Annotated in this window: 39 protein-coding genes, 2 tRNA genes, 1 pseudogene and 1 riboswitch (1 of these 43 running past the window's edge); of the genes and pseudogenes, 30 read left to right on the forward strand and 12 right to left on the reverse strand. The window is 68.0% G+C overall.

The features are described from left to right. Positions 1–599: autotransporter domain-containing protein (locus AC6A67_RS06910; protein WP_498035817.1), on the forward strand; the 599-nt coding region annotated here is incomplete at its 5' end. Positions 600–878: 279 nt separating this feature from the next. Next, complete coding sequence (locus AC6A67_RS06915; RefSeq protein ID WP_498035858.1) at positions 879–1631, forward strand: DUF5131 family protein; 753 nt, start codon at positions 879–881, stop codon at positions 1629–1631. On the opposite strand, the gene AC6A67_RS06920 is transcribed toward AC6A67_RS06915, so the two are convergent. Both AC6A67_RS06920 and AC6A67_RS06925 read right to left on the reverse strand, forming a co-directional pair. After that, positions 1586–2506 (reverse strand): three-Cys-motif partner protein TcmP, encoded by a 921-nt coding sequence (locus AC6A67_RS06920; protein WP_498035818.1) that lies wholly within the window; start codon positions 2504–2506, stop codon positions 1586–1588. The genes AC6A67_RS06915 and AC6A67_RS06920 overlap by 46 nt on opposite strands. Before the next feature lie 154 nt (positions 2507–2660). Beyond that, on the reverse strand, positions 2661–3170 hold the full coding sequence (locus AC6A67_RS06925) for a DUF6790 family protein (RefSeq protein ID WP_498035819.1): 510 nt from the start codon (positions 3168–3170) through the stop codon (positions 2661–2663). A 491-nt stretch (positions 3171–3661) separates the two neighbouring features. Here AC6A67_RS06925 and AC6A67_RS06930 point away from each other — a divergent pair, with 491 nt between their 5' ends. The 4 genes from AC6A67_RS06930 (at position 3662) to AC6A67_RS06945 (ending at position 10514) form a co-directional block, all read left to right on the forward strand. Next, entirely contained in the window at positions 3662–4894 is a 1233-nt protein-coding gene (locus AC6A67_RS06930) for an MFS transporter (protein WP_498035859.1), read from the forward strand. Between the two features lie 189 nt (positions 4895–5083). Continuing rightward, the gene (locus AC6A67_RS06935; protein WP_498035820.1) at positions 5084–5497 is read left to right on the forward strand and encodes a hypothetical protein; all 414 of its coding nucleotides are present in this window, start codon (positions 5084–5086) and stop codon (positions 5495–5497) included. Positions 5498–5554: 57 nt separating this feature from the next. Next, positions 5555–7327, forward strand: coding sequence for an efflux RND transporter periplasmic adaptor subunit (locus AC6A67_RS06940; RefSeq protein WP_498035821.1), 1773 nt, complete (start codon positions 5555–5557; stop codon positions 7325–7327). 7 nt (positions 7328–7334) lie between these two features. Further along, positions 7335–10514, forward strand: coding sequence for an efflux RND transporter permease subunit (locus AC6A67_RS06945; protein WP_498035822.1), 3180 nt, complete (start codon positions 7335–7337; stop codon positions 10512–10514). Between the two features lie 297 nt (positions 10515–10811). On the opposite strand, the gene AC6A67_RS06950 is transcribed toward AC6A67_RS06945, so the two are convergent. From AC6A67_RS06950 to AC6A67_RS06965, 4 genes are all read right to left on the reverse strand, one after another. Beyond that, the gene (locus tag AC6A67_RS06950; protein WP_498035823.1) at positions 10812–11453 is read right to left on the reverse strand and encodes a helix-turn-helix domain-containing protein; all 642 of its coding nucleotides are present in this window, start codon (positions 11451–11453) and stop codon (positions 10812–10814) included. 469 nt (positions 11454–11922) lie between these two features. Then, positions 11923–13284, reverse strand: coding sequence for an efflux RND transporter permease subunit (locus tag AC6A67_RS06955; protein ID WP_498035860.1), 1362 nt, complete (start codon positions 13282–13284; stop codon positions 11923–11925). 549 nt (positions 13285–13833) lie between these two features. Next, positions 13834–13910: transfer RNA gene (locus AC6A67_RS06960), tRNA-Arg, on the reverse strand. A gap of 249 nt (positions 13911–14159) precedes the next feature. Further along, positions 14160–14468 carry an ETC complex I subunit gene (locus AC6A67_RS06965; RefSeq protein ID WP_498035824.1) on the reverse strand — a complete coding sequence of 103 codons (309 nt, stop codon included), beginning with the start codon at positions 14466–14468 and terminating at the stop codon, positions 14160–14162. Between the two features lie 583 nt (positions 14469–15051). Between AC6A67_RS06965 and AC6A67_RS06970 the strand changes: the two genes are divergently transcribed. The 6 genes from AC6A67_RS06970 (at position 15052) to AC6A67_RS06995 (ending at position 23138) form a co-directional block, all read left to right on the forward strand. Beyond that, positions 15052–15618 carry an invasion associated locus B family protein gene (locus AC6A67_RS06970; protein WP_498035825.1) on the forward strand — a complete coding sequence of 189 codons (567 nt, stop codon included), beginning with the start codon at positions 15052–15054 and terminating at the stop codon, positions 15616–15618. A 445-nt stretch (positions 15619–16063) separates the two neighbouring features. After that, on the forward strand, positions 16064–16213 hold the full coding sequence (locus AC6A67_RS06975) for a hypothetical protein (protein WP_498035826.1): 150 nt from the start codon (positions 16064–16066) through the stop codon (positions 16211–16213). A 180-nt stretch (positions 16214–16393) separates the two neighbouring features. Beyond that, on the forward strand, positions 16394–16678 hold the full coding sequence (locus AC6A67_RS06980; protein WP_498035827.1) for a hypothetical protein: 285 nt from the start codon (positions 16394–16396) through the stop codon (positions 16676–16678). Positions 16679–17105: 427 nt separating this feature from the next. Then, positions 17106–17182 (forward strand) — tRNA-Pro (locus AC6A67_RS06985). A gap of 641 nt (positions 17183–17823) precedes the next feature. Beyond that, positions 17824–18231 carry a nucleoside diphosphate kinase regulator gene (rnk, locus tag AC6A67_RS06990; protein WP_498035828.1) on the forward strand — a complete coding sequence of 136 codons (408 nt, stop codon included), beginning with the start codon at positions 17824–17826 and terminating at the stop codon, positions 18229–18231. Positions 18232–19409: 1178 nt separating this feature from the next. Next, entirely contained in the window at positions 19410–23138 is a 3729-nt protein-coding gene (locus AC6A67_RS06995) for a vitamin B12-dependent ribonucleotide reductase (RefSeq protein ID WP_498035829.1), read from the forward strand. A gap of 907 nt (positions 23139–24045) precedes the next feature. Here the strand turns inward: AC6A67_RS06995 and cobO are convergent. Continuing rightward, positions 24046–24660, reverse strand: a complete 615-nt coding sequence (gene cobO, locus AC6A67_RS07000) for a cob(I)yrinic acid a,c-diamide adenosyltransferase (RefSeq protein WP_498035830.1) — start codon at positions 24658–24660, stop codon at positions 24046–24048. A gap of 36 nt (positions 24661–24696) precedes the next feature. Continuing rightward, positions 24697–24897: riboswitch (cobalamin riboswitch) on the forward strand. A gap of 36 nt (positions 24898–24933) precedes the next feature. Between cobO and AC6A67_RS07005 the strand changes: the two genes are divergently transcribed. From AC6A67_RS07005 to AC6A67_RS07035, 7 genes and pseudogenes are all read left to right on the forward strand, one after another. Further along, on the forward strand, positions 24934–25428 hold the full coding sequence (locus AC6A67_RS07005) for a DUF1636 family protein (RefSeq protein WP_498035831.1): 495 nt from the start codon (positions 24934–24936) through the stop codon (positions 25426–25428). Beyond that, positions 25425–26459, forward strand: coding sequence for a cobalamin biosynthesis protein CobW (gene cobW / locus AC6A67_RS07010; protein WP_498035832.1), 1035 nt, complete (start codon positions 25425–25427; stop codon positions 26457–26459). Before AC6A67_RS07005 ends, cobW begins: the two co-directional genes overlap by 4 nt. Before the next feature lie 9 nt (positions 26460–26468). Next, positions 26469–29819, forward strand: a complete 3351-nt coding sequence (gene cobN, locus AC6A67_RS07015; protein ID WP_498035833.1) for a cobaltochelatase subunit CobN — start codon at positions 26469–26471, stop codon at positions 29817–29819. Positions 29820–29893: 74 nt separating this feature from the next. Next, positions 29894–30076 (forward strand): annotated as a pseudogene (locus AC6A67_RS07020) (ferredoxin-like domain-containing protein); the annotation flags it as partial. A gap of 1107 nt (positions 30077–31183) precedes the next feature. Beyond that, positions 31184–31810 carry a precorrin-8X methylmutase gene (locus AC6A67_RS07025; protein WP_498035861.1) on the forward strand — a complete coding sequence of 209 codons (627 nt, stop codon included), beginning with the start codon at positions 31184–31186 and terminating at the stop codon, positions 31808–31810. Continuing rightward, positions 31807–32616: a precorrin-2 C(20)-methyltransferase gene (locus AC6A67_RS07030; protein WP_498035834.1), complete on the forward strand. Its 810-nt coding sequence runs from the start codon at positions 31807–31809 to the stop codon at positions 32614–32616. The genes AC6A67_RS07025 and AC6A67_RS07030 overlap by 4 nt, the downstream gene beginning before the upstream one ends. Beyond that, entirely contained in the window at positions 32609–33376 is a 768-nt protein-coding gene (locus tag AC6A67_RS07035) for a precorrin-3B C(17)-methyltransferase (RefSeq protein WP_498035835.1), read from the forward strand. The genes AC6A67_RS07030 and AC6A67_RS07035 overlap by 8 nt, the downstream gene beginning before the upstream one ends. On the opposite strand, the gene AC6A67_RS07040 is transcribed toward AC6A67_RS07035, so the two are convergent. Continuing rightward, the gene (locus tag AC6A67_RS07040) at positions 33343–34176 is read right to left on the reverse strand and encodes a cobalt-precorrin-6A reductase (RefSeq protein ID WP_498035836.1); all 834 of its coding nucleotides are present in this window, start codon (positions 34174–34176) and stop codon (positions 33343–33345) included. The two genes, AC6A67_RS07035 and AC6A67_RS07040, sit on opposite strands and share 34 nt — an antisense overlap. A 25-nt stretch (positions 34177–34201) precedes the next feature. Here AC6A67_RS07040 and cbiE point away from each other — a divergent pair, with 25 nt between their 5' ends. The 6 genes from cbiE to cobF all read left to right on the forward strand — a co-directional run bounded on the left by cbiE (position 34202) and on the right by cobF (position 39819). Continuing rightward, positions 34202–35506: a precorrin-6y C5,15-methyltransferase (decarboxylating) subunit CbiE gene (gene cbiE, locus AC6A67_RS07045; RefSeq protein ID WP_498035837.1), complete on the forward strand. Its 1305-nt coding sequence runs from the start codon at positions 34202–34204 to the stop codon at positions 35504–35506. Positions 35507–35520: 14 nt separating this feature from the next. Next, on the forward strand, positions 35521–35976 hold the full coding sequence (locus AC6A67_RS07050) for a cobalamin biosynthesis protein (protein ID WP_498035838.1): 456 nt from the start codon (positions 35521–35523) through the stop codon (positions 35974–35976). Further along, positions 35973–36770, forward strand: coding sequence for a precorrin-4 C(11)-methyltransferase (gene cobM, locus AC6A67_RS07055; RefSeq protein WP_498035839.1), 798 nt, complete (start codon positions 35973–35975; stop codon positions 36768–36770). Before AC6A67_RS07050 ends, cobM begins: the two co-directional genes overlap by 4 nt. Then, positions 36767–37639 carry a uroporphyrinogen-III C-methyltransferase gene (gene cobA, locus AC6A67_RS07060; RefSeq protein ID WP_498035840.1) on the forward strand — a complete coding sequence of 291 codons (873 nt, stop codon included), beginning with the start codon at positions 36767–36769 and terminating at the stop codon, positions 37637–37639. The genes cobM and cobA overlap by 4 nt, the downstream gene beginning before the upstream one ends. Then, positions 37632–38978, forward strand: coding sequence for a cobyrinic acid a,c-diamide synthase CobB (locus AC6A67_RS07065; RefSeq protein WP_498035841.1), 1347 nt, complete (start codon positions 37632–37634; stop codon positions 38976–38978). Before cobA ends, AC6A67_RS07065 begins: the two co-directional genes overlap by 8 nt. 67 nt (positions 38979–39045) lie before the next feature. Beyond that, entirely contained in the window at positions 39046–39819 is a 774-nt protein-coding gene (gene cobF / locus AC6A67_RS07070; RefSeq protein WP_498035842.1) for a precorrin-6A synthase (deacetylating), read from the forward strand. Between the two features lie 23 nt (positions 39820–39842). On the opposite strand, the gene cobD is transcribed toward cobF, so the two are convergent. Continuing rightward, complete coding sequence (cobD, locus tag AC6A67_RS07075) at positions 39843–40946, reverse strand: threonine-phosphate decarboxylase CobD (RefSeq protein WP_498035843.1); 1104 nt, start codon at positions 40944–40946, stop codon at positions 39843–39845. On the opposite strand from cobD, the gene cbiB reads away from it, so the two are divergent. Next, positions 40945–41985 carry an adenosylcobinamide-phosphate synthase CbiB gene (gene cbiB / locus AC6A67_RS07080; RefSeq protein WP_498035844.1) on the forward strand — a complete coding sequence of 347 codons (1041 nt, stop codon included), beginning with the start codon at positions 40945–40947 and terminating at the stop codon, positions 41983–41985. The genes cobD and cbiB overlap by 2 nt on opposite strands. Before the next feature lie 40 nt (positions 41986–42025). Continuing rightward, positions 42026–43522, forward strand: a complete 1497-nt coding sequence (locus AC6A67_RS07085) for a cobyric acid synthase (protein WP_498035845.1) — start codon at positions 42026–42028, stop codon at positions 43520–43522. 119 nt (positions 43523–43641) lie between these two features. On the opposite strand, the gene AC6A67_RS07090 is transcribed toward AC6A67_RS07085, so the two are convergent. Further along, complete coding sequence (locus AC6A67_RS07090; RefSeq protein ID WP_498035846.1) at positions 43642–44406, reverse strand: class I SAM-dependent methyltransferase; 765 nt, start codon at positions 44404–44406, stop codon at positions 43642–43644. 1006 nt (positions 44407–45412) lie between these two features. On the opposite strand from AC6A67_RS07090, the gene AC6A67_RS07095 reads away from it, so the two are divergent. From AC6A67_RS07095 to AC6A67_RS07105, 3 genes are all read left to right on the forward strand, one after another. Beyond that, entirely contained in the window at positions 45413–45838 is a 426-nt protein-coding gene (locus AC6A67_RS07095; RefSeq protein WP_498035847.1) for a hypothetical protein, read from the forward strand. A gap of 613 nt (positions 45839–46451) precedes the next feature. Next, a complete protein-coding gene (locus tag AC6A67_RS07100; protein ID WP_498035848.1) occupies positions 46452–48731 on the forward strand; it encodes a hypothetical protein in 2280 nt (759 codons plus the stop codon). Next, the gene (locus AC6A67_RS07105; RefSeq protein ID WP_498035849.1) at positions 48707–55930 is read left to right on the forward strand and encodes an autotransporter outer membrane beta-barrel domain-containing protein; all 7224 of its coding nucleotides are present in this window, start codon (positions 48707–48709) and stop codon (positions 55928–55930) included. Before AC6A67_RS07100 ends, AC6A67_RS07105 begins: the two co-directional genes overlap by 25 nt. Positions 55931–56036: 106 nt before the next feature. On the opposite strand, the gene AC6A67_RS07110 is transcribed toward AC6A67_RS07105, so the two are convergent. Then, positions 56037–56414 carry an SMR family transporter gene (locus AC6A67_RS07110; RefSeq protein WP_498035850.1) on the reverse strand — a complete coding sequence of 126 codons (378 nt, stop codon included), beginning with the start codon at positions 56412–56414 and terminating at the stop codon, positions 56037–56039. A 57-nt stretch (positions 56415–56471) separates the two neighbouring features. Further along, positions 56472–57671, reverse strand: the 3' portion of a protein-coding gene (locus tag AC6A67_RS07115; protein WP_498035851.1) for a UbiA family prenyltransferase. 240 nt of this gene lie beyond the right edge of the window; 1200 of the gene's 1440 nt are visible here — the last part of the coding sequence; its start codon lies beyond the right edge, outside the window; its stop codon occupies positions 56472–56474.

Below are 57671 nucleotides of genomic sequence, written 5' to 3' on the forward strand. Positions count from 1 at the left end.
CGCAGACGCTGGGCGCCTATTGGACGCATTATGGCGCCAGCGGCTGGTATGTGGATGCGCTCGTCCAGGGCACATGGCTCGACGCCACCGCCAGCTCAAGCCGGATGATGCAGCTGTCGCCAGATGGCGCTGGCCTTGGCGCATCGCTTGAAGCTGGCTATCCATTGGCGCTCGGCGGCGGCTGGAGCATCGAGCCGCAGGCGCAGCTCACCTGGCAGAGCATCTGGCTCGACGCCGCCAGCGATGGCGCGGCCCAGGTGCGCTTCAGCGACATCCACTCGCTGGCCGGTCGGATCGGCGCGCGGCTGTCGCGCAGCTGGGCGCTGGACGGCGCCTTTGGGCCACAGCGGATCACTATCTGGGCGCGCGCCAATCTCTGGCATGAGTTCATGGGCACGCCGCGTGCCTGGTTCGCCGCCAGCGACGGCGCGTTGCCATTCCGCTCCGACACCCAGGGCGCCTGGGCGCAGCTCGACGCTGGCGTCACCGCGCAACTGAACGGCGCCGTCGCCGTCTACGCCAACGCCGGCTACAACTTCGGCCGCGGCGGCGACTACGACGCCTGGAGCGGCAAGATCGGCGTCCGCGTCAATTGGTGAGACGGGCTACCTGTGCCCGTATCCAGATGACCTCCCGGTCCTGGGGCAATTCGCCAGGGGCCGGGAGGCGCCAGGTATCGTCTGCCGTTATTTTAGCCCGCCGGCCTCGCAACCTTTCTCGCGTCACCGGGGGGCTACTCCGGCGACTGCGACGCATCCGCCACGGCCTGCCGTGAAATCAGCTCCACGCATCCAGTGAGCCTGGACGGGGCCGCACGACTCGGACACAGTCCCCCCATTGGCGGCAAGCATGCGCAAGCCGGCCGGGCGGAGAGGCTCATGGCGAGCACATCCATCGAGTGGACAGACACGACATGGAATCCGGTAGCGGGCTGCACGATCGTGTCGGCTGGTTGCACCAACTGCTACGCCATGCGCATGGCCGCGCGCCTTGAGGCGATGGGCGTGAAAAAATATGCGGGGTTGACGCGCAAGAGCGGCGGCCGCGCCAAATGGACCGGCGCGTTAAGCCTGGACGAGGCCAGTCTCGCCCTTCCCCACACATGGAAGAAGCCGCGGCGCGTGTTCGTCAATTCGATGTCAGACCTGTTTCACCCGGACGTGCCGACTGATTTCATCGCCGAAGTGTGGCGAACCATGCAGGCCACGCCACGGCACACCTACCAGATCCTGACCAAGCGGCCAGAACGAATGGCGGCCATTCTGGCCACTGCGCAATTCCAGATTCTGCCCAATGTGTGGCTAGGCGCCAGCGTGGAGGATAGCGCAGCCTTGCACAGGCTTGACGCCCTGCGCGCAACGCCAGCGGCCATCCGTTTTGTGTCCTACGAGCCGCTGATTGGCTCCGTCGCGGGCGGCGACCTCACCGGCATCCACTGGGCTATCGTGGGAGGTGAAAGCGGCCCTGGCGCGCGCCCGCTCAATCCGCAATGGATCGATGAAATATTCCAGCAGTGCCTCGCGGTCGATGCAGCGTTCTTCTTCAAGCAGTGGGGCGGCCCACAAAAGAAGGCGGCGGGGCGGGTCTATCGCGGCCGTCTCTGGGATGACCTGCCCGAATTAAGAATGTGAGCGGCGATTCTCCTGGCCACCGGCGCCGCCTTGGGATGTGGGTTAGCGATTGCGAAAAACAGCGACGCCATGGGCGGCCCATTGCGGTGATGCAATCGCAGGGGAGCCAGAACGCCACCCTTGAACACTGAGCCAAGGCGCTCGCTTACATAGGTTTCGATAGCGTTCACCGAAGCGCGCCGGGTCTCCATGACCGGATCGCCAAACAGATCGCCCATATCAGGCTCCCCGCCGGCCCACCAACGATCCCGCCAGGCGCGCTCCCCGAGCACACGGTCGAGCTTCGCCTGCTTGCCGGCGTCGAGGTGGCGTGGATCGTGCGGCGCATTGCGATACAGCCCTGACAGCGGAAAAAAATACCAGCAATCCAGCGCTTGCGTGCGGGCTATGGCCTCCACGGTCGTCCAGTCGACCTCCATGCCGTAGGGATCGAGGAAGATCACCCCACGCACGCCGCGCCGGTTTGCGCCGCCCCCTCGCCATGGTGTGCGCGCGCAAATCTCCCGCACGCGCTCATTGGCGTCGCCATCAAGAATATGGATCGTGCGGTCAGGATGGCGCGCGCGGACGCACGCGAGTTCCGCACGCCTGCCGGCATCCTGTTCAATAAAGAACATATCCCCGAGCGGCGGCTCCGTCGCCAAAGCGATGGCGGCAGAGCCAGGGGTGGTGACAATTTCGCTCTGTGCTCCGGCGTCCTGCAACAGCGGCAGATGAGGCCGGACCTCTGTCCGGGATCCTGAGCCCGCAAATGCATCAATGTAGAGCGTTCTGAAGCCAGTGTTTTTCAGCGCGATAGAATATGCGGCCAGATAATCGCGCAAACAACCAAGCTTCACTTCAGTATCTGGCCCACCAAACACATGCCCGGACATGCCCCCCCAGCGACAATCCAACCGACATCAATATAAACAGATTTTCATACATGTAATATAAAAATAGACAGTATCGAACTAAAAATCTGAAACTTAAAATAAAACGCAGGCCATCCGACAATAGCACTGGAGGACCGAACAATCCGTAGACCGCTCAGCCAGCCCGCCTGCCCCCATAACGCAGCCACAGCAGCACGAAACCGGCGACCGGAACCAGAATATCTGTCCAGAAAATCACCCCGGCGTTGCCGGGGGCGTAATTGCCGGTGGTGATCATGGCATGGATGTGCACGCCTGCGGCGCCCCACAGGAAACAGGCGGGGCCGAGCACGGCGGCGAAGCGCATGTCGGCGCTGCGCCAGCAGGCGAGCAGGCCAACAAGGGCGAAGCCCAGGCTGGCGAAGCCAACCTCCTGCTGGAACGGGCTGTCAGCCCAGCCGATGAACCGCGCCGCCATGGCGCTGAACGCGGTGTGCATGACAAAATTGTAAAAATAAGTGACGCCAATGCCAAATAACAGGAAGTAGAACAGCAGCGTCTCCGCCACTGTTACGCCTCGTAGCGGCTTCGGCGCCATGGCCAGCGAGACTAGCGCACAGATCAACCCGAGCAGCAGAAAGCTCAGCGTGAAGTTTGACAGCACAAATACGATAAGGTCGCGCATCCGATTCCCCCGTCACGACCATGCCAGCTTGCCGTAGATTTGCAGCCTGTTGAAGCTGGTTTTACAAAAATACTGAAGGTCAGCGACGTCTGCTGCGGCAGGCTACGACAGCGCCACGCCGCCCTGACATTGCGCGTCTAACCTGCGGTCCCCGGACAACGCGCCGCTGGGGCGACGCATGCCGCAAAGCGCGGGCCCCTGAGAGCAGGAGCTGAGCGGACGCGCCCTGCCCTGGGCGCGCTACTCCCCTGCAAATTAAGGCGTTGTGTCGTCACCGCGGCAATGCATGCTGGCGGAACGACAACGGACGCAAACCCTGCGACGTGGCTTTGATGTGTGCATCCGCCAGGCCCACGCCATCGGCGGGGCGCGACGGTCAGGCGATGGCGAATTTGGCGTCAGGACGCAGATGGAATCCGTTCCGGCGTCCGTTCGAGCGATCGCCGGACCGGTCGGCGATGGCTGCGGATACCCTGGGGAGGGGCTATATGCTGGCGCTGTTACAGATCATCCGGCCCACCTTGCCTATCCTGATCGGCGCCTCGCTGATGCTGACCCTGAGCATGGGCCTGCGTCAGAGCCTTGGCATTTTCATGCAGCCGCTGACGCGCGACATCGGCATCACCGTGTCGGACTTCACTTTGGCGGTGGCGGTGCAAAACCTGGCCTGGGGCTTCCTGCAGCCGGTGGCCGGCGCCCTTACCGTGCGCTACGGCTTCCGCGCGATCATGGTGTTCGGCTCGTTGCTGTATGTCGCAGGCCTCGCCTTGCTGGCCGCCGCCCAGGGCATGATCAGCGTCACGCTTGGCGCGGGCCTGCTGATCGGCGCGTCGCTGGCCTGCACCGCCACCGGTCTCGGCATGGCGGTGGCCACCCGCGCCGTGCCTGAGAGCGTGCGCTCCACGGTGCTCGGCATCGTTTCGGCCGCCGGTTCACTTGGCGCGCTGGTCGCGGCGCCATTGGGGCAATGGCTGAGCGATGGCTTCGGCTGGCGTGCTGGCCTCATTGGCTTTGTCGTGCTGTCGCTGCTGATGATCCCGGCCAGCTGGTACGCTGGTCGCGTCGACAAAATCCCCTTGCCGAAACCTGCCGCCAATGAGTTGGGCGCCGTCAGCCCGTTCACCGTGGTGCGCATCGCCTACAGCAATCTGTCGTTTGTGGTGATGAGCGTCGCTTTCATGGTCTGCGGCATGCAGCTGGTGTTTTTGACCACGCATCTGCCGTCCTATCTGATGTTGTGCGGCATGGACCCGATGCTGAGCGCCCAGACGCTTGGGATGATCGGCGGCTTCAACGTGCTCGGCAGCCTGTTTTTCGGCTGGGCTGGCCAGCGCTGGAACAAGCTGGCGCTGCTCGGGCTGATCTATGTGCTGCGCTCAATGGCCCTCGCCTGGTATTTCGTCACGCCGCCGACGCCTGGCTCAACATTGCTGTTCGGGGCGATCATGGGCTTCCTCTGGCTCGGCGTCAGCCCGCTGGCGGCAGGCGCGGTGGCGGAGATGTTCGGTCTGCGCTGGCAGGCGATGATCCAGGGACTGTCGTTCATGGTGCACCAGCTCGGCAGCTTCCTCGGGGCCTTTGGCGGCGGCCTGCTCTATGACGCGCTCGGCTCCTATGACATGGCCTGGCGGATCGGCGTCGCCCTCGGCCTCACCGGCGGCGTCGTGCAAATCGCCTTCGCCATCGCCAGACCCTCGAAGCCGCCAGAGCTGCGGCCAGCCTGATGGCGGCAGATGCGCGGCCTGACGCGCGGCCAGGCGCTTCTGGCGATCCTGCAGGCCCTGGCGCTTGCGTCGGGGTTACCCAAGGTTCGCCTGGCCTGCCCAGCCGTTGTCGCCGTTCGCTGGTGGTGATATTCTGAGCGTCTGCTCGTCGGTTTGAGGCCTGCCATTTTGCGCGCGTTGCGGCATTCAGTGCTGAAGCTATGGACGGTGACGTTTGTCGTCGCCGCCGTGCTGCTGGCCGCCACCGCCCTGTGGGGCAGGACCGATGCGCATGCGGCTGGCGCTCACAGCCAGGGCCCCGCCGCCGTTCACGTCACCGCTCCCCATGATCACCTGCCTTGCCACCAGTGCGAGGCGGAGCGTGCGCAGCACGTCGATAGCGCCCCCGGCGCAACCAAAGCGGCGGCTGGCGATGACGACAGGGCGGACGCCAGGACCGGCGACGCCTGCATCCACACCCTGCACGTGCATGTGTCGCTGTTCGTTGAGCGTCATCATCAACTGCCGCCACGTACCGATCACAGCAGGGTCGTGCGCGCCGTGGTGCAGGAAACCGGGGCCTCCGCCGGCCCGCTCGCCTTCGACAAGCCTCCGAGAGCCTGACCTCAGTCACGGCGCCGCCGCGCGGCGCCAGATTGCTGTGCTCCCGGAGCTATTTTCATGTCTCGCCACCTCTCTGGCCTGCGCCTGCGCTGCGCCTTCATGCACGCGTTCAGCGGCGCATGCCTGCTCGGCGCGCAAGCGCTGGCGCCCGTCGCCCTGCTATCGCCTGTCGCCTCGCCCGCCCTCGCCGACCCCGGCCACAGCCACGACGCAGGTCCCGCCGTCCGTGGCGCCGCCCCGCGCCTCAGCCTCCGTGGACATCTGTTCGACGTGGTCGCCATCGCCTCTGATGAGGGGCTGCGCATCTATGTCGACCGGCTCAGCGACAACGTCCCCATCACCGACGCCCAGGTCTCGATCAAGGCTGGCGATGCCCGCCCCGCGCCAGCCACGGCGCGCGACGATGTCTATCTCAGCCAGCTGAAACCCGCCGATCTAGCCGGGCGCGAAATCAGCATCAGCGTCGCCGCCGCTGGCGAGGAGGAGGTGGTCACCGGCGCCTTCGCCGATCCTGCGGCGCAGGGGCATGCTGGCGCAGCAGACCACAGCCACGATCATGCGATCCTGGGAGCCAGCTGGCCGCTGGCCACGACCGCTGGACTGCTGGCCCTTGGCAGCCTTGCGCTTGCCTATGGACTGGGGCGACGCTCCGGCAGGCGTCGGGCATTGGCGGTCGCCCTTGCGCTGCTCGCCGCTGTGCCGCTGATCTGCGCGCGGCCCGCTGTCGCTGGCCCAGGCGGAGAAGGCCATTCGCACGACGCGGCCCCGGCGACGACCAGCGACGCGCCCCGGCGCCTCACCGGCGGCGTGGTGTTCGTGCCAAAGCCCACCCAGCGTCTGCTGTCAGTCCGCACCATTCAGGTCCATGCGGCCGATGTCGCCCGCCGTGTGCGTCTCGATGGCCGGGTGATCGCCGCGCCCACGGCGCTACTGTCCATGCACAGCGTCAGAGGCGGTCGGGTCAGCGCCGCTGGCGACAGCTTCCCGCATGTCGGTATGAAGGTCACGCGCGGGCAATTGTTGGCGGTGGTGACGCCGACCATCAATGCAGCTGACGCGACCACCATCGCCGCCACCATTGCTGAAATCGAACAGCAGATCGCCACCACCGCGCAGCGCCTGCGCCGCCTCACCACCCTCGCCGCCCGCGCCGCGGCGCCCGAGGCCCAGGTGCGCGATCTGGAGACAGACCTGCAATCGCTGCAGCAGCGGCTCGCCCGGGTGCGCGGCCAGGCGGCGGCGACCGAGCAGCTGATCGCCGAGGCCGATGGGGTCATCGCCACCGTGAATGTCAGCGCTGGCGGCGTTGTCGACCCCAATCAGACCGTGTTGCAGATCCTCAAGGATGGCCAGGTCTGGGTCGAGGCGCGTGATGTCGCCGGACGCGACCTTGCGGCCTTCACCGGCGGGGCGCTGGCGCCGTCAGCTGGCCAAACCGCCACTTTTGCCTCCGCCGGTATTGGTTCTTCCACTCCAGCCTCCGCCATCAGCCTGACGCCGGTCGCCGCTTCGCCGATGCTGGCGTCGGGCGCGCGACAGATCAGCTTCGCCATGCGCGGCGACGGCGCCCTGCCGGCGCCAGGTGCGCTGGTGCAGGTGGTCGCCAGCCTGGCCGAGACGCTGCGCGGCGTCGCCATTCCCGCCGCCGCCGTCACGCGCAACGCCAGCGGTTTGCCAGTGGTCTATGAGCACACGGCGCCCGAGCATTTCACCATGCGCGTGATTGTCGGCGACTACGCCGACAGCCAGAGCTTTGTGGCCCTGAGCGGCGTCGCTGACGGCGCCCGCATCGTCACCACGCCCGCCCACCTGCTCAACCAGATCCGGTGAGGCCGCCATGTTTGCTCTGATTGTCCGACACAGCCTGCAAAGCCGGGCGCTGGTGCTGCTCGCGGCGCTTGGCATGCTGGCCTATGGCGCGTGGCTGTTTGCTCGCACGCCTGTCGACGTGCTGCCGGATCTGACCCGGCCCACCGTCACCATCATGTCCGAGACCGCCGGGCTTGCCCCGGAAGAGGTCGAACGTCTCGTCACCCGCCCCATCGAGAACGTGCTGCGCGGCGTCACCGGCGTCACCATGGTGCGCTCCACCTCCGGCACAGGCTACGCCATCGTCAACGCCGAGTTTGACTGGAGTGAAGACGCCTCCCTCGCGAGGCTCCGCGTCAGCGAACGCATGACGACGCTGCAGGCGAGCCTGCCGGCTGGCGTCGTGCCGATGATCGCGCCCGCCACCTCGATCATGGGCGAGATCATGCTGGTGGCGCTGACCAGCGACAGCGCCGTCTGGGACCGCATGAAGCTGCGCGAGATCGCCGATTTCGAGCTGAAGCCGCAATTGCTGGCCGTGCCCGGCGTCGCCTCGGTCAGCATCATCGGCGGCGCGGTGCGGCAGTTCGGCGTCGCGCCAAACGTCGCAGCCCTCACCGCTTATGGGCTGGGCCTCGATGACATCACCACCGCATTGCGGCGCTTCGCCGCCAATAATAGCGGCGGCTTCATCGACGACAGCGGCCAGGAGCACATCCTGCGGCTGGTTGGCCACAGCATGGAGCTTGACGATCTGCGCCAGCTGCCGATCGGCGTCGCCAGCGGCGAGACCATCCTGTTGCAGCAGGTGGCCGAGGTGGCGTTCTCGGCGCGGACGCGGCGTGGCGACGCCGGCTACAATGGCCAACCCGCTGTGATCGTCTCCATATCCAAACAGCCCGCCGCCGACACGCTCACCCTCACCCGCCAGATCGAAACCCTGCTGGCCGAGGCCCAGAAAGCCGCCCCCACGGGCGTCAGGCTCGACCAGGTGCAGTTTCGCCAGGCGGATTTCATCAATGTCTCCGTCGACAATCTGCTGTTTGTGGTGCTGAAGGCGGCGCTGGTCGTGGCGGTGGTGCTGATCGTGTTTCTGCGCAGCCTGCGGGCGAGCGTGATCTCGCTGGCGGCGCTGCCGATGTCGCTGGCCCTGTCGCTGGTGATCTTTCATTTTCTCGGCCTGTCGATCAACACCATGACGCTTGGCGGCGTTGCCATCGCCGTGGGCGAACTGGTGGATGACGCCGTGGTCGACGTTGAGAATGTCATCCAGAAGCTCAAGCAGAATGTGCGCCTCAGCCAGCCGCGGCCGGTGATGGCGGTGATCGTCGAGGCCAGCCAGGAGGTGCGATCGGGGATCGTCTATGCAACCGCGATCGTCGTGGTGGTGTTCATTCCGCTGCTGTTCATGCCGGGGCTGGAAGGCCGGCTGTTCCTGCCGCTGGCGCTGGCCTATATCGTCGCCATCGCCGCCTCGCTGGTGGTGTCAGTCACGCTGACGCCGGCCCTGTGCTACTGGCTGCTGCCGCAGCGGGCGGCCCAGCTGGCCGACAAGGGCGACGGCTGGTTGCTGGGGCGGATCAAGGCGCTGGCCCGGGCAGGCACGGTTACGGCGCTCCGCCATTCTGGCGCTGTGGCGGTGGTCGCCGTGCTGGTGGCCGCGGCTGGCGTCGCCGGTCTGCTGTCGCTGCCGCGGACGTTTCTGCCAGGCTTTAATGAGGGCACCATCCTCGTCGGCGTGCGACTGGCGCCAGGCTCGTCGCTGAAGGCCGCCAGCCACGTCGGCGCCCTCGCCGAGCGGTTGATCCTCAAGGTCCCAGACGTCGCCTCGGTGGGGCGTAAGACCGGGCGCGCCGAGGGCGATCTGCACGCCGAGGGCGTGCATGCCTCGGAGATCGACGTGCGCCTCAGGCCCGACCATCGCCCCATGCCCGAGGTGCTGGCGGCGCTGCGGGCGCAACTGGCCGGCCTGCCGTCCGACATCGTGCTGGGCCAGCCGATCACCCATCGTATCGAACACATGTTGTCCGGCGTGCGCGCGGCGGTCTCGGTGAAGCTCTATGGTCCGGACCTCAACGTTCTGGAAAGCCAGGCGGAAGATCTCCGCGTCAGGCTCGCCAGCGTCAGTGGCCTTACCGACGTACAGGTGGAGCGGCAGGCGGCGTCGCCGCAAATATCCGTGTCCGTGCGCGCCGATGTGGCCCGCGCCCACGGCGTGCGCGCGCAACAGGTGCTGGAACAGGCGCAAATCCTGATGGCCGGACAGGATGTGGCGCGCATCTACGACGGCGAGCGCGCCTTTAACGTCACCGTTAAGGCCCGCGATGAGGACCGCAGCCTGACCAGCTTGCGCGAGATGCTGATCCAGACGCCACGAGGCGCCGTGCCGCTCAGCGTACTGGCCGAGGTGCATGTTGGGGTTGGCCCTGGCGTTATCTACCGCGACAACGGCATGCGCCGGTCCATCGTCTATGGCAATCTCTCCGGGGAGCGCAGCCTCGCCGAGGTCAGCGCCGCCATTGCGGCGGAACTTGAGACGCTGCGCCTGCCGCCTGGCTATCGCGTGGCCATGGATGGAACCTATCAGGCGTCCGTACGCGGCCTGCAGGTGATGCTGGCCATGAGCCTCGCCTCGCTGCTGGCGATCATGCTGATCCTGTATCGCAAGTATCGCTCGGCGGTGCTGGTTGGCGTCGTGATGTTCAACATCCCGTTGTCATTCGTCGGCGGCGTCGTCGCCCTGAAGCTGGCTGGCCTCGATTTCTCCGTCGCCGCGGCGGTGGGCTTCATCGCTTTGGCCGGCATCTGCACCCGCAACAGCATCCTCAAGATCAGCCATTACCTCAACATGATCGCCTCGGGCGGACGGCTGATGGGCGTGCGCACGGTGGTGGAGGGCTCGCTAGACCGGCTGACGCCGGTGCTGCTCACCGCCTGCTCCGCCGCGCTGGCGCTGGTTCCGCTGATCATGCTGAAGGGCGCGCCAGGGGCGGAGATCCTGCACCCGGTGGCGGTGACGATGTTTGGCGGGCTGATCTCGGCCACCCTGCTCGACGCCATCATCACTCCCGCCCTGTTCTACCGCTTCGCCCGCAAGGCGGCGCAGAACCTGACGACGCCTGAGGCTGTTGCACAGGATCGGGCGCAATTTGGCCAGGATCGGGCGCAAGCGCCGGCGGAGCCTCGCCTCGCGCCGCCGATCTACTGAAGCGAGGCCCGTCGCCGTCCACGTGCGGCGACGGGCCGCCCGACCTGGCGGGAACGACGTCCAGCAGCGGACAGCAAGCAGTGCGACGGCCTGCTGGCGCGCCATCGCGGCTACCCTTCGTGTCGGCCATGGTGCTACTGCGAACCGGATGCGGCCCAAGCCTCGCCTGATACCAGGATACGAAGATGCTGACGCATCCGCATCCTGAAATGCTCAGGCGCCGCACGGGCTTAACCAGAACTGGTTAGCGGCAGAGGCAGGACATCGGCATGCCAGGCAGAAACCGCCCCAGGCGCCTCAGATCCTCAGGCTGTCGAGATGCACCAGCTCGGTGATGCCCGTTGGGGCATCAGGCTCGCAGGGTTCGTAGACCATGTCGGCGAGAATGCGTGGCCCATATTGGCGGAAGCAGACGTGCCAGCGGTGGCGGATTTCCACGTCGAACTCATGCGCGGCGTGTCGTTGGCTCACGCCCGTGACGATGCCCAAATTGCCGTCGCGGATTTGCTGCCTGAGATCAGCGTCATGGATCAGTTGCTGCACCTCTCCCACCATATGGTCGACGAGCGGCACGTCGATCAGGGTGGCGAATTCTGGCCAGACCTTCCGAAAGCCTTCCGAGATCGCCAGCATTCGCACGCCGTCATAATCGAACAGCGCCCGGATGGCGGCCTGTCGCTGGATGAACAGGCGCTCGAGCGTCAGCTCATCACGCATGGTGCGGGCCATGAGCCCCTGCAGCCGCTGCATGCGCTCTGCCGAGGGCTGGTCGACGCCGCTCTCCCAGCGGGCGATGGCAGGTTGCGACACGCCCAGCATCTGCGCCAGCGTCTCCTGCTTCAGGCTGTTCAGTTTGCGCCAGGATTTGAGGCGCGCGCCAAAGCGCTGCGCTTCGCTGGCCTGACTGCCGGTCAGCACCGGCTTACGGATTAATCGCATCGGCCCCCCCAGCCCCGGCTGCAGCCATCCAGGCGCCCGGACGCCCCCGCCCCGGCCCCGCACTGGCGTCAACCGTAAGACATCGCATCTGTCTCAGGCGGCCGCTGGCGCTGCGGAAATACAATTCATGCAAGCGCTGGATATTTCAAGTAATGCCGACAACATAGCGGCGCAATTTGTCAGAATATTTGCAATGTCGCTCGCGCGGCGCAGCGGATCAGTGCCGTGGCTGCGCAGATGGCCCGCAGATCGACACAGCGTGGGTGCACAAATGTATCATATCAGAACCAGCTGAGCGTGATAGATCGGGGTCTGGCCAAGCCCGTGCGGCGCCTGAGCATTTCAGGATGCGGATGCGTCAGCATCTTCGCATCCTGGTATCAGGCGACCGAAACCCGCCTCCGACAAATCGCACAGATGCGCGCGCCCCCTGCCCTGAACCACCCGCCGCCAGTTCAGGGCCGCGCCTTCATGAGGAGGCGGACGCCGCCTGCTTGCGTCCGCGCCTGCCAAATGCGGCGCGCAATTGTTCCAGCACAGCGTAGAACACCGGCGTCAGCAGCACCGCCAGCACCGTCGCCGACAGCATGCCGCTGACCACGGCCACGCCCAGCGACACCCGGGCGCCCGAGCCGGCGCCTGTGGCGGTGGCCAGCGGGACCATGCCGAGAATGAAGGCGAACGACGTCATCAGGATCGGGCGAAAGCGCAGTCGCGCCGCCTCCACCGCCGCAGTGGGCGCATCCATGCCATGCTGTTGCATCTCGCGGGCATATTCCACGATGAGAATGGCGTTCTTGGCGGCCAGGGCGATCAGCGACACCACGCCGATCTGCGTGTAGAGATCGTTCGACATGCCGAGGGCGGTGAGGGTCGCCACCACGCCGACCAGCGCCATGGGCACGGTCAGGATCACCGCCAGCGGTTGCACCCAGTTTTCATATTGTGCGGCCAGCACGAAATAGACCAGCAACAGCGCAATGCCGAAGATCCAGTAGATCTGGTCGCCGACCACCTGCTCCTGATACGACATGTCGGTCCATTCGGCGCCCATGGTCGGCGGCAGGCTGGCGCGCGCCACATTGTCCATCAGGGTCATGGCGGCGCCAGAGCTGACGCCGCTGGCCGGCGAGCCCATCACCGAGGCGGCCGGGTAGAGATTGTACAGGGTGATCAGCGGCGGGCCGAGGTCGTCGACAATCTGAGCCACCGCGCCCAGCGGCGTCATGACGCCGTCGCCTGTCTTCACCTTCAGCGCCAGAATATGTTTTGGCTCAAGGCGGTAGGCCGCGTCGGCCTGCACATAGACCTGGAACACCGTGTTATATTTGGTGAACTGGTTGACATAAGACGAGCCGACATAGCCCTCCAGCGCCTTGAACACCGCGTTGACGCTGACGCCGAGCCGTTCCGCCTTGTCGCGGTCCACTTCGAGGCGCAACTGCTTGACCGCGCCCTGGAAGGTGGCGTTGACCTGGCTGAGCCGTGACTGGGCGTTGGCGTTGGCCGCCAGCGTATCGGCCGCCTCCTGCAGCGCGGTGAAATCCACGCTGCCGTCGCGCATTTCCACCATCATGCTAAAGCCGGAGGCGTCGCCCACGCCCTGGATCGGCGGCGGCGTCAGCACCTGGGCCACCGCCGTGTCCATCTCATTCAGGCTGCTCTGGGCCCTGGCTGCAATCGACGCCAGCTTCAGCGCCGCGGTGGTGCGCTCGTCCCATGGTTTCAGCACCACATACAGCATGCCGGCATTGTACAGGGTGGCGTTGCCATCCACCGGCGAAATACCGGCGACGCCGATGACATGGGCGACCCCGTCCAGCGCCCGCAGCCGGGTGCCTGGTCAAACGGGACGTGCCGCCTTTTACCATCGTGGCCGGCACGCCGGCGCGGCAGGTCGGGCAGCGCAGCGACGGCCACAGAGCCCTTGCTGCTGCGATGCTGCAAGAAGAGCGTCGGCGGTGATTTTCGCGGTCAGATGGGCTCCAGTTTGTCACGCGTGGTGACGGGGTTCGGCCTCTTGACCAGCGAGCCAGATGTCGGCCCGCACACGACCTGCGTGTGAGGAATGTGGGGCGCAACCAGCCGCACGGCGCGCCTGCGCCCGCTGCTGCCTGGCCGTGCACGCAGCAAAGGCGACTGCCGGTGCCGGACAGCTTACAGGGGTTTTCACGGGACCGGCGCCAACGCGCGGTGCGTTTAGTCCGGGAGCGACGCCTGGCAGGCGCTGCTGTTGGTAGCCCATCCACGCGTGAGTGCGATACCAACAAAAGTTCGCGCAAGCGCGAGAGAGCCGTTTACACGCGTTAACAGGAAACCCATGGTTTTCCTGGATTTCCTGCCGCGCAAGGGCGCGAGGAGCGTGCTGGAATCATGTGTTTGGCGACCCCGGCAGGATTCGAACCTGCGACATTCGACTTAGAAGGTCGACGCTCTATCCAGCTGAGCTACGGGGCCGTTTGGCGAGACTGCGTGTGCATCAGTCGGCTAAAGGGCCGTCAGATGGCTTGCGTCGGCGCACGTCTCGCTGTGCGGCGACCAGGGAGTGTCACGGGCGGCCGCTGGCTGCCGGGGCGTGACGGCGCCACGCCCTGGCGGCGCGGGCGGTGCGACGCCGATTGGGCGTCATATGTACCGGGCCGATCCGCTTCATGCAAACCGCATGCTCCGGCGGTCGTGTGTTTTGCGCCATTCTGGCGCCGGCCGTCAGTGGGTCCAGGGACCCTGGCGATCGGTGCGGAAATTGTCAGAATAGGACGGGTTGAGGCGCGGGCGCGTCGGGCGAGGCTCTTCAACGCGATAGGCGATGTCGTTACGCTCGGCGTAGGCCACCGCCTCTTCCTTGCTGTCAAACCACAGGCGCAGTTGCTGGCGGGTGTCGGTCGAGCTCGTCCAGCCCATCAGCGGCTCCACCCGACGCGGGGCGGCCTGGTCAAACGCCAGCAGCCAACGACGGGATTTGCCCTTGCCAGACTGCATCGCATTACGGGCAGGCTGCAGAATTCGCGCGATCATATGCACATCCTGAATCAAACCAGGCTCTATCAAACCGACTGACGCCACGCCGGACGTCGCCAGCGCCCCGCCTAGCATCTGGTCCGCAAAAATACAATTCGCCAGCCATGGCGTCCATATCATTGCGACAGCGCCGCTGCTGCGCTGACGGGCGCAAGGGGCTGCGCCGGCTCGCCGCGCGCGCTTGTCGCGCGCCCTTGCCGCGCCTCTTGCCGCGCCTCTTGCCGCGAGCCCTTGCCGCGCTCACTTGCGGCGTATCTTGCCGCTCCCTCCGTCGCGCTGCTTGCTGCGTCTCCTGTCGGCGCCTCGCCGGTTGCTCGCTGCCTTCCTTCCCGCATTAATGCAACGCGACTTGCCGCGGCCTGTTCAGGTCGCCGCGCCCTGCCCCCGCTTCTTGCAACAGGTTAGGCGGCTGCCGCTGCGGGTGTGCACAAGGCGCCGTGAAAGCACACAGGCGTATGCGAGCGACAAAACAAGTATGGGTGGGCACGATCACATTGAAACGTGCGGCAGGCCATATTAAACACATGATGTAACCGTACGCGGTCAATGTATTTCAGGCTCATTTTTCAGGAACAAACACATGGTTCTGCTTCGTTCTGGCGCCCTGCTCGTTGCGCTCATCGCCGGCTCCGCCGCCTGGGCGCAGGGCGCCGCCCCCGCCCCGGCCGCCGCCGGGCCAACGCCCGCTTTCCCGGGCGGCGCCACGTCGGTGCGTGAAAGTCACGGCGATTGGGTGGTGAGCTGTGGCGTCAACGCTGAGAAGAAAAAGGTCTGCGCCGTGTCGCAGCAACTGGCGCAGCAGGCCAAGGGCGGCGCCGCGCAGCGGGTGATGACCATTGAGCTGGCGCCAGGCGCCAAGGGCGCGGAAGGCGCGCTGCTGCTGCCGTTCGGCCTGTTGCTGGCCAAGGGGGCTGCCTTGCAGGTCGATGACGCGCGTCCGCTGGCGCCGGCGGCGATCCGCACCTGCCTGCCGGCGGGCTGCGTCGCGCCGCTCAACATTGACGCAGCCCAGGTCAATAACATGCGCAAGGCCAAGCAGCTGAAGGTCAATCTGGTGGCCGCCGACAGCGAGAAGCCGGTCGTGCTGGCGGCCTCTCTCAAGGGCTTCGGCGACGCGCTGGACCGCGCGGCGCTGCTGCTCAAGTAAGCTGGGCGAGACCAACTGGCGCGCTGGTCCTGCTGTGTGCGCGCGGCCAGAGCTCCAGGCGTTTGGTCTGGACCCTTGAGCTGGGGCAGGCCGCAATATTAAAGCGGGCGGGCGGTTCCGACACGGGCGGGAATCCGGCCGCCGCGCTGCATTTCCGCACGTACCGACCGCTCCGCACCGGCTCATGCTCTCGGTCTCGACGCCGGGAGGGGGCGCTCGCTCAAGCCATGGCGGTTGATCTGAATGCGCTAAAAGTTTCGGCACGGCGCATTTGCGACCGGCGCGTCGGCTCCGGCGATGCACGGCCAGTCTGGCAATGAACCTGTGCATGCAATCGCCCGCCCGCAGCGGAGGCTTTTTGCCGGGTTCGGGGCTTGCGCCACTATGGGCGCGCCACCACCTGTCGAAGCGTTGGCCTTTGCGCCGCGGCTCTTCAGGATCATTGATGAACATCCCCTTCTTCGACCGTTTGCCCCCTGGCTTGCAGGAAGCGCTTGCTCCGTTTGTCCAGTTGGTCATGGACAATTCCACCGCCGCCATCGTCATCGGGGCGGTCGTGGCCTGCCTTGGGGCGTGGAAGGTGCTGGCTGACTGACCCACTGCGCCGATCTGTGCGCTTGTCGGGCGTCCCCATCCGGCGCGTCGCTCGACACACTGAGAACCGGGACAGTGCATGGATTTCATGCCAGAACGTGGCCTTTCGATTCCCCCGGCTGGCTGCATCTGATCGGGCTTCGGCCTCGACCGGTCCACCTGGCATATAGAGCCTCGTTCCATGCGTTGTTTTTATGCGGCCATCGCCGCACTCTCATTCGTCACGCTGGCTGTGACCGAAGCCGATGCCCGCCAGTTTGGCGGATACCCGTGCACCGATGGCTGCGCGGGCCACAAGGCAGGATATGACTGGGCTGACCAGCACGCGGTCGGCGCCCCCGCCGAGTGCGAGGACATCCTGCGCCGCTCCCCGGATCAGACGGCGGTCTACGAAGGCTGTGTGGTCTATACCGAGGATCCAGGGCGCGGCTCTGACGAAGACGATGCCGGGGCGCCCATCAGGTAGGCCGCCTTAGCGTGATGGCCAGCCGTCATGGCGCATGCCGGGCCGCCACAGCATGCCCTGACGCCACAGCATGCCCTGGCGCCACATCGGTCGCCTGCCGCGACCCGTGGCGGCGGCTGGAGGTCGACGCCCGCCCTCGCAGGCGGCGCGCGACGACGTAAGCGACTTTGGCCGCCGGACCATCTGGCGGCGACACGCCTGCCGTCAGCGTCAGCGCCGGGCGCTATCCGACGGAGGGCGCACGGTCTGTAGGGTGGATGGTCTGTAGGGTGCACGATCTGTACGGTGCACGAGCTGTCCCGGGCGCGTTTTCGTGAGCTGCGGCCCCTGAAGGTTGCACGTTGTCCCCCGATTCTTCCGCTTCGCCCTAAGTTGCCTCTTGCACTCCCCTCCCTATCCCCGTATCCAGCACTGGCTTTGAGCACGTCGGGGCATAGCGCAGCCTGGTAGCGCATCTGCTTTGGGAGCAGAGGGTCGCAGGTTCAAATCCTGCTGCCCCGACCATTCGCTCAATCACCATGGGTCGCATGACCCTGGTAATGGCGCTGGACCATGCAGCGCCGCGGCCTCTCACCAGGTCACACCGCGCCAGTCACGTTCTGCATGGGTCGTGGAACGGGCGCTTTTTTTGTAGGCTGGCCGCGCTCTTGCCGCAAGGGACCTGCTCCCAGTCGCTTCGCCGCATCCCCCTGTTTTCCCGATGCTCCCTAGTGTGATGTTTCCGGGCCCATTGTGTCGGTTTGCGTCCCCGGCTGGGCGATGCGCTGGTTCTGGCGCGGTCGGCAAAGCAACGCAGGGTGGACGGTTCTGGGTGGCGCGGACGCAGCGTCGCGGGCCTGACCCCCGTCGTTAGTTGCGCCGGACGGGGAAAACACCGGTTTTACAGTCCGATTCTTGACTTTAGCGCACGACGGCCACATGTTTTCTTCATGACCGAAGCGCTGACCACTGCGGGCCATCCGCAAGCTACCTGTCCGATAGCGGGATACTAGCCCGACGTTCGTCCGCGCGCCCCGGACGTCGGGGCGACGCCGCTGGCTGTTTTCTTCAGCCATTCCTGACAGGCGCGCAGTTTTTTCATTTCACTCCGTTCCAGACCTATGAACCGGCCGACGTCCGAAGCGTCTGGCTGGAAGGCCACACCCATGACCAAACTTGGCAGCACCCGTTCCCGTTTGCCGGCGCTCGTAATCAGCGCCGACGACCACAAGCGCCTGAGCCTGCTGGCCGAGGCCGCCAGCGACCGCATGCCAGATGTGGCGGAGGTCCTGTTGCAGGAGCTCGACCGCGCCAGGGTCGTCAAGGACGGCGCAGCGCCGTCGGACCGTGTCCGTATGGGCTCGACCATCACCTATACGGCTGGCGGCGTCGATCGCACCGTGAGGCTGGTGTACCCGGGCGAGGCCGATATTGAGGCGGGGCGCATTTCGATTCTCACCCCCATCGGCGCGGCCCTCATCGGTCTCACCGCTGGCCAGTCGATCCGCTGGACCGGGCGCGACGGCGCCGCCCATGAACTGACCGTGCAAAGCGTCACGCCGCCGGAGGCGTAAGCGTTGCTGTCAGGGGGCGGCTTGTAACTTTACCGGGCCTGCAGGCGTTCGCGCGCAAGGCGTGGATGCCCGTGACGAGCACGGGCATGACGGCTGGGGCGGCATACGGTGATGTCCGCGTCGCCGCGCCGCGCGCCAGCCGTATGTGCAGCGCCCCAAGAGGCGACGCCATTGGCGCCTTATTTCCAGCAAGGACGCCCCTTTACGACCCCCAATGACGTCATGGTCGGGCTTGTCCCGACCATCCACGTCTTCGCGCTTGAGCCATAGAGCAACCACCCGCCGGCCAGTCGACGACCTGGCCGGTCGTTCGCATCTTTCTGCCCTGTCCGTTACCCCCCGCCCCTCGCCTCGCCAGCCCCCGCCCCTCGCCTGACGCCCTCGCGTAGCCCTTGCGCCGCTAGCCCGCCGATCTGTGCGCATGCCTCATGAAGGCCGCCATCGCGCGCGTCCAACGGCTGTCAGCCCTTCGCGGCGCCCCACCTCCATCCCATCGCCCACATCAGCCACCCCACGGCCAACGAATCGACATTCCCCAGCGGCAGATGACCTCTCCGCCATGCAGGGCCTGACGACGCGCAGCGATCCGCGCCGCTCAAGCCGTGTCGTGGCGGTTAGATGGCGATTATGTGGCGCTGGCGGCCCGTGCTCGCGCGGATGTGAACGCTGTGTGGCGTCTGTGACGCGGTGTGTCGGCTGTGGATACGTCTGTTGCGCCTGCAACGTGCCCGGGTTCGACGCAATGGCCTTGAAACGCCCGGCCCTGCGCCAGTCTCACCGCCAAAGTCCACATCCGGATGGTTGTGCAAATGCCACGCGCCCGTCCCCACTTTCCACACGGGGCCGTCCCGGCGCACCTGGCATATTCCCCTTTTGAGGAGGCGCAGGCAGACTGAAATCGCCGTGTTCGCTTGGGCTTGCAGGCGTCAAGGGTGTCTTCAATCTACTAATTGTAGGGCAGCGCCCCGGTGTAGCCCCTATATATAGAGTTTCATTGCGACGCCGGGCGTTCTGGTCTAGCGTCCGGAACGTCGGGTTGAGAACCGCCGCGCCCTCGCGGGCCGCAGGCGCTCCGCCTGGTATTTCAGACGAATTTCGCCCTGGATGGCGCGTATGCTGACGCGCGGCGGGGCCTGCATCCATTATCTACAGCCGCGTGAGCGGTGACGGAGACTTCCATGCGGATCGAGCGGCGTTACACCACTGCAGGCGCCTCAGTCTGGGACGCGATTGCGTTCCGCAAGACCACCAGCGAGATCCGCAATCCGGATGGCTCGGTTGTGTTCCGCCTTGAGGACATGGAAGTGCCCGTCGCGTGGAGCCAGGTGGCCGCCGACGTGCTGGCGCAGAAATATTTCCGCAAGGCGGGCGTGCCGTCGGCGCTGAAGCGCGTCGAGGAGAACGGCGTGCCGTCATGGCTGTGGCGTTCGGTCCCCGACGAGGCGGCCCTCGCCGCTGTGCCGGAAGAGGCCCGCACCCGCTCGGAAATCTCCGCCAAGGAAGTGTTCGACCGCCTCGCCGGCTGCTGGACCTATTGGGGCTGGAAGGGCGGCTATTTCACCGCTGAAGACGACGCGCGCGCCTTCTTCGACGAATTGCGCTTCATGCTGGCCAACCAGATGGTGGCGCCGAATTCGCCGCAATGGTTCAACACCGGCCTGCACTGGGCCTATGGCATCGACGGCCCCGGCCAGGGCCATTTCTACGTCGACTTCAAGACCGGCGAGCTCAAGGCCTCTGAATCGGCCTATGAGCATCCGCAGCCGCACGCCTGCTTCATCCAGTCCGTCGCCGACGATCTGGTCAATGAAGGCGGCATCATGGATCTGTGGGTGCGTGAGGCGCGCCTGTTCAAATATGGCTCGGGCACTGGCTCGAACTTCTCCGCCCTGCGTGGCGACGGCGAGCGCCTGTCGGGCGGCGGCCGCTCCTCGGGCCTGATGTCGTTCCTGAAGATCGGCGACCGCGCCGCCGGCGCCATCAAGTCGGGCGGCACCACCCGCCGCGCCGCCAAGATGGTAGTGGTTGACGTGGATCACCCGGACATCGAGGCCTATATCGACTGGAAGGTGAAGGAAGAGCAGAAGGTCGCCGCCCTCGTCACCGGCTCCAAGACTGTGCGCAAGCACATGAAGGCGGTGCTCAAGGCCTGCGTCAATTGCGAGGGCGAAGGCGACGCCTGCTTTGATCCCGAGCGCAACCCGGTGCTGAAGCGCGAATTGCGCCTCGCCCGCCGCGCCATGGTGCCGGACAGCTACCTCAAGCGCGTCATCCAGTACGCCCGCCAGGGCTTCCGCGATCTCGATTTCGACGTCTATGACACCGACTGGGATTCCGAGGCCTATCTCACCGTCTCGGGCCAGAACTCGAACAATTCGGTGTCGATCACCGACGACTTCCTGCGCGCCGTTGAGAACGACGGGACCTGGGCGCTGACCTATCGCGACGGCAAGGTGAAGAAGACCCTGCCGGCACGCGCGCTGTGGGACAAGATCAGCTACGCCGCCTGGGCCTCGGCTGATCCAGGCCTGCACTACAACACCACGATGAACGACTGGCACACCTGCCCGGCGGACGGCCGCATTCGCGCCTCCAATCCGTGCTCGGAGTACATGTTCCTCGACGACACCGCCTGCAATCTGGCCTCAGCCAATCTGCTGCAGTTCTACGACCGCGACGCCCAGCGCATGGATGTGGAGAGCTACGCCCACGCCTGCCGGCTGTGGACCGTGGTGCTTGAGATTTCGGTGACCATGGCGCAGTTCCCGTCGAAGGAAATCGCCCGCCTGTCCTATGAGTTCCGCACGCTCGGCCTCGGCTACGCCAATATCGGCGGCCTGCTGATGACCATGGGCCTGGGCTATGACAGCCGCGAGGGCCGCGCCCTGACCGGCGCGCTCACCGCCATCATGACCGGCGTGTCCTACGCCACCTCCGCCGAAATGGCGAAGGAGCTGGGCGCCTTCCCGGGCTACGCCCGCAACGCCGATCACATGCTGCGGGTGATCCGCAACCACCGCCGCGCCGCCCATGGCGCGACCAGCGGCTATGAGGGCCTGGCCGTGACGCCGGTGGCGCTCGACGCCGCCTCCTGCCCCGACGCGCGGCTGATCGACTTCGCCCGCGCCTCCTGGGATGCAGCGCTGACGCTCGGCGAGCAGCACGGCTATCGCAACGCCCAGGCCACCGTGATCGCCCCCACCGGCACCATTGGCCTTGTGATGGATTGCGACACCACGGGCATCGAGCCGGACTTCGCGCTGGTGAAGTTCAAGAAGCTGGCTGGCGGCGGCTATTTCAAGATCATAAATCGCGCCGTGCCGGATGCGCTGCGCCGGCTTGGCTACAGCGAAGCGCAGATCGCCGAGATCGAGGCCTACGCCACCGGCCACGGCTCGCTGGGCCAGGCGCCAGGCGTCAACCACAGCACGCTGCGGGCCAGGGGCTTTACCGACGAGGCCATCGCCACGCTGGAGAAGGCGCTGCCGAGCGCCTTCGACATCAAGTTCGCGCTCAACAAATGGACACTGGGCGAAGCCTTCCTCACCGACACGCTGAATGTGCCGGCCGAGCGGCTGGAGGACCCGTCGTTCGAGCTGCTGGCCTTCCTCGGCTTCAGCCGCAAGGATATTGAGGCGGCCAACATCCATGTTTGCGGCGCCATGACGCTTGAGGGCGCCCCGCACCTGAAGAAAGAGCATTACGCCGTCTTCGATTGCGCCAATCCGTGCGGCCGCATCGGCAAGCGCTATCTGTCGGTGGAGAGCCACATCCAGATGATGGCGGCGGCGCAGCCGTTCATCTCGGGCGCCATCTCCAAGACCATCAACATGCCGAATGACGCGACGGTTGAGGATTGCGCCAACGCTTACATGCTGTCCTGGCGCCTCGGCCTCAAGGCCAATGCGCTGTATCGCGACGGCTCAAAGCTGTCGCAGCCGCTGAATTCGGCGCTGATCGCGGACGATGAGGACGAGGTCGAGGACGCGCTCGACACGCTGCTGGCCCAGCCGACCGCCGCCCGCACCGCCCAGGTGGCCGAGCGCATCGTCGAGAAGGTGGTGGAGCGGGTGCAGCGCATCCGTGAGCGCGAGAAGCTGCCGGAGCGCCGCAAGGGCTACACCCAGAAGGCCATCGTCGGCGGCCACAAGGTCTATGTGCGCACTGGCGAGTATGAGGATGGCCGCCTCGGCGAAATCTTCATCGACATGCACAAGGAAGGCGCCGCCTTCCGCGCCATGATGAACAATTTCGCCATCGCCATCTCGCTCGGCCTGCAATATGGCGTGCCGCTCGATGAATATGTCGAGGCCTTCACCTTCACCCGCTTCGAGCCGGCGGGCTTCGTCCAGGGCAATCAGTCGATCAAGAACGCCACGTCGATCCTCGACTATGTGTTCCGCGAGCTGGCGATCTCGTACCTCGGTCGCGACGACCTCGCCCATGTCGACCCGTCGGAAATCGGCTTTGACGTGATGGGCAAGGGCACGGCCCAGGGCCGCCAGCCCGATGGCGAGGCCATTGCCGCGCCCGCCCCGCGTCCGCTGGTGTCGAAGGGCTTCGTCCGTGGCCGTCAGCCGACCAATCTGCTGGCCATCCCCGGCGGCGCCGATGGCGCCCCGGTGGCCATCGCCGCCGGCGCCCAGGCCGCCACGGCGCTGAAGGAGCCGCTGCCCGAGCTCAACGACAATGACGACGACGAGACGGTGGCCGAGGCGATTTCCGCCAAACTCCAGTTCGCCCCCGCCGCCGCCGCCAGCGCCCCATCCTCCTCGGACCGCCGCAAGGAAGCCCTGATGAAAGGCTACCAGGGCGACGCCTGCGGCGAATGCGGCAACTTCACCCTTGTCCGCAACGGCACCTGCCTGAAATGCGACACCTGCGGCGGCACGACCGGCTGCTCGTGAGGTAGCGGGGGCGCCTTCGCCCACGACGCCACTATGGGCGTCGTGGGCGAAACACGACTTTCTCTCAGCAATTTATTGCGCGACGCCAGGCCAGCGATTCAATCGGCGCATGACGTGTCGCCATGAGCGAAACGCCAGGCAGCAGATCGCGCAACAACGACGCGACGGGGCGACGCCTTATCCTTTAGTTAGGGAGCAAGCAGGCCTGGCGACGCCATGCAAAGAACATGACGTGACCGGCGCTCACTCTAGAGTTAGTTATTCAAAGGGGGCTTGCTCGGGTCGCTCTTTGTTTTGAATTGGCGTCGTCGTGCGCTGCCCGGCAAGTACACTTCCCCCCAATCATCTTTGACCAGTCCTGCAATTGCGCCGTCATGCCCGCGCCCGGCGCGGGCATCCACGTCTTCCTGGTTTTGATGCGGCTGTCGGGATGCAACTTTATGCGCGCGGGTCGTACAGGTTGGGCGCCTTGTGGTTGGCAGGGGCGGCGCCACGCGTTGGATCAAACACGTGGATGCCCGTGACGCGCGCAGGCATGACGCGGGGGGGTGCAGGGAGATCGGACTTTGAAACGGGCGACCAGGGACCTGGACCAGCGCGCGGCTGTTGTCGCCGTCGGTATGCTAGCTGCGGTGGTCGATTTAGCCAGTAACTATCCGGCGGGAAATGGCCATGGATGGGTACATTCAAACCCCTGTTCGGAAGCCAAGACATTCTCGCGCTGTCACGCAGCGCGCAGGCAAAAGATCCAGTGCAACGGGCCTAACGTGGGAGCGCAGCCATCGTACGGCCTGACCGCTCCCATTCGCAAATTCGCCGGAGACGCACGCGCCAGTCCAGGGGGCGATTTGCCCACCCGCGCAAGGACGCCGCCATCACGGCTCCATCCTCTCGCCCGATCCGCCGCCTAAAACTCAATCCCCTCCTGGGCTTTCACGCCCGCGCCGAAATGGTGTTTCGTCGCGGCGATCTCGGAGACCAGATCCGCCGCCGCCAGTAGCTCCGGTTTGGCGTTGCGACCGGTGACGACGATGTGCAGGTCGTGGCGGCGCGTCGCGAGGGTCTGCACCACTTCATGCAGGTCGAGGTAGTCGTAGCGGAGGGCGATATTGAGCTCGTCGAGGATCAGCAGGGCGTAGCTGTCGTCGGCCATCATGCTGCGCACGGCCTCCCACGCCCGGGTGGCGGCGGCGACGTCGCGCGCGCGGTCCTGGGTCTCCCAGGTGAAGCCCTCGCCCATGGAGCGCCACGTCACCAGATCGCCGAAAGCTGCGAGCGCCCGCTGCTCGCCCGTGCTCCACGCGCCCTTGATGAACTGCACCACGCCGACGCGGCGGCCATGGCCCAGCATGCGTAACGCCAGGCCAAAGGCTGCGGTCGACTTGCCCTTGCCTGGGCCTGTGTGAACGATCAGCAGGCCCTTCTCGATGGTCTTGCTCGCCACCTCCGCGTCCTGAACCTGTTTGCGCCGCTGCATTTTTTCCGCATGGCGCAGCTCGTCAGGCGTTCGATCACCGGTCATTCTGTCCTCGCGTTGACAAATCGGGCGCGCGGCCACTACATGGCCGACAGCGACGGTCTCCTTCCTCACGGAAGGAGCCAAGAGGGAAAGCGGTGCGCCGAAAGGCAATGCCGCTGCTGTACCCGCAACTGTAAGCGGCGAGTCACCCGTCAATAAGCCACTGGGATCTCCCTGGGAAGGCGACGGCGCTGACACTGACCCGCGAGCCAGGAAACCTGCCGTCGCCTTTATCCATTCAGTCCGTCCGGCGGGATTACCGGGCTTGGGGGCGATGTGTCTTGTTTATCTGATGGCGGTCGCACTGCGGCCGTTGCTGACGCAAACCAGCGTTCAACCTGCGTCGTCACCACAGCGCCTGGCGCCAGCGCCGCGCCCCTGGTGACGATCGTGGTGTGCGAGAGTTGCCGCGCCGCCTGCCCCAGCCTGCAATCACACGATACTGACCAGCCGCGCGCCGGCGCCCTGCTGGCCGCCAGCGCGGAAGCCGCCGCTGCGTCCGCGCATGGCGTCGTGGTCCGCCGCGTCAATTGCCTCTCCAACTGCAAGCGCGGGCTCAGCGCCGCCATTCTCGGGCCCACCCAGTGGACCTATGTCTTCGGCGATCTCACGCCCGGGAGCGGCGCTGATCTGGTCGCTGGCGCGCTGCTTCTCGCCGCCTCCACCGACGGTCTGATGCCGTTTCGGCCGCGCCCCGAGGCGCTGAAGCGCGGCATGATCGCCCGCATTCCCAATTTGTCGCACCTCACGCCCCCCGAGGAGGCCCCATGACCGCCGCCAGCCGCACCCGCACGCCCTGCTCCGTCATCACCGGATTCCTCGGCGCGGGAAAAACCACGCTGATCCGCAATCTGCTGGAGAATGCAGGCGGCAAGCGCTTCGCCATTATCGTCAATGAGTTCGGCGACGTCGGCATCGACGGCGACCTGCTCAAGCAGTGCGGCCTGGCGTCCTGCCCGGCGGACAATGTCATCGAACTGGCCAATGGCTGCATTTGCTGCACCGTGGCCGACGATTTCGCCCCGGCGCTCGACCGCATTCTGGCGCTGCCGGAGCCCGTCGATCACATCCTGATCGAAACCTCGGGCCTCGCCTTGCCCAAGCCGCTGATCCAGGCGTTCAACTGGCCGCAGATCCGCAACCGCGTCACCGTGGACGGGGTGATCACCGTGGTCGACGGCCTCGCATTGGCCAATGGCGAGGTGACCGGCGACCATGACGCCCTCGCCGCCCAGCGTGAGGCCGACGAACAGCTCGATCATGACGATCCGGTGGAAGAGGTGTTCGAGGATCAGCTGGCTTGCGCGGATCTGATCGTCATGACCCGCGCCGATCTCATCGACGCCGACCAGCAGGCCCAGGCGCGCAATCTGCTCGAGGAGCATACCCCGCCTTCCGTCCGCATAATCACGGCGGCCAATGGCGTCGTCGACGCCGCCGTGCTGCTCGGTCTCGGCGTCGGCGCAGAGAATGAGATCGACAACCGCCGCACCCATCACGACGACGCGCTCGATCACGAGCACGACGATTTCGACAGCGTCACCATCGACATCGCGCCGGTCGCCGCGCCGGAGGACATCGCCGCCCGCATCGCCAGCGTCACCCGCATCGACGGCGTGTTGCGCATCAAGGGCTTTGTCCGCGTCGACGGCAAGCCGATGCGGCTTGTGGCCCAGGCCGTCGGCCAGCGGGCGAGCCATTATTTCGACCGGCCCTGGCGCGATGGCGAGGCCTCGCGGCTGGTGGTGATCGGTCTCAGTGGCTTCGACCGCGCCGCTGTCGCCCAGGCGCTCGCGCGCTAACCCACCGCCATGCACACCCTCGCCACCACATCGACGTCCCTGGACGATCTGGCGGCCCCGGTTGATCTGGGGCAGGCGCCGGCGCCCATGCTCATGCTGTCGTTCAGCGACAGCGACCTTGCGGGGCTGGAGGCGGCGTGGCGTGCAGAGAAGGATGACGACGCGGATTTGCCGGAGCTGAGGCTGACGCAGCTGCGGGAGCTGCGCCACCCCATGTCCGTCGATCTGTGGATCGCCCGCATGGCGCCCCACGCCAGGGTCATCGTGGCGCGGCTGCTCGGCGGCTATGACTGGTGGCCCTATGGCTGCGAGCAGCTCGCCGGGGCGGCCAGGCGCCATGGCGTACAACTGGCTCTGTTGCCGGGCGAAGACCGGGACGACGATGCGCGGCTGGCGGCGCTCTCCACCGTTCCGGATGCGGCGCGCACAGAACTGCTCGCCTGCTTCCGCCATGGCGGCGCCGACAACCGCCGGCTGGCGACGCGCTGGCTGGCAAAGCTGGCCGGCCACGACAGCCAGACGGGCCCGGCCCGGCCCATGCCGGCGATCGGCGGCTATCTGCCAGACAAGGGCGCCGTGGCGCTGGAGGCGCTCTACCAGCAACGCGATGGCGACCGACCGCTGGCGCTGGCGCTGTTCTACCGCTCGATGCTTCTGGCTGACGACCAGGCCCCGATCACCGCATTGCTCAAGGCGTTCGAGCAGCGCGGCGTCCAGGCCATGGCGCTGTTCGTCCCGTCCCTGAAGGCGACCGAGGCCAGGTCAGCTGTCATCGCCGCCTGCAGGGAGCTGCATCCCGACGCGCTGGTGACGGCAACCGCCTTCGCCGTCGGCGGCGATGCGGACAATCTCTTTGCGCAGCTCAACCTTCCGGTGTTTCAGGTCATCGTCGCGTCTACCCGACGGGAAGCCTGGGCGAGCGGCGCGCGCGGGCTGACGCCAGCTGACGTCGCCATGCATGTCGCTCTGCCGGAGCTGGATGGCCGCATCCTTGCCGGAGCGCTGTCGTTCAAGGCCGTGGATGAGAGCCTGGCCGAGGCGGGTCACGCAGCCCTGCGCAATGCCCCCGAACCGGACTGCGTCGCCGCGACAGCGGAGCATATCTGCGCCTGGATCGGGCTACGCCGCAAACCGCAAGCCGCCCGCCGCGTCGCCGTGCTGCTGCCCGATTACCCTGGCGTCGAGGGCCGCGCCGCCTATGCAGTTGGCCTCGATGCGCCGCAAAGCGCCCTGCTCATGCTGAAAATGCTGGCTGAAACCGGATATGGCGTCGCGCCGCCGCCAGCTGACGCCCGCAGCCTGATGCGCGCGCTTGAGCGGCCCGCAACCGATGCGCGCCTCGATGCAACGGCCTACGCCGCCATGTTCCGCGCGCTGCCGCAAGCAGCTCAGGATGAGGTGGTCGCGGCCTGGGGGCCGCCGCCTGCCGACGCTGCCTATTGCTTCCGCGTCATCGCCCTGGGCGAGGCCATCGTCGCCATGGCGCCAGACCGGGGCCGCAGCGACAGCCGCCGCGCCGATTATCACGACCCCAGCTTGCCGCCCGGCCATGCGCTGATCGCCTTCTGCTTCTGGCTGCGGCAGGTGTTTGGCGCCGACGCCATCGTGCATGTCGGCGCCCATGGCGCGCTGGAATGGCTGCCTGGCAAGGTCACGGCCCTGACCGCCACATGCTGGCCGTCGCTGCTGTGTGGCGCAACGCCGGTGGTCTATCCCTTTATCGTCAGCAATCCCGGTGAAGCGGCGCAAGCCAAGCGCCGCATCGGCGCCGTCACCCTCGGCCATCTGACGCCGCCCGTGGTGCGTCAGGCGACGCATGGCCCAATGCTGGAACTGGAGCAGCTGGTCGATGAATATGCCAGCGCCGAGGCGCTGGATCCGCGTCGCCGCGATGTGCTGGCCGGGCGCATCGTCAGCCATGCCCGACGACACGGGCTGGCCGCCGAGGCAGGCGTTGATGACGCCGAAGAAGCTAATACGGCGCTGCAGCGCATCGACGCATGGCTTTGTGATCTCAAGGATTTCCCGGTTCGCGATGGCCTGCATGTCTTTGGCTGCGCCGAGCCCGAGGCGCCCTTGGAGCGAAGGGCTGCCGCCGCTACTGAACGCGCCGCTCTGCTCACCGCGCTGGGCGGCGGCTTTGTAGCGCCGGGTCCATCTGGCTCGCCGGAACGTGGTCGCAGCGACGTGTTGCCGACGGGACGTAATCTGTACGCCGTCGATCCCCGCGTCATGCCGACCCCGACAGCCTTCGCCTTCGGCAAGGCGGCGGCGGAGCAGATCGTCACGGATTATTTGCAGCGCAACGGCGACTGGCCGCGCGCCATGGTCATCGATCTGTTCGGCAGCGCCAGCCTGCGCACAGGCGGCGAAGAGATCGCGCTCGGCCTCTGCCTGCTCGGCTGCAAGCCGCAATGGGATCATTCCACCGGGCGCGTGGTCGGCGCAGAGGTGCTGCCGCTCGCGGCCCTGGGCCGGCCACGGGTCGACGTCACCTTCCGCGCCTCCGGGCTGTTTCGCGACGCCTTCGCCACCCAGATCGCCTTGCTCGACGGCGCCGTGCGCGCCGTGGCGGCGCGCGAGGCGGAGCCAGACGAGGACAACCCGCTGGCCGCCATGCGGCGGGCTGGCGGCGATCTGGCGCGCATTTTCGCCCCTGGCACCGGGGGCTATGGCGCCGGTCCCGAGGCGGCGCTGAACGAGGGCGCCTGGCAGGACCGGGCGACGATCGGCGCGCTTTATGGCGAGCACGCGTCCCACGCCTATGTCGCCGCCGAGCCAGAAGGCGTCGCCGCCCCTGGCGCCTTCGCCGCCCTTGTCAGCGCCGCCGATGCGCTGGTCCACGTCCAGGATGACCCCACCCGCGATCTGCTCGACGGCTCGGCGGACGCCGCCTTCATCGGCGGCTTCGCCAGCGCCGCCGCCATGGGGACTGATGATGGCCGCACCCCCGATCTGATCATCCTTGACAGCACGGTGCCGTCCCAACCCAAAGCGCGTACACTCGACCATGCCGTGGCGCGCATCGTGCGGGCCCGGGCGACCAATCCGACCTTTATCGCCGGACAGATGCGGCACGGCCCGCGCGGCGCTGCTGAACTGGCGGAGACGGTCGACCGGCTGGTGATCTTCGCCGCCACCACCGGCGCGGTGTCCGGCGCGCTGATTGGCGCGGTCTATGACGCCTTTCTCGGCGACGCCCGCGTGCGCGATTTCCTGCGCGACCAGAACCCACAGGCGGCGCGCGCCATGGCGCGGCGTTTTCAGGAGGCCCGGCGGCGCGATCTGTGGCGACCGCTGCGCAACGCCGTCGATCACGATCTCGAGCAATTGCTGTCTGAACTGGAGGCGCACCCATGAGCGCCAGCGTCCCAGTCTCTGACATGCGCGGCGACGCCCTGCGTCGCGGCGCCTGCCCGACGATCCTTGCGCCAATGTGCACCGGCGACGGCGCGCTGGCGCGGCTTTACCCGGCAAGCCGGGCGCTAACGCCCCGGCAGTTGATCGCCGTGGCGGATGCGGCCGCCGCCCATGGAAATGGCGAAATCGAGCTCACCCTGCGCGGCGGCGTGCAAATTCGCGGCCTCGCCGCCGACAGTGGCCCGGCCCTGCTACATCACCTGACAGAAGCCGGAATCACGCCGCGCAGCGGCGTCCCCGTTGATATCAGCCCCATCGCCGGGCGCGACCCGACTGAACGGGCCGACGCCAGCGCGCTGGCCGCTCGCCTGACCGCCGCGCCCTTATGGTCAGAGCTGAGCGCCGCTTTGGGCCCCAAGGTCAGCGTCACCATCGATGGTGGCGGGCGCTTCAGCCTCGCGCATCTCATCGCCGACATTCGCATCGTCGCGACTGGGGTGGATGAGCTGCCATGGGCGATCTGTAATGGCGGGCGAAAGCCCTCTGGCGCGCGCCATGCCGGCGACCGCGTGGCTGTCTGTGACGCGACGCTGCAACTGCTTGGCGAGATCGCCCGGCATGGACAGGCAGCGCGCATCGGCGATGTGGATGCGAGCGTGCGCGAGCAGATGCTGGCGCCGCTGGTCTCTTTACCGCCAGAGCATCGCCCGACGCCCGCAGCAGGCCCCGGCATTATCCCGCTGCGCGCTGATAGCGGTTTTGCGGGCGGCTACAGCCTCCACGCCCGCTTCGGCGCCATCGCAGCGGAAGCGTTGGGCGCATTCGCCAGGGCATTGCCACCCGATGCAGAACTCAGACCGGCGCCGGATCGGGCGCTGATCGTGCTGTATCGCCAAGAGGTGGAGCTGGCGGCGGCGCTGGCTGCGGCGCGGCTTGGCGGTTGGATCACCGAGCCTGACGACCTTGCGCTGCGCGTCGATCCCTGCGCCGGAGCGCCGCGCTGCGCCTCCGCCAACTGGCGCACCCGTGACCTCGCCGAAGCACTCATCGCGCAACATCGCCCGTTGCTCAGCCGCGCCACATCCGGCGGGGCAAGGCTGCATATCAGCGGCTGCGCCAAACGCTGCAGCGCGCCACGCAGCAGCCAGGCCCTGACCGCCACCACCGCAATAGCCGGCGGGTCTAACCGCCAATCGGCGTCAGGAGCCGCATCGTCAGGCGGCCTCGCCTCGGACCGCGCCGACGATCGTCTCCTGATCACGCGCGCCATCATGGCGCTCGAACCCCATTTCCTGTCGCCAGCGCCAGCGGCGTCGCCAGCGGGCGATGCGCCGCCGTCCAGCGCGCGCTCAACGAGACCCAATATGCAGCACGACTATGTCCGGGATGGCGACGCCATCTATCGAGAATCCTTCGCCATTATCCGGCGTGAGGCTGATCTGTCCCGCTTTGCGCCAGATGAGGCCGATGTGGCGGTGCGCATGATCCATGCCTGCGGCGTGGTCGACGCGGCCCGCCATGTCGCATTCTCCTCCGGCTTCGTCGCGGTCGCCCGCGCCGCCTTGCAGTGTGGCGCGCCGATCCTGTGCGACGCGCAAATGGTGGCGCATGGCGTCACCCGCGCCCGGCTCCCGGCGCAGAATGAGGTGATCTGCACCCTGCATGATGCCCGCACCGCCGAGTTGGCGCAGCAACTTCACGACACCCGATCCGCCGCTGCGCTCGAGCTGTGGCGGCCGATGCTGGCGGGCGCAGTCGTGGCCATCGGCAACGCGCCCACGGCGCTGTTCCGTTTGCTCAATATGATCGCGGATGGCGGCCCGCGCCCGGCGGCGATCATCGGCATGCCAGTGGGCTTCGTCGGGGCGGCGGAATCCAAGGAGGCGCTGGCGGCCCAGAGCGACATCCCGTTCGCCATCGTGCGCGGGCGCATGGGCGGCAGCGCCATGACCGCCGCCGCCATCAATGCATTGGCGAGGGCAGGCATATGAGCGGCGTGCAGGCTGGCATGCTTTATGGCGTCGGCACGGGCCCTGGCGATCCGGAGCTGATGACGCTGAAAGCGGTGCGCGCCCTTGCGCGCGCCGATGTGGTGGCGCATTTCGCCAAGCGCGGCGCGCCCAGCAACGCCCGCGCCATCGCCAGCACCCACATTCGCGATCACGTCATCGAGCTGCCGCTGCTCTATCCGGTGACCACGGAGCTGCCCCACCGCAGCGACGCCTATCAGCAGGCGATCACCGCCTTCTATGAGCAGAGCGCCAGCGCCGTCGCCGCCCATCTCGACGCCGGCCGCACGGTGTGCGTGCTCAGCGAAGGCGATCCCCTGTTCTATGGCTCCTACATGCATCTGCATGTGCGGCTGGCGGCGCACTATCGGTCCGAGGTGATCGCCGGCGTCACCGCCATGTCCGGCTGCTGGTCGCAGAGCGGTCTGCCGCTGGCCCAGGGCGAGGACGTGCTGACCGTGCTCCCCGGCACGGTGGATGACGCAGGGCTCATGCGCCGGCTGAACAGCGCCGACGCCGTGGTGATCATGAAGGTCGGCCGCAACCTGCCGCGCATTCGTCGCGCCCTTGCAGCCACCGGCCGGCTGGCTGAGGCCATCTATGTCGAGCGCGGCACGACGCAGCGCGCCAGCCATATGCGGCTTGAGGCCAAGACGGACGATGTGGCGCCCTATCTGTCGCTGGTGCTGGTTCCGGCGTGGCGCGCAAGGCCTGGAGCGGGGCCACGCCCAGCGACCGGTGCAGATGCCCGCGCTGAGCCCGGCGTCACGGAGGCGGCCCATGGCTGAGCACGGTCGTCTCACAATCATCGGCCTCGGGCCCGGCTCGCAGGCGCAGATCACGCCGGAAGCGCGCGCCGCCGTCGCCCGCGCCACCGATTTCTTTGGCTATTTTCCTTACGTCGCCCGGCTTGATCTGCGCCCCGACCAGCGCGCCCACGCCTCCGACAATCGCGAGGAAATGGCCCGGGCGGCGGCGGCCATCACCATGGCGCTGGCAGGCCGCGACGTCGCCATCGTCTCGGGCGGCGACGCCGGCGTGTTCGCCATGGCGGCGGCGGTCTGTGAGGCCATCGACCATGGCCCGGCGGCGTGGCGGGCGCTCGACATCGACATCATTCCCGGCGTCACCGCCATGCTGGCGGTGGCCGCCCGCGTCGGCGCGCCGCTCGGCCACGACTTCTGCGCCATCTCCCTGTCAGACAATCTGAAGCCCTGGCGCCTGATTGAGACTCGCCTGCAAGCGGCGGCAAGCGCCGGTTTCGTGCTGGCGCTGTACAATCCGGTGAGCCGCGCCCGTCCGCATCAGCTGACGACGGCTTTCGACATATTGCGCGGCATCTTGCCGCCAGAGACGCCAGTGGTGTTCGGTCGCGCTGCCGGCCGCGCCGATGAGCGCATGGTCATTGCCCGGCTCGCCGACGCCCGCGCCGACATGGCTGACATGGCCACTTGCATCATCATCGGCTCGCCGGAAACGCGCGTGATTGCGCGCGAGGGCCGCGCGCCGCTGGTCTATTCGCAGCGATCCGCCGGGGCGCCGACGTGATCCCGCGCCAGCCCGCAGGCCGTGACGAGGAAGGCCAGCGCCGTGGCGATATCTGCTGTTTCAGCCACAGCGGGAGCCGCCGGGCGCGCCACCATGATCACCGGCAGCCCCAGCAGGCGCGCGGCCTCGATCTTGGCGTATGTCGCTGCGCCGCCGCTGTTCTTGGCGACCACCAGCCCGATTGCATGCTGGCGCAACAGCGCCAGCTCGTCCTGGAGCGTAAACGGCCCGCGCGCGGCGATGAAAGTGGCGTTGGCGAGGCGGATGGCGGCGTCGGGCGGATCGATGGTTCTGACCACATAATGATGTTGCTGCGCCGCCATGAACGGCGCGAGCTGCTGGCGGCCAATCGCCAGAAACACCCGCCCTGGAGCCGCGCCGATGGCGGCGACGGCGCCCTGCATATCGGCGACCTCGATCCAGTGATCGGAGAGCTTGCAGCGCCACGCCGGCCGTTGCAGGCGCAGCAGCGGCGTGCCGGTCAGGCCCGCGGCGGCGGCGGCGTTGGCGGCCATTTGCGCGGCGAAGGGGTGGGTGGCGTTGATGATGGCGGCGACGCTGTGCTGCTGCACATAGCTCGCGAGGCCCCCGACCCCACCGAAGCCGCCGGTGCGGACGCTCACAACGATGTCGCCGTCATATTGCGCGTGAGGCTGCAGGGTGCGGCCCGCCAGCGACAGGGTGATGCGCACCGGCAGGGCCTGCGCGGCCATGGCGTTGATCAGCGCGCGCGCATCGCCCGCCCCACCCAGCACCAGCACATGCGGTCTGGGATCAGCAGCGGCAGGCGTGGCTCGCATGAATTGGTCGTCCGGGAGGCGCGTCATGACCTCCACTAAGGGCGAACCGATCGCAATCGCAAGCACGGTGGCCGCAGGCGCTCTGGTGGGCGACGCCCCCACACAACCCTGGCTCAGCGCCGTGGGCATCGGTGAAGACGGGATCGACGGCCTGTCGCCTGCCGCCGCGCGGGCGATCGCCAGCGCCGCGATCGTATACGGCGGCGCCCGCCACCTCGCGCTGGCGGATTCGCTGATCAACGGGCGCGCCATCGCCTGGTCCTCGCCGTTCGAGCATTGCCTCGCACAGCTATTGGCGTTGCGCGGACAGCCGGTGTGCGTTCTGGCTAGCGGCGATCCCATGCATTTTGGCGTCGGCGCCACGCTGGCGCGGCGATTGCCGCCAGCGGAGATGCAGGTCTATGGCCAGCCATCGGCGTTTTCGCTGGCCGCCGCCCGCCTCGGCTGGCCAATACAGGATGTGACGCTGCTGTCCCTGCACGGTCGCGACGAGGCGGCGCTGCTCGATGCGCTGGCGCCGGACGGCCGCATCATCACCCTGACCAGCGACGGCGAAGCGCCCGTGCGTCTGGCGCAGATGCTCACCCAGGCGGGCTGGGGCCAGTCGCAGTTGCACGTGCTCGAAGCCATGGGCGGAGCGCAGCAACGCCACACGACATGGACGGCGCGCGAGCTCGTGTGCGGCGCGTTTCATCCGCTGAACGTCATGGCCTTTGAGCTGCGGCCCGACGCCGACATCACGCCGCCTGGCCCGGCCTTTGGCCTTGCCGACCGGGCGTTCCTGCATGACGGCCAGATCACCAAGCAGTCCATCAGGACGCTGACCCTGGCGGCGCTGGCGCCGCGCCCGGGCGATCTATTGTGGGATCTCGGCGCAGGCGCCGGCTCCATCAGCATCGAATGGCTGCGCCTGTCGCCCAGCCTGCGCGCCATTGCAGTCGAGGTCTCGGCGGAGCGCGCCGCCCGCATCCGCGATAACGCCCGTCGCCTGGGCGCGCCTAGGCTACAGCTGCGCGTGGGCCGCTCCCGCGATGTGGCGCCAGAGCTTCCCGCGCCCAACGCCGTGTTCATCGGCGGCGGGGCCGACGCCGCGCTTGTCGACGTCGCCATGGCGGCGCTTAAGCCGGGCGGGCGCCTCGTGATCAACGCCGTGACGATCGAGACCCAGGCGCTGGTTGCGGGCCTGTTGCTGCGCCACGGCGGCGCCGCGAGCCAGATCAGCATCGCCCACGCGGCGCCCGTCGGCTCGCTGCATGGCTGGCGCCCGGCGATGCCGGTGATCCAGTGGCGCTGGACCAGGCCGACGCCAGACGCGGAGACGACGTCATGACCATGGCGAGTTCTGTGATCGCATTGAACGGGGCGCACGGCGTTTATGTCGCCGGCCTTGGCCTGCGGAAGGCCGCGACAGTGGCTGACCTGTTGGCGGCGATCACCGTGGCCTGCGGCTCAGCCGGGATCGGCGTCGCGCAGCTCGCGGCGCTGGCTTCCTCGGCGGAAAAGGCGCAGGCGCCTGCGGTTATTGCCGTCGCCCTTCAGCTGGGCGTCGCGCTCATCGCCGTAGAACGGCCAGCGCTGGAAGCCGCCGCAGGCCGGTGCCTGACCCATTCCGCCGCATCGCTGGCGGCGACGGGCCTGCCATCGCTGGCGGAAGCCGCCGCCCTTGCCGGCGCTGGGCCGCGCAGTCATCTGCTCGCGCCGCGCGTCGCCCATGGCGCTGCGACCGCCGCGATCGCTTTGTCGGCTGCTTCCATTGCGGCCACTCTCCCCCAATCCTTGCCAGGCCAACACACCCCATGACCGTTCATTTCATCGGCGCGGGCCCCGGCGCCGCCGACCTGATCACCGTGCGTGGCCGCGACCTGATCGCCGCCTGCCCGGTTTGCCTCTACGCCGGCTCCATCGTGTCGCAGGAGCTGCTGCGCTATTGCCCGCCCGGCGCGCGCATCATCGACACGGCGCCCATGAGCCTCGACGAGATCGAGGGCGAATATGTCGCCGCTGCGGCTTTGGGGCATGATGTGGCGCGCCTGCACTCTGGCGATCTGTCGGTGTGGAGCGCCGTCGCCGAGCAGACGCGTCGGCTCGACCGCCTGGGCCTCGCCTGGACGATGACCCCGGGCGTCCCCGCTATCGCCGCCGCCGCATCCGCCCTCAGGCAGGAGCTGACCATCCCCGGCGTCGCCCAGTCGCTGGTGCTGACGCGCGTCTCAGGTCGCGCCTCGGCCATGCCAGCCAACGAGACGCTGGAGAAATTCGGCGCGACTGGCGCGACCCTCGCCATTCACCTCGCCATTCATGCTCTGGGACGGGTCGTGGCCGAGCTGTCGCCGAAGTATGGCGCAGATTGCCCTTGCGTCGTCGCCGTGCGCGTCAGCTGCGCCGATGAGCGCATCATCCGGGGCACGCTGGGCGATATCGAACAACGCATGGCGGCGGATCCGGTCGAGCGCACGGCGCTGATCCTGGTCGGCCAGAGCCTTGCGCCGCGCGACTTTGAGGAAAGCGCCCTGTACAGCGCCGGCTATCAACGCCGCTACCGCGGCCGGCCGCTGCATCTGTCGGGCGGCTCTGCAGCGGATGCCGGCGCATGAGCGGCGCGACATCACACTTAACGGACGCCGTCGCCCGGCTCTGCGCCGCCTGCCCTGCGCTCGACACCGCGACGTTTCCGCCGGGCAGCGTGCTGCTGGCGGGCGCTGGCCCCGGCGGGCTCGAACATCTGACCCTCGCCGTGATCGCCGCTTTGGCGGCAGCCGACGCCATTGTCTATGACGCGTTGGTCAATCCAATGGCGCTGCGCGCCGCGCCCCAGGCTGAGCTGCATTATGTCGGCAAGCGCGCTGGCTTACCGTCAGCGCGGCAAAACGACATAAATGCACTGATCGTTGCGCTGGCGCGCGACGGCAAGAGGGTGCTGCGCCTCAAGGGCGGCGATCCCAATGTGTTCGGGCGTGGCGGCGAAGAGGCGGAAAGCCTGCTGGCCGCCGGCGTGCCATTCCGCTTTCTGCCAGGGCTGACGTCGGGGCTGGCGGCGCTGGCGCGGTTTGGCATTCCGGCGACGCTGCGCGGAGTCTCCCGCGCCATCATCCTGGCGACAGGCCACGCCGCCGACGACGGAGCGGATGGCCCAGACTGGGCCGCCCTGGCCCAGGTCGGCGAGCCGCTGGTGATCTATATGGGCCTCGGGAATCTGGGCCGCATCACCGACAGGCTGATGGCGGGCGGCCTCGCGCCACACACGCCGCTCGCCGTGATTGAAGGCGCCACAACCGCCCATGAGCGCCTGCTGGAGACCAGCCTCGCCGGCGCGACAGCTGCGGTGTCTGCCGCCGGGCTGAAATCGCCTGCGCTGGTGGTGATCGGCGAGATCATCGCCCATCGCTTGCCGACCGCGCGTGACGACGATGGCGGCGCGCGGGCAAATGACGCGGACAGCACAGATGAGGCGCGCCATGGCTGAGACACCCATCACGCAGCCACGTGGCCTGATCATTGGCGCGGCGCGCTCTGGCTCTGGCAAGACCAGCGTCACCATCGGCCTGCTGGCGGCGTTGCGACGGCTTGGCCGCGACATGCGCGCCGCCAAATCTGGCCCGGATTACATTGATCCCGCCTTTCATCAGGCGGCGACTGGCGCGCCCGGGGTCAATCTCGACAGCTGGGCGATGCCGCCCGCCATGCTGCAACGTCTGCTGTTGCGCCAGGCCAGCGGCGGCGATTTACTGCTCATCGAGAGCGCCATGGGCCTGTTCGACGGCGTATCCGCCCCGCACGGGCGCTCGGGGGCCGCCGCTGATCTGGCGCGGCTGTTTGGCCTGCCGACGCTGCTGGTGCTGGATATCTCGGGCCAGTCGCAGACGGCGGCGGCCATCGCCCACGGTTTCGCCCGGTTTGATCCGCAGGTGCGCATTGGCGGCGTGGTGCTCAACCAGTCGGCCAGCGCCCGGCACGAGGCCTTCGCAGCCACGGCCATCGAAGCCGCTGGAATCCCCGTGCTCGGCGCCATCCGTCGCAACGCCGGCATCGCTCTGCCTGAGCGCCATCTTGGTCTGGTTCAGGCGGGCGAGCACGCCGCCCTCGCCGCCTTCATCGACCAGATGGGCGCGGTCATCGCCGACAGCGTCGATCTGGCCGCCGTCCAGGACATCGCGGCGCCACTGACGATGGCGCCAGCGCGCGACCTGGAGCGCATCACGGCAGGCCGCCTCCGACCGCCAGGGCAGCGCATCGCCCTCGCCCAGGATGCGGCGTTCTCCTTCATCTATCCGCATGTGCTGCGCGGCTGGCGCGCGGCCGGGTGCGAGATCGTGCCGTTCTCGCCGCTGGCCGATCAGGGGCCCGATCCGTCCTGCGACGCCTGCTGGCTGCCGGGCGGCTACCCGGAGCTGCATGCCGGGCGATTGGCTGCGGCGACGCGGTTCCGCACCGCTCTGGCCGCTTTCGCCGCCACCCGCCCAGTCCATGGCGAGTGCGGCGGCTATATGGCTTTGGGCGCGGCGCTGGTGGACGAAGGCGGCGTCGCGCATCAGATGGCCGGACTGCTCGGCCACGTCGCCAGTTTCGCCAAACGCCGGATGAACCTCGGCTATCGCGAGGCGCGGCTACTGGCCGACTGCGCCCTCGGGCCAGCGGGCGCCGTCATTCGCGGCCACGAATTTCATTATTCGAGCCTGATCGACGCCGGCAAGGACCTGCCGCTGGCGGCGCTGGCTGATTCCCAGGGCCAGCCGCTTGGCGACAGCGGCGGCAGGCGCGGCCTGGTCAGCGGCTGTTATTTCCACGCCATCGCCAGCGTCTGAAACCGGAAGCTGCCGCTTATGATCCTGCTCATAATGAACCTGTCGTTCACGCGCGGAGACGCCTGAGATGCAGCGCTTTTCCGTCATTGGCATCGGCGCGGGCCATCCCGACCAGCTGACCATCCAGGCTGTCGCTGCGCTCAACCGGCTCGATGTGCTGTTTATCCCGCGCAAGAGCGGCCAGAAGGACGATCTGGCGGCGCTGCGCCGTGAGATTTGCCGGCGGCATCTGCGCAACGCCGCGACGCAGATCGTTGAATTCAACCTGCCGCAGCGCGCCGCCGACGATGGCCGCTATGTCGAGACCGTCGACGCCTGGCATCAGGCCATCGCCTGCGCCTATTGCGAATTGATCAAGGCGCATGTGCCGGAAGGCGGCGCAGCTGGCCTTCTGGTCTGGGGCGATCCATCGCTCTACGACAGCACGCTGCGCATCCTCGACCGCGTTGACGCGCTGCGGCGCAAGGCCGTGACGCGCGAGATCATTCCGGGCGTCACCAGCATGCAGGCGCTCACCGCCGCCCATGGCGTGGCGCTGAATGATATCGCCCGCCCAGTGGTCATCACCACTGGCCGGCTGCTGCGCCACGGCTTTCCGGCAGACGCCGACACCGCCCTGGTGATGCTCGATGGCGGCTGCGCTTTCACCAGCCTGCCTGCGGCAGACTTCGATATCTGGTGGGGCGCCTATCTCGGCATGGAGCAGCAATTGCTGCGCCATGGCCCGCTCGATGAGGCCGGCGAAGAGATCGTCGCCCTGCGCGCTGAGGCGCGCCAGCGCCATGGCTGGATCATGGACATCTATCTGTTGCGGCGCCGGGCGGCAGGGGTCTCATCATGACGCCCCCGTGGACGCCCGCGTCCTCACCCGTTCGCGATGGCGGCGCGGAAGCAGTCGAGCGCCCGCGCCACGCGCCCCGCCGCCGCCTTGTCCGGCGGCAGGCCGAAGCGCAGCACATCGGCGCCCAGGCCGCTGTCGGCCTCGAATCGTCGCACCCAGACGCCGTGCTGCGCCAGGATCTGGAACAGGGTTTGCGCCTGCGCATGGCGGGCAAGCCGGAACAGGCTCGTGCCGCCGACAATGGTCAGTCCCGCGCCGCGCAGCACATCATCAAGCCTTCCTGCCTCGGCCGCCAGCCGCTTGCGCATGGCGGCGCGCCAGGCCGCGTCCGAAAGCGCCGCCTGGCCCGCGACCAGCGCCGGCCCGGACACTGCCCACGGGCCGAGAATGGCGTTGAGCCGCTCCGCCTGCTGACGCGCCGCGATGACAAAGCCGAGGCGAACCCCAGCCAGGCCGTAGAACTTGCCAAACGAGCGCAGCACCACCAGCGCGCCGGCGACCCGCCCGACGCAATCGGCGACGCTGTCGACATCGCTGGCGTCGATGAACGCCTCATCGACCACCAGAAGGCCGCCCTTGCGCCCAAGATGCGCAGCGAGATCGAGCAGTTCATCGCGCCTCAGCGCCCTGCCATCCGGGTTATTCGGGTTGACCACCACGGCGAGGTCGGCGTCATACAAGGCGCTGAACGCCTGCGTCTCACGCACCGCGTGGCCGGCGATGGCGGCGGCGCGGCGATGCTCGGCATAGGTCGGCGACAGAACCGTGGCGACGCCAGGGGCGCGCAGCAGCATCACCTGCGGCAGCAGGATCTGGGTGCCGGGCCCGGCGACGACGGCGGCTTCCGGCCCAACGCCCCAGGCCTCAGCCGCCGTCTGACACAATGCGGCGTGCAGAGCGGGCTCTGGCAGCCGGGTCAGCGCCCAGGTCGGAGCTGGCTTGCGCGAATAGACATGCGGATTAATGCCCGTCGACAGATCGATCCACGGCAATTGCGCCTCGGGATACAGCCGCGACGCCTGGGCCAGCGAACCGCCATGGACGATGCGCTCCTGCGGGCAAGCCTGTTCGACGCCCTGAGCCGGCGTAACCATCATCGGGCCAGGCCCTGGAGTGAAGCGCGCCATGTCATTGTCTGATGGGTCCTGGTCTGCTGTGGGGGCGCCTGGCTGGCTGGCGCTGGGCTTCGCTTTGGCCTGCGCGGCCATGGCGATCGAGCGCGCCTGTGGTTATCCGGGCGCCCTGTTCCGGCGCATCGGTCATCCGGTCACCTGGTTCGGCGGCATGATCAGCTTGCTGGAGCGACGTCTGAACCGTGCCGCGCTGCCCGCCCGCCGCCGTCAGGCCTGCGGCCTGATTACGCTGATTCTGCTATTGCTCGCGAGCGGCGGCGCGGCGTTGCTGGTGGAAAGCTCTTTACTCACCCTGTTCGGTCTGTGGCTGGGATTACTCGCCGCCGCGCTCGTCGCCAGCACGCTGATCGCGCAGCGCAGCCTTGATGAACATGTGAGCGCCGTCGCTGACGCTCTCGACCAGAATGGCCTCGCCGCAGGTCGCCGCGCCGTGTCGATGATCGTTGGTCGTGATCCGGAGCAACTGGATGAAGCGGCGGTGTGCCGCGCGGCGATCGAGAGCCTGGCCGAGAATTACGCTGATGGCGTCGCCGCGCCGGTGTTGTGGCTGGCGGTCGCCGGCCTGCCAGGCGGCGCCATGTACAAGGCGATCAACACGGCGGACAGCATGATCGGCCACCTCAACGACCGCTATCGCCATTTTGGTCGGGCGGCGGCGCGGCTTGACGATCTGGTCAATCTGCCGGCCTCGCGCCTCAGCGCCCTGACCATCATCGCCGCCGCCGCGTTGACGGACGGCGCGAACGCCACCGCCAGCCTCGCGGCGGTGCGGCGCGACGCGCGTTTGCATCGCTCACCCAACGCCGGCTGGCCGGAAGCTGCGATGGCCGGCGCCCTCGGCCTCGAACTGGCGGGCCCACGCATCTATGGCGGCGAGCTGGTCGATGACGCCTGCATGGGGCGCGGCGGCAGACGTGCCGCCAATGCAGCCGATATTCGCAAAGCCCTGCGGCTCTACCGGCGCGCATCGCTCATCCTGATGGGCCTGATCGCCATCCCCCCTGTCATTTACGGTTTGAGCTGGCTGCTGTGATGAAACCCGCGTGCCGTTTGCGCAACGAAAGGATCTGCCGATGAGCCCGCGCGCCATCATGTTTCAGGGCACTGGCTCGGATGTCGGCAAATCGCTGATCGTCGCGGGTCTGGCGCGGGCGCTGAGCAATCGCGGCCTCACCGTGCGCCCGTTCAAGCCGCAGAACATGTCGAACAATGCCGCGGTGACGCTCGACGGCGGCGAGATCGGCCGCGCCCAGGCGCTACAGGCCCGCGCCGCCCGGGTTGCGCCCAGCGTTCATATGAACCCGGTGCTGCTCAAGCCGCAAAGCGCCACCGGCGCCCAAATGATCGTCCAGGGTCAGATGCGCGGTGCGGCTGGCGCAGCGGATTACCAGGCGCTGAAGCGCGGCCTGATGGACGCGGTTCTCGACAGCTACCAGCGCTTGTGCGCCGAGGCCGATATTGTGCTGGTGGAAGGCGCTGGCAGCGCGTCCGAGATCAATCTGCGCGCCAATGACATCGCCAATATGGGCTTTGCCCGCGCCGCCCATGTGCCGGTCGTGCTGATCGGCGACATCGATCGCGGCGGCGTCATCGCCAGCCTGGTCGGGACCAAAGCGGTGATCGACCCAGCCGACGCCGCCATGATCCACGGCTTCATCGTCAACCGGTTTCGTGGCGATCCGGCGCTGTTCGCCGACGGCATGACGGAGATCGCGCGCCGCACCGGCTGGACCTCTCTGGGGCTCATTCCGCATTTCGATGCGGCGCGCCTGCTGCCGGCGGAAGACGCGCTCGGCCTGAGCAATGGCGCAGGCATGAGCCCTGGCGCAGCTGCCAGCGCGCGCAACGCCCGCATACGTATCGCCGTGCCGATCCTGCCGCACATCTCCAACTTCGACGATCTCGACCCGCTGGATGCGGAGCCGGACGTTGAGGTGATCCGGGTCTGGCCCGGGACGGCATTGCCTGGCGACGCGGATCTGGTGCTGCTGCCCGGCTCCAAATCCACCATTGCGGCGCTGAAAGCCCTGCGCGCCGCTGGCTTTGACACCGATATCGCCGCCCATGTCCGCCGTGGCGGGCGCGTGCATGGCATTTGCGGCGGCTACCAGATGCTGGGCCGCACAATTGCGGACCCGGACGGCATTGAGGGCGCCCCGGAGACAATTGACGGCCTCGGCCTGCTCGACGTCGACACCCTGCTCGGCGCGGCCAAGACCCTACGCGCCGTGACCGGCGTCAGCTTCGATGGCGCGCCGCTTACTGGGTATGAGATGCATGTCGGCCGGAGCATCGTCCGAAATGGCGCGCGCCCTTTCGCCGTGCTCAGCGACGGCGCTCACGACGGCGTGGTCTCCGACGATGGCCGGATCAGCGGCGGCTATATCCACGGCCTGTTCGCCAGCAATGCCCAGCGCTCCGGCTGGTTGCGCAGGCTCGGCGGCGTGGCCTCCACCATTGCATTTGACGCCCAGATCGACGCCACGCTCGATTTGTTGGCGGAGCATCTGGAACGGCATCTCGCGGTTGACGCTCTACTGGAGATCGCAGCATCTGGACGATCGTCCTGACACGCCAAGCAGGCAGGCGTCTTGGCAGGCAGGCATCTTGCTCTTGCCGACAGGCATCCTGGCCTTGCCGACAGGCATCCCTGGCATTGCCGAAAGTAGTCGCGCCAGAGTTTGCGTTCCTAGGTCTCGCGGCGCGTAAACACCAGCACGGCGCCAGCGAGGCGGCGCGTGAGTTTGCGCAGGGCGCCGTCCAACCGTGGGGCTTGCAGAGGCTGGGCGGCGCCCCTGAGCCGGGGGTGACTGGCCAGCCGGTGGCGCAGCCACGCGGGCTCAGCCTCTTCCGTCAGCTGAAAATGCGTGTCGAACAGGCGAATATAGGCATCAGCCGGGCGATGAAAGATCTGGCCTTGCAGATTGGACAGCGCGCGCTCCACCCTTTCGCGATGTGGTGTGACGTGACGGTCGCCAAGTCCAATGGAGCTGCACGCCTGCACCGCGAAGCGCTGGGCGCGCGATCCGGTAGACAAATAATGCACCAGCGGCATTTTGAGATGCGTCTCCCACAATACTTCTGATGTCGGCATCAGACAGATCAACACACCGCCAGGTCGGGTGATCCGCGCCAGCTCATCGCGCACGGGCTCCAGCTGCGCGATGTGCTCCATCACCTGATTGCACACGATGATATCGAAATAGCCATCAACGAATGGCAAGGCGCGTCCCGGCGCAATGGCGATGGCGCGCTCGCCAATATTGCGCGCTGCGCTATTGAGGCCGCCGCCGGCATATTGGAAGTCAAAGGTGTCGACGCCATAGGCGTCGTAGCCCCGCGCCTGCGCCAATGCTGCAAGCGACGCCGTCCCACAACCATAGTCAAGCAGGCGACCATGGGTTGGTCTATGGCGCAACGCCAGATCAACTGCAAAGGTGTAATTCAGTGACATGCCCCCTCGCCTGTCGACTCAAATTTCAACCTGACCAGGACAATAATGACTTTCCGGATACACAGCCAACAGGCTCGCGCAAAAAGTGATGGGGTGGCGGCGGCAATAATAACTGGCGTGGCTTGTCCTGGATAAGATCCGGATGCCGCGCGGCGGCGTCGCTGCGTGACATGTGCCGGCGCTGTCACGATGTGACCAAATGTCGACAGGCGACCCTTTGCCTGGCTTTCGCCAGCTGGCGCCGCCTGTACTGGCGACGGCGTGAGCGACGACTTGCGGATTCCCTGTCAGGAGCGACCACCGCTTGCTATGCCAAGCATTTTTCTGTCCGGGCGACGTGCGTTCAGCAAAGCGCTGGCCAGGGCCAGTCGCCGCCATGGCCAGGCCGAAGCAACACGTGCACCGAATGCGCACAGCCTTGGTGACGCCATGGGTGTGGCTCTGTCGGGCTTCTGCACAACGCCGCGCTGGGCGGGCCGCCGCCGCGTCGTCCTGGTCCAGTGCATGCCGCAAGCCGCCGCTCAAGCCAGTGGCTGCGACCGTGCCGGGTCTCGTGAGCGTGTGATGCAGATGGCGCGGGAGCCCGCCGCTGTTCAGCCGCAATAGGCGCTTAGCTCTGGGCTGTCGAAAATGGCGGACCGGTATTTTGGTGGAGCCCCGGTCACTGTTCGCCCGAACAGCCTATCCAGCCCGTAACACCGGAACCCGATGAGCATGGCGCATCGGGTTCTGGTCAAGCCCGAGCAGCGCTTGAGCTTCGCAGGTCGCAGATGCGTCAGCATCTTGGCGCCCTGGATAACGGCCGCGGACCGCGACGGTAGCATGCGCTTGCGCCTGCCCGTCGATTGCTGCTGCACCGGCGCCGCCGGGGGCTCAGTGGGTCGCAATCCCCGGCAGGCCTGGCGCATAGGTCTTGACCGTCCTGCGGGACTGCACGGGAACATGCGCAATGGTCGCCTCCGCCCCATTTTATCTTCCGCTCCTGTCGCTCTGCGGCTGGATCCTTATGTTTGCCCTCAAACATCGCAACCTGTTCCTCGGCGACGCCATGGGGCTGGTCTACCACCTCGCCCTGGCGCCAATCGTCGGGCTGTTGCCAGGCCCGTTTGCTCTCACCTTCGCTGGTTACCTGTGGCTGTTCTGCGACGCCATGATCGACATGGCCTCCATCAATGGCGCAGGGTCCGACGCCGTCTGGACTGCGCGCATGGCGGTGCATCTGCCGGCGGCGATCTGGATTGCCGGAACCTCCGTGTTGATGTCGGGCCCGGCCCGTCTGGTCGGCGCGCCCCTCGGCGCCGGACTGCTGCTGCATGCGCTGTTGGGCCATTTCAGCGCGCAGAGTAAGACCCTGCTCGGCGTTTTCGTCATTCCCATGATGGCCGCCTGGCTGGTCTGCGTCGCCCTCTGGCTGGGCGCTCACGGGGCATAAGGGGCGTCGACCCCTCGCCGCGCGTGGTCGGTGGGCGCATCGCCACGCCAGCCGACCACCAACGCGGCGAAACCCGCCCCAGCAAGGCGCGTCGCAGCAGGTTGCGCCAGCCTTGGGAACAGGCTGGGCATGCCGGAGGGCGACGCCGCGCCCTGCGGCTGGCCATCACTTAAGGTTCGCACGCCTCTGGTTGCGCCCTGCGCAGCGTCATCGGTCGTCGCCGGTGGTGGCGGCGGGCGCCTCAGACGCGCACAGCAGCGCAGCGTCAGACAAAGCCAGGCTAACCCGTCATGAACATGACCGTCTTGTCAGCGCATGGTCGGGATCGCCGCCCTCATTTCTGATCCAACAGCACGAACCACACGCTGCGACAGTTACGTCGCCCTGTCTCATTTTCGTCGACCCACGGCCTTTGCTGTCGTGATCAGCCTGACAATACTTTAGAATATCCAAGCTTCTTCCTGGGTGACTCGGTATTAACCGTGCACATTCAGATATTGCCCCATGATCATGGCATGGTCTGCAAGGTTCTGTGCGCATCTAGTACGCACTGTGCCACATGTCTGTCTGGCGATGGCGCGCCAGGGCGGACGATCGCGACAGGAGAGCGTCCGTGCGTGCAGTCATTCATGTCCCCGTGCGGAGCCTTGGCCCTGTACGTCTTCGGGCAGTGCTGCTGTCATCGGTCGCCCTGGCGCCCATCGCCCCTGCGGTGCTCGCCGCGCCGGCGAGCACCGTGCCGGTTGGTCCAAACGCAGTCGTGTCGCAACTGGTTGCGGGCAGCAAGGGCACGGACCATTCGGCCTGTTCCGGCGATGGTCACACCACCGGTAACGGCCACGCCGGCGACGCCGGGCCAGCGGTCAACGCCACGTACAGCAACAGCCTGGCTGGCGGCGCGGCCTTCGATGGCTCACTGCTGGTGGTCGGCAGCCGTGGCGGCAATGGCGGCAATGGCGGAGATGCACGGGGCAGCAGCTGTGACTCCGCCAAGCCTGGCGGCGTTGGCGGCGCGGGCGGCGCTATTGGCGTCACCTTCAATCCGCTGAATCCGGCCGCTGCGGCCAATCCGGTGACGGCGGCGGGCATTGTGGTTTATTCGGTGGGCGGCGATGGCGGCGACGGCGGTTCATCGCTCAAGGACCATCCCGGCAATGGCGCCAGCGGCGTGGCCGGCGGGGCCGGCGGCGCTGTCAGCCTCGCCAACCACGTGTCGCTGATCACCTCAGCCGCCAGCGCCGTCGGCATAGGCGTGGTCAGCGCCGGTGGCGACGGCGGCAAGGGCGGCACGGGCAACAACGGTCATCACGGCGGCAAGGGCGGCGTCGGCGGCGTCGGCGGCGCCGTCAGCCTGAGTAATTCCGGCGCCATCACCGCCGCCAACGCCATTCCGATCTATGCGCTGAGCATTGGCGGCTCCGGCGGCGATGGCGGCAAGAGCAGCTCCTGGCTGTTCGGCAGCGGTTCGGGCGGCAGCGGCGGCCATGGCGCCGACGCTGGCAGCGTCACGGTCAGCAATTCCGGCGCGCTGACGTCGCACATGCTGGGCGCGCGTGGTCTTGAAGCCCAGTCGGTTGGCGGCGGCGGCGGCGAAGCCGGGATCAGCGTCGGCTTCAACGCGCTTGGCGCCGACGGCGGCCCGGCGGGCCATGGCTCCAGTGTGACGGTGAGCAACAGCGGCGCCATCACCCTGAGCAATGGCTCATCGGTCGGCATTTTCGCCCAGTCGATCGGCGGCGCCGGCGGGGCTGGCGGCCTCGCCTTCAGCGGCGGCGCCGCCTCGGTGCTGCTCGGCGGTTCGGCCAGGGGCGGCGATGGCGGCGGTGGCGGCGCGGCGGGCGCGGTGTCGGTCAGCAATAGCGGCGCGATCTGCACCGGCGCGGCCTGTGGCGGCGATGCGCCCGTCGCCAGCGCCGGCGGCGCCCATGGCATTGTGGCGCAATCCATTGGCGGCGGCGGCGGCCATGGCGGTTTTGGCGTCGCCGCCTCGACCGCCGGTTCAGCGCTGGCGTTGGGCGGCGCCGGCGGCGATGGCGGGGCCGGCGGGGCCGTGTTCGTCGCCAATAGCGGCGGCCTCAGCACCGCTGAGATCAATTCCAGCGCCATCCTCGCCCAGTCGATTGGTGGCGGCGGCGGCGCTGGCGGCGGCGCGCTGGCGTTCAGCATGGGCGCCGTGGGCGCCGCCATCAGCCATGGCGGTTCAGGCGGTTCGGGCGGGGCGGCCGCCACCGTCGCGGTAAATTGCCTGAGCGGCTCCCTCGCTCTCACCAACAGCGTCGCCTGCGCCATGGACGGCGCCGTGCTGGTGGCAGGCGTTAGCCACGCCACCCTGTCGACGCTGGGCGACAGCGCGGCTGGCGTCGTCGCCCAGTCGATTGGCGGTGGCGCCGGCCATGGCGGCTATGCGGCGGCGTTGTCTGGCGGCGTCGTCGGCGCTTTCGCCATGAGTTTCGGCGGATCGGGCGGCGATGGCGGCGCGGCGGGCGCCGTGCATGCTGGAGCCGGCGGGCTGAACATCACCACCCTGGGCGCAGATTCAGCTGGCGTTATCGCCCAGTCGATCGGCGGCGGCGGCGGCGCTGGCGGGGCGAGCCTGTCGGGGGCGCTGGCGGAAGGCTCGTCGATCGCCCTGGGCGTGGGCGGAACGGGCGGCGGCGGCGGCGACGGCGGCGTTGTGGTGATCGACAATCCCGGCGGCGTCATCACCACCAGTGGCGACCGCTCGGCTGGTCTGCTGGTCTGCTGGCGCAATCGATTGGCGGCGGCGGCGGCAATGGCGGCGCCAGTATCTCCGCCGCCCTCGCCGAAGGCGCTGCGCTCTCCCTGGCGGTGGGCGGCTCCGGCGGTTCTGGCGGAAGCGCCAGCGCGGTGTACGTCTACAATCAGGGCGTGAACGCCAACGCGTCGTATGGCGCAGGCGCCATCACCACGCATGGGTATGGCGCAAGCGCCATCGCCGCCCAGTCGATTGGCGGCGGCGGGGGCAATGGCGGATTTAGCGCGGCAGGCGGCGTCAGCCTCGGGGCTGGCGCCAGCGTGGCCATCGGCGGCGCTGGCGCCAGGGGCGGCGGCGGCCAGACGGTGTATGTCGCCAATGACGGCGAACTGCTGACCACAGGCGGCGGCGCCCCGGTGATCCTCGCCCAGTCGATTGGCGGCGGCGGCGGTTCCGGCGGATTCGCCGCCAGCGGCGCCCTGTCCGCTACGGGCGGGGCGGCGTCGATCGCCATTGGCGGCGGCGGCGGCAAGGGCGGCGCGGCCCAGACCGTCAGTGTGCACAGCAATGGCGGCGTCACCTCCCGCGGCGCCAATGCCGCGGGCGTGGTGGCGCAGTCGTTGGGCGGCAATGGCGGCAATGGCGGCTTCGCCGTCAGCGGGGGTATTGGCGGAGAAGGCGCCCTCACCCTGGCCATGGGCGGCGGCGCTGGCGCAGGCGGCTCGGCTGGCGCAAGCACGGTGACGCTGACCAGCGCCGTGCGTACCGATGGCGACCATTCGGCGGGCGTCATCAGCCAGAGCATCGGCGGCGGCGGCGGCAATGGCGGCTTCGCCGTGGGTGGGAGCGTCAGCCTCAGTCCCAGCCTCGCCGCCAGCATTGGCGGCGGCAGCGGCATGGGTGGCGTCGCTGGCGCGGCGACGGTGACGGCGGCGACCATCACCACGCGCGGCGACCATGCCACGGGCGTGATCGCGCAGAGCATCGGCGGCGCCGGCGGCAATGGCGGCTGGAGCGTCGCCGGAGCGCTGGGCGGCGATGTCGCCATCCCTGTCACCCTTGGCGGCGCCGGCGGGGCTGGAGGCCAGGCAGGCGGCAGCATGGTGACGCTGAACGGCGATGTCAGCACCGGCGGCCTGCGCGCCGCTGGCGTCATCGCCCAATCCATTGGCGGCAATGGCGGCAATGGCGGCTTTACCGCCGGCGCAGCAGGATCGGTCTCCTCCGCCGCCAGCGTCGCCGTGGGCGGCGCCGGCGGCACGGGCGGCTTCGCTGGCGATGTCGGCGTGATCGCCAATGGCGCGGTGCAGACGCGCCAGAGCCAGTCGGTGGGACTGCTCGCCCAATCTGTCGGCGGCTCCGGCGGCAATGGCGGCTCTGCCCTCGCCGGCTCGCTCGCCACCGGCAGCGGCGGGTCCAGCGTCGCCGTCGGCGGCGCTGCGTCCGTCGGCGGCACGGGCGGCTCGGGCCAGAACGCCGGCAAGGTTAACGTTACGGCGCGTGATATCGCCACCCTCGGCGCGCAATCGGTGGGCGTGCTCGCCCAGTCGATCGGCGGCGCCGGCGGCAATGGCGGCGCCGCCAGCAGTTTCAGCCTGAGCGGCGTTGTGCCGGAAACCGACGCGGTTTCCGCCAGCATCGCCCTGGGCGGCGCTGGCGCTTCGGGCGGCGATGCGTCCACGGTCAGCGTCAGCCACAGCGGCGTCATCCAGACTGGCGCGGCCAGCGTCTACAGCGACCAGGCCCAGGGCATCCTCGCCCAGTCGATCGGCGGCTCGGGCGGCAATGGCGGCGCAGCCAGCGCTAACGCCATATCCAGCAAGGATTCGGTCGCATTAGCCATCGGAGGAGGCGGCGCGCTGGGCGGCGATGGCAGGCAGGTCGACGTCAGCAGCAACTGGCGATCCATTCACGGCGGCGTCACGACTTATGGCGCCCATGCTGCGGCAATCCAGGCGCAATCGATTGGCGGCGGCGGCGGCAATGGCGGCTGGTCGCAGTCCGCTGCGTCGAGCAACCAGTTTGCTGCTGGCGTGTCGATTGGCGGCTTCGGCGATGGCGGCGGCGCCGGCGGCGCGGTCAATGTTAAAACGGGCGGCGTGCTGAACACTTTTGGCGACGGCTCGGCAGGCGTCTTCGCCCAATCCGTGGGTGGCGGCGGCGGCAGCGGCGGCGCGGCCTCAACCGCCGTGACCGCCATGCCAGGCGGGCAGTTCGACGGCGGCGTCACCTCGGTGGCCGGCGCTGGCGCGACCTCCGCCGCCCACAAGGCGTCCGCTGCGGCCTCGAAGATTACTGGCGCAGATGTCTTGGCCTCGGACGCCCCGCCCAGCAATGGCGCATCGGCCTCGCTGGCCATCGGCGGCCGTGGCGGCAAGGGCGGCGCTGGCGGCGCGATCCGCGTCAACGCCAGCAACAGCATCCAGACTCTGGGCGCCCAGGCGGCCGGCGTCTTCGCCCAGTCCGTCGGCGGTGGCGGCGGCAATGGCGGCGCGTCCGCGTCAAGCAGCGAGAGCGCAGGCCGGGCGGCGGTCAGCTTCGGGCTCGGGGCCTCCGGTGGAACCGGCGGCGATGGCGGCGCTGTCGCCGTGACCAGCGGCGCCGCAGGCGCCCTCACCTACATCAACACCCTTGGGCCTAATGCGGCTGGCGTCTTCGCCCAGTCCGTCGGCGGCGGCGGCGGCAATGGCGGATCGGCGGCGACCACCACCAGCGGCGGCGGCAGCGCCTCCCTTGCGCTTGGTCTCGGCGGATCAGCTGGCGCTGGCGGACATGGCGGCGCGGTAAGCGTGACGCTGACCGCTCCCCTCGCAGACTATGCCCAGCCGACGCTGGTGACGGCGGGCGCGCTGTCGCATGGCGTGTTCGCCCAATCGGTCGGCGGTGGCGGCGGCGGCGGCGCTGGCGGGGCCAGCCAGGGCAGCGCCTCGGGCGGCGATATCGCCGCGGCCATGACCCTGGGCGGCGGCGGAGGCACCGGCGCCCACGGCGGCGCGGTCAGCGTCAGTGACGCGGCGGGCTTCGTCACCCTCGGCGACCATGCCAGCGGCATCGTCGCCCAGTCGATCGGCGGCGGCGGCGGCCTGGCCATGACCAGTTCAGCCACCTCCGGCGACGGTGGCGACGTGACGGCGAGCCTTGCCCTTGGCGGCTCAGGCGGCGCAGCTGGCGATGGCGGCGCGGCAAGCATCAGCCTGGGGCAAAGCGGCGTCGTGATCAGCGCCAGCACGGCGGGCGTCAACGCCATCGGCCTGATGGCCCAGTCGATCGGTGGCGGCGGCGGCGCTGGCGGCGCCTCAAGCAGCAGCGCCGATGGTTCAGGCAATGTCAGCGCCAGCCTGGCGCTGGGGGGCTCGGGCGGCTCGGGCGGCGCAGGCAAGGCGGCCAGCGTCAGCGTCATCAATGCGGCGCTGTCCACCCTGGGCGATGGCGCCATCGGCGTCGTGGCCCAGTCGATCGGCGGCGGCGGCGGCATGGGCGGCGCCTCCACCCCCTCCTCCAGTTCCGATGGCAAGGTGGCGGCATCGCTTGGTCTCGGCGGCAAGGGCTCCGGCGGCGGCGCAGGCGGAGGCGTCAGCGTCAGCCTCGCGGCGGGTTCCGGCAAGAGCGCTGACGCCCAGACCTTTGCTGGCATCCAGACCACGGGTATTCAGACGTTGGGTATTCAGACTTGGGGCATCGCCGCGCACGGCGTGCTCGCCCAGTCGATTGGCGGTGGCGGCGGGCTTGGCGGCGCCTTCACTGGCAGCGCAGTCTCCAGCGGCGCCCCCCAAAACGGGCAGGATGACGACGACCAGCACGGCGGTGGCGAGGGCAGCGGCGACCAGGGTGGCAACCAGCAGAATGAGGACGGCGTGGCCGTCACCATGGGCCTGGGCGGCGCTGGCGGGGCCGGCGGCACGGGCGGCGCGGTGACGGTCAACAGCGCCCTGCCCATCGTGACCTTTGGCGACCAGGCCTATGCGGTGCTGGCGCAATCCATTGGCGGTGGCGGCAGCGCTGGCGGCGTCAGCCATGCTGGCGCCGCAGGCAACAAAGCGGCGGCGGCGCTGGCGGTCGGTGGCGGCGGCGGAGCCGGCAATCATGGCGGCGCAGTCAACGTGGCGCTGACGGGCGGTTTCGCCACCGCCGGCGACCAGTCCGTGGGCGTGCTGGCGCAATCGATTGGCGGCGGCGGCGGTCTGGCTTTATCCAGTGTTGCCGAGGCCAGCAAGGGCAGCGACGCCACCGCCTCGCTCAGCATTGGCGGCGGCGGCGGCGCGGCGGGCAATGGCGGCGAGGTGCAGCTGGTGTTTGGCGCCTCAGGCGCACCGTCCACCGGCATCACTTATGGCGACAGCGCCTGGGGTCTGGCGGCCCAGTCGATCGGCGGCGGCGGCGGCAATGGCGGCTCGAGCCACGGCGCGGCCCAGGGCGCGGGCGCCGCTACAGCGACCCTCGCCATTGGCGGCGCAGGCGGCGCCGCTGGCGCTGGCGGCGGCGTCAGCGTCACCACCAGCAACGCCCAGCTCACCACTTATGGCCTGAGCGCCATTGGTCTTCTCGCCCAGTCGATCGGCGGCGGCGGCGGCGCCGGCGGCTCCAGCCATGGCGAAGCCAGCGGCGCCAATGGCGACGGCCAATACGCCATCGGGCTCGGGCTTGGCGGCGATGGCGGCGGCGGCGGCGATGGCGGCGCTGTCACGGTCGACAATGGCGCGCAGATCACCACTTTCGGCGATCACGCCATCGCCTTGCTGGCGCAATCCATCGCCGGCGGCGGCGGGCTGGCCCATGGCGCCTCGCATCTGTCGGGTGATCTGCAAGGCGACATTAATCTGAACATTGGCGGCTCGGGCGGCGCCTCGGGCGCGGCTGGCTCGGTCCTCGTCAGCAATACGGCGATGCTCAGCAGCAGAGGCGTCGCCGCCCATGGCCTGGTGGCCCAATCGGTGGCTGGCGGCGGCGGCATGGCCAGCGTGGCCACGGCAGGCCGCGCCTCTGGTTCAGCCACGCTCGGCGCCACCGGCGTCGCAGCCGCCAGCTCTGGCGCCGTGAAGGTCACCAGCAGCGGCGGCATCTTCACCGGCGGCGACCGGGCCATCGGCCTCATCGCCCAGTCGATCGCCGGCGGCGGCGGTCTGACGGCGGCGAATGTCAGCAAGGCCAGCTTCGGCGGCGGCCACGGCGACGCCAAGGCGGTGAACGTCACCGTCAACGCCGCCATCGCCACTACGGGCGACCACGCCCCTGGCGTGCTGGCCCAGTCAATCGGTGGCGGCGGCGGCGCGGTGCTGACGGCGCTGTCGGGCGCCACCGGCAAATATGTGGCGGGCAGCGGCGCCGGCGGCGCCGTGACTGTCAATGTCAATGCGCCAATCAGCGTCAGCGGCGCAGGCGCCGACGGCGTGGTCGCCCAGTCGGCCAGCAATGGTGGCGGCGTGCTGCTCAGTGGTGACGGGCTGCGTTTCGTCAACGCCAACGGCGCGCCGTCAGGCAAGGTGGTGATCAATGTCGCCCAGGGCGTCGCCGTGACGGCGACCGGGACTGGCGCGATCGCATTGCGCGCCCAGGGCAGCGGCGATCCGGTGTTCAACATCGGGGCTGGCGCGGCGCTGGTCGGCGGTGCTGGCGGCGCCGCCATTCACAGTGAGGGCGACGAGCACCACGTCTTCAATGCCGGCAGCCTGTCGACCATCGACGGCGCTGACGGCCGGGCGGTGACCACCAGCGGCGGCTACACCGCCATTCACAACAGCGGCGCCCTCACCGGTGACCTCGCCCTCAGCGCCGCCAGCGGCAATCTGGTGCATAACCAGGCTGGCGGCGTGATCAACGCCGGCGCCAGGCTGGATATTGGCGGGCCCGGCAGCGTGCTGCACAATGAAGGTCGGCTGGCCCGCGCCCATGCCGCGCCCGGCCAGACGGCGATCCATGGCGACTTCACCCAAGGCGCAGGCGGCGTCACCGCCGTACGGCTGGATCACCAGACAGGCGCCAGCGACAGCTTCGCTGTCAGCGGCGCCGCCCGGCTCGCCGGTCACATCCATGGCGCGCTCGCCGATCCGTCGATGGCGCGCGCCGGCAGCTATGCGGCCAGCTTCCTGACCGCAGAAGGCGGGATCGACGCCAGCGCGCTGCAATTGCTCTGCCGCTCCGCCATCGTCGACCTGCGATTGGGCGGCTCATCGCGCCATCTGCAGCTGATGATGACGCTGGATTTCGCCCCAGGCGGCATGGGCGCCGCCGCCGCGCATATCGGCCAGGCGGTCGGTCATATCCAGGCGCGGGGGTCGAGCAAGCTGTTCCGCAATGTGGTTCCGCAGCTGCTGGCGATCCCGGACATCAGCCGGCTGGAAACTGCCTATCATCACCTCGGGGCCAGCGCCGCCTCCCTGGTTCCAACCGGGTTGATTGACGCCAGCGCCATGTCTGGCGCCAGCATCAACGACCGCCTCGATGCGTTGCGCCTCGGCGGCATGGGCCGGGACGCGCTGAGCGCAGGCAGCCAGACCCGGAGCGCGCAGACCGCAACGGCGCGCCACGCAGGCGGCGCCGCCGCTGGCGTCGACGGCAAACGGCTGTGGGGCGTGGCGCTGGGCTCGAGCATGACCGGCTCCGGCGTGCGGCAGACGGCGGCGGGCATGGCCTTCGGCGTCGATCACACGCTGTCGACGCTGCCGCTCACCCTGGGCGCGGCCGCAACCTATGTCGGCAGCGACATCGCAGCCGGAGGCATGGGCGCCAGCGCCCGCCTGCACTATGGCTCAGCCAATCTCTATGGACTGTATCAGTTGGGCCCGGCCTATGTGTCGGCCATCGCCACCGCCGGCATCGGCGACGCCGACTTCCGCCGGCATCTCTCTGTGCTCGCGCCTGGCGTCTCGGGCGCGTTCCGCACCGTTTCAGCAATTGCGGGCGGGCGGCTCGAGGCCGGCTATCGCATCGATCTGGTCCATGGCGGCCTGGGCCTCACGCCGTTCGCCGCCTTCCAGCCTGCATGGCTGCGGCTGGGCGGCGACAGCGAACAGCTGGGCCGCTTTGGCGCCGGGCTGACGCTGCACGCCGGCGACGTGAAGACGCTTCCTGTCTATCTCGGCGCGCAACTGGACGGCGTGTGGCGCACGGCGTCCGGCATGGAGGCGCGCCCGTTCCTGCGCGCGGCGTGGATGCACGATTTTAGTCCAGCCCGGCGCGTCAGCCGCAGCTTCGCCAGCCTGCCGGAGTTCCGCCTCACCGGCTCCGGCCTGCCTGAGATACGTGACGCCCTCGACCTGCGCGGCGGCCTGCAGCTGAACTGGGACAACGGCCTCAGCGTCGCCGCCAACGCCAATGCGCAACTCTCTCACGCCTATCAGTCGTGGGGGGTCAGCGGCTCCTTGCAGATAAGGTGGTGAGGGGCCCTGCCGCCGCCGGGTGGAACTGGAAGCCGCGGATGCATGCAACGACGTTGCGATATGCCCCCCAGGGGCGGCTGGCCAGCCCCGGAAGCGCCTGGCGATATCAGCTGGCGAAGCCGACGATGACCACGCCGGCGACGATCAGGCCGACCCCCAGCAGCGCGGCCCAGTTAACCGCTTCCTGAAACAATACGGCGCCGGCCAGCACCGTGGCCGCGACGCCAAGGGCGACGAAGGGATAGGCCAGCGACAGCGGCGCCCTGGACAACACCGCCAGCCAGATCAACAGGCTCAGCCCGAAACAGGCCACGCCGCCAATCACCAGTGGCGAGGTCAGAACCGCTAACGCCATGCCAGCAATTTGCCCCCCCTGAATCGCCCCGTGCACCGCCGGGCTGGTCATGCCGCCCTTGAGCAAAACCTGCGACACCGTCGACAACGACACGCTGGCCAGAATGGCGAACAGATCAGCCAGTCGCATCCACGCCTCCCGGTGACGTCAGGCTTTGGCGGAGGGCGAACTGCATGCGGGCGCTCCTCAGATCGGCTGCGTTGCGGCGAGCATGATGACGCACACCAGCCCCAATGCCACCAGGCTGTTCCAGTCACGCATGGCGAACACGATTGGATCATCATGCATTTGCCGACGATGCGCCATCAACAACGCTCGCCCGATCCAGTACAGCAGGATCGGGCAAATCAGCCACAGCAGCACCGGACGCTCATAAAGCTGCCGCACGCTATCTGACGATATGTAAAGCGCCAGCAATGTGACGGCGTTATAGCCAGCGGCGGCGGCGAGGGTCGCAACAATGTTGAGATCGGATTTGCGATAATTACGATTATTTGGGTCAGGAAGCCGGGCGTCGACCAGCGCCGCCAGTTCAATATAGCGCTTGATCAACGCCATCGACATGAAGACAAACATGGAGAACCCGAGTAACCATTCGGACACCGGCACAGAAATCGCTGCAGCGCCACCAATGATCCGGATGGTGTACAGCGTCGCCAAGACGACGATGTCGACCAGCATCTTGCGCTTGAGCACGAGGCTATAGGCGGTGGTCAGCGCAAGGTAGCCAAGCAGAATGGCGAGGAACAGCAGACCAACCGACGCCGCGAGCACGAGGGCTGCGCCAATGAGCGCGCCGGCCACCGGCAAGGTCATGCCCATGGGCACGGCGCCGGCGGCGAGCGGACGCAGGCGCTTGGTCGGGTGCCGCCGGTCAGCGTCAATATCGATCCGGTCATTGATAATATAGACGGCGGATGCGGCGAACGAGAAGGCAAGGAAACTGATGACCGACGCGATGACGGCGTCAGCGCCGAAACTGTGCGACGTCAGCATCGGAACAAAGATGAGCGCGTTCTTCGACCATTGATGAATGCGCATCAGTCTGAGCCATTCACGCACGGGACCGCGGGACGGCGTTGCGCGCGCTCCGCTCGGGTCACCGGTCGCCTGCGCAGGCTGGGAGGCGGTGCTAACCGGCTCCGCCAACCCTTGGGCCAGCCCAAGCGTCCGTCCATCCGCGACATAGTCATATGCGCCAGCGCCAAAAGCGGCGGCCAGTCGCGCCGGTTTCTCCGCGTCAGCCAGCGCCGCCACGTCGTCGGAGCCCAACCAGCCATCAGCGCCGACATGGGCGGCGACCGCAGAGACATAGCGCGCATGCCGCGACGAGATGAGATAAACCGGCCGCCCCTGTTCGCGCGCCCTGGCGATCAGCGACAGCAC

Source organism: Camelimonas sp. FR25 (assembly GCF_059740505.1).

Bases quoted from the DNA above. Each gene is read 5' to 3' on its own strand.
- AC6A67_RS07035 (WP_498035835.1), top strand. From the start codon at position 32,609: ATGGCTGAGCACGGTCGTCTCACAATCATCGGCCTCGGGCCCGGCTCG.
- cobA (WP_498035840.1), top strand. From the start codon at position 36,767: ATGAGCGGCGCGACATCACACTTAACGGACGCCGTCGCCCGGCTCTGC.
- AC6A67_RS07030 (WP_498035834.1), top strand. From the start codon at position 31,807: ATGAGCGGCGTGCAGGCTGGCATGCTTTATGGCGTCGGCACGGGCCCT.
- cbiB (WP_498035844.1), top strand. From the start codon at position 40,945: ATGTCATTGTCTGATGGGTCCTGGTCTGCTGTGGGGGCGCCTGGCTGG.
- AC6A67_RS07110 (WP_498035850.1), bottom strand. From the start codon at position 56,414: ATGCGACTGGCTGATCTGTTCGCCATTCTGGCCAGCGTGTCGTTGTCG.
- AC6A67_RS06970 (WP_498035825.1), top strand. From the start codon at position 15,052: ATGGTTCTGCTTCGTTCTGGCGCCCTGCTCGTTGCGCTCATCGCCGGC.
- AC6A67_RS06950 (WP_498035823.1), bottom strand. From the start codon at position 11,453: ATGCGATTAATCCGTAAGCCGGTGCTGACCGGCAGTCAGGCCAGCGAA.
- cobO (WP_498035830.1), bottom strand. From the start codon at position 24,660: ATGACCGGTGATCGAACGCCTGACGAGCTGCGCCATGCGGAAAAAATG.
- AC6A67_RS07025 (WP_498035861.1), top strand. From the start codon at position 31,184: ATGCAGCACGACTATGTCCGGGATGGCGACGCCATCTATCGAGAATCC.
- AC6A67_RS07095 (WP_498035847.1), top strand. From the start codon at position 45,413: ATGTTTGCCCTCAAACATCGCAACCTGTTCCTCGGCGACGCCATGGGG.
- AC6A67_RS07090 (WP_498035846.1), bottom strand. From the start codon at position 44,406: ATGTCACTGAATTACACCTTTGCAGTTGATCTGGCGTTGCGCCATAGA.
- AC6A67_RS06940 (WP_498035821.1), top strand. From the start codon at position 5,555: ATGTCTCGCCACCTCTCTGGCCTGCGCCTGCGCTGCGCCTTCATGCAC.
- AC6A67_RS06980 (WP_498035827.1), top strand. From the start codon at position 16,394: ATGCGTTGTTTTTATGCGGCCATCGCCGCACTCTCATTCGTCACGCTG.
- cobD (WP_498035843.1), bottom strand. From the start codon at position 40,946: ATGGCGCGCTTCACTCCAGGGCCTGGCCCGATGATGGTTACGCCGGCT.
- AC6A67_RS06975 (WP_498035826.1), top strand. From the start codon at position 16,064: ATGAACATCCCCTTCTTCGACCGTTTGCCCCCTGGCTTGCAGGAAGCG.
- cobN (WP_498035833.1), top strand. From the start codon at position 26,469: ATGCACACCCTCGCCACCACATCGACGTCCCTGGACGATCTGGCGGCC.
- AC6A67_RS06965 (WP_498035824.1), bottom strand. From the start codon at position 14,468: ATGATCGCGCGAATTCTGCAGCCTGCCCGTAATGCGATGCAGTCTGGC.
- AC6A67_RS06995 (WP_498035829.1), top strand. From the start codon at position 19,410: ATGCGGATCGAGCGGCGTTACACCACTGCAGGCGCCTCAGTCTGGGAC.
- cobW (WP_498035832.1), top strand. From the start codon at position 25,425: ATGACCGCCGCCAGCCGCACCCGCACGCCCTGCTCCGTCATCACCGGA.
- AC6A67_RS06925 (WP_498035819.1), bottom strand. From the start codon at position 3,170: ATGCGCGACCTTATCGTATTTGTGCTGTCAAACTTCACGCTGAGCTTT.
- AC6A67_RS06945 (WP_498035822.1), top strand. From the start codon at position 7,335: ATGTTTGCTCTGATTGTCCGACACAGCCTGCAAAGCCGGGCGCTGGTG.
- cobM (WP_498035839.1), top strand. From the start codon at position 35,973: ATGACCGTTCATTTCATCGGCGCGGGCCCCGGCGCCGCCGACCTGATC.
- AC6A67_RS06920 (WP_498035818.1), bottom strand. From the start codon at position 2,506: ATGTCCGGGCATGTGTTTGGTGGGCCAGATACTGAAGTGAAGCTTGGT.
- cbiE (WP_498035837.1), top strand. From the start codon at position 34,202: ATGACCTCCACTAAGGGCGAACCGATCGCAATCGCAAGCACGGTGGCC.
- AC6A67_RS07065 (WP_498035841.1), top strand. From the start codon at position 37,632: ATGGCTGAGACACCCATCACGCAGCCACGTGGCCTGATCATTGGCGCG.
- cobF (WP_498035842.1), top strand. From the start codon at position 39,046: ATGCAGCGCTTTTCCGTCATTGGCATCGGCGCGGGCCATCCCGACCAG.
- rnk (WP_498035828.1), top strand. From the start codon at position 17,824: ATGACCAAACTTGGCAGCACCCGTTCCCGTTTGCCGGCGCTCGTAATC.
- AC6A67_RS06915 (WP_498035858.1), top strand. From the start codon at position 879: ATGGCGAGCACATCCATCGAGTGGACAGACACGACATGGAATCCGGTA.
- AC6A67_RS07085 (WP_498035845.1), top strand. From the start codon at position 42,026: ATGAGCCCGCGCGCCATCATGTTTCAGGGCACTGGCTCGGATGTCGGC.
- AC6A67_RS07040 (WP_498035836.1), bottom strand. From the start codon at position 34,176: ATGCGAGCCACGCCTGCCGCTGCTGATCCCAGACCGCATGTGCTGGTG.